We start from the raw sequence: 57671 nt of genomic DNA, 5'->3' as shown, positions 1-57671 counted from the left end.
GCGTGGTACATGGCTTGGCTGGCAACGATCGCCACGGTCAGTCGTGCAAGTGAGACAGTGCGACCGGCGAGCAATGTGCACACCGCGACAGAGATCACCAGCGACACGGCCATTCCGAACAGCGACGGGGAAACCCCGCCAGCTAGGAGATGGGAGAGGGCTGCGGCAAGTGTGGCGAAGAAGGCTGCCGCACTTCCACGAAGCACGCGCATTGCACGGGTATGCATGGGGCTCCTTCTCTCAGCTGCATCGAACTCGTTAAGCCTAGTTCGTATCCGGAGCCAGATTCGCTTGGTCGGTCACCCGGTGGCTAGTGGCCGGGCCTCGACGCGCCGAAACGCCGCCCGTAATGGTGACGGAGACTGACCCAAAATCGGGTTAGGCTCGTAATCAAGGTATTTACTCAAGGAGAGGAACCGGCATGGCCCGAATTGGGGAAAGCGCGGACCTGCTCAAGTGTTCCTTCTGCGGCAAAAGCCAAAAGCAGGTTCAGCAGTTGATTGCCGGTCCCGGCGTCTATATCTGCGACGAGTGCGTAGATCTGTGCAACGAGATTATTGAAGAACGCCTGGCTGAAGCCGGCGAAGAGGCGTCGAGTGAATTCGACTTGCCCAAGCCCCGTGAAATCTACGCCTTCCTTGAGGAATATGTCATCGGCCAAGAGGCCGCCAAGCGCGCTCTCTCTGTAGCGGTCTATAACCACTACAAGCGCGTTCGCGCCCGCAACACCATCACTTCTGCTGATGCGGTTATCGATGATGTCGAAATTGCGAAATCCAACATCCTGCTGATTGGCCCAACTGGTTGCGGCAAGACCTACCTCGCGCAGACCCTCGCGAAGCGACTCAACGTGCCATTCGCCGTTGCGGATGCCACAGCACTCACCGAAGCAGGCTACGTCGGTGAGGATGTTGAAAACATCCTGCTGAAGTTGATTCAGGCCGCAGACTATGACGTCAAGCGTGCTGAAACCGGCATCATCTACATCGACGAGATCGACAAGATCGCCCGTAAGGCAGAAAACCCCTCCATCACTCGAGACGTATCGGGTGAGGGCGTGCAGCAGGCGCTGCTCAAGATTTTGGAAGGCACTGTCGCCTCTGTTCCCCCACAGGGTGGCCGCAAGCATCCTCACCAAGAGTTTATTCAGGTCGACACGACCAACGTGCTCTTCATCGTTGCCGGCGCTTTTGCTGGTCTCGAAGAGATCATCTCCAATCGCGCAGGCAAAAAGGGCATCGGCTTCGGTGCGCCGCTCCACAGCAAGGGTGACGACGTCAACCTCTTCGGTGAGGTGCTGCCGGAAGACCTCCATAAGTTCGGACTCATTCCCGAGTTCATTGGTCGACTGCCCGTCGTGACGACGGTGACCCAGCTGGACCAGGTCGCTCTCATGGATATCCTTACGACGCCGAAGAACGCGCTCGTGCGTCAGTACCAGCGCATGTTCGAGATTGACGGAGTTGAGCTCGAATTCGAGCATGACGCCTTAGAGTCGATCGCTGACCTCGCCGTGCTTCGTCAGACCGGCGCGCGCGGACTGCGTGCGATTCTTGAAGAAGTACTTGGTCCGATTATGTTCGACGTGCCGTCAGACGAAACCGTCGGCCGCGTTATCGTCACCAAGGCTGCAGTACTCGAGAATGCCGCACCGACGATCATCCCGCGCGAGATTATGCGCGAAGAGAAGTCAGCCTAACTCGCAAGTTTTCTAGAGTTCATTCTCCGGTAGCGACTGGAAGAGTGCTGGGCAGTCGGCGCTAAATAATGCTGCATGCGCACGGTTCCTGACGGCGAGAGCCTTCCCGTAAGTACTCCTTCGCACCGCTCGCTGCTCCTCCTGCTCTGTTGGGAGTTCTCTTGGCGTGCCCAAGCGTTAAGGGCACAACTCATAAGCCTGCGACACCCTCACGGCGCCCTATTTTCGTTTCGGTGGTCTCGAACCGTTGACAATCTCCTTTACTTAATTCTATAGTTTGTTTAGTCCTGAACTAAGGGGAACCAATGGCGCTTCGACCGATGGCACGCACCGACGTAAACCGATCAGCAATCCTTGCTCATCTCGGTGCACACGGCCCGGCCTCTCGAGCAGAGCTCGCACGAACGCTGAGCCTCTCACCGGCTTTGATGACCCAACTCACGAAAGACCTTCTGAACGACGGTCTGCTCAGTGAGTTGGAACATCAGCCATCGCAAGGTGGACGCCCGGCGCGCATGCTCGGCCTTGTGTCGAGCGCGGGGCGAGCGGTCGGTGTGAAAGTTGCCTCCGATCACGTCGCCTTCGTCGAAGTGGGAATCGATGGATCACTGCTGCGCACGGCGAGCGAACCATTCGATGCAGCGTCAGCCACCATGCTCACAACCCTTGCCGGCCTACTGCGCGCATTCATTGCCGGAGGTTCCGAAGCACCGCTGCTCGGCATCGGAGTCGGAGTTCCCGGTGCCGTTGACTCGCAGGCTGAAGGTGTAGTCAGCTCTACCCAGCTGAAGTGGAACAACGTTCCCATCGGCGCCACTCTTCGGCGTGAACTTGGAATGCCCGTTCTGGTCGAAAACAACGTCAACGCCCTCGCGATGGCTGAACGGCTCTATGGTCTCGGGCGCCGTCATCGCAACTTTCTCGCCGTCACAATCGGAACCGGTGTCGGTGCAGCAATAGTCGTCGATGGGGGAATAGTCCGCGGTTTCGGAGGAGGCGCCGGTGAAATAGGACATGTTCCTGTTCGCGACAACGGCCCACTCTGCAGCTGTGGCAATACCGGATGCCTCGAAACTTTCGTGTCCGAATCTGCCCTGGTCGCCACAGCCAGAGACCGCGGCGTCATCGCAAGCACCGCGGGAATCACTGCGCTTCGCGATGCTGCGGATCAGGGGAACGCTGAAGCGATCGCCGTGTTCGGCGAAGCTGGCCACCTGCTGGGGCGCGTAATTGCCGGACTCGTGCATGTAATTGACCCTGAGATTGTGATCCTCCTCGGAGAAGGCACCGCTGACTGGCACCACTGGTCCTTCGGATTTGAACCGGCCTTCCGTGCGGCACTTATCCCGTCCCGTCGTGGTATTCCCGTTGCTGTTGAGACTTGGCAGGATGCCAGTTGGGCACAAGGAGCCGCCACCCTCGTGCTTGCCACCCCGTTCGATGCAGAAGGTATCGCCGGGGAACAAGGAGACTTGGTTCGCCAACGTCTGGTCCAGCAGGCATCGCCACCGGAGCGCGCCTAATGGCAATACCAACCGTATTGAGTGCGACACCGACCCCTGACTCCCCGGCAATACGGCTGCGGAGCTCAGCTCTTCGGAGAAGACGGCCCCGAGCATCCGCTGGCTACGTGCTTACCGTTCTTGCATTTCTCCTGCCCAGCGCCATACCGCTAGCGCTCTTCGTACTCGGCCCAATGCTTGCTGCAGCGTGGATCAGCTTCACCGAGTGGAATCTCATCACGCCAATGGAATTTATCGGCTGGGCTAACTACCAGTCGCTGCTTGCCGACGAGCGCACCGCCGAAGTCTTTCTGCACACCATTCAGTACATCGCAGGCTACTTACCCCTCGTCTACATTGGCGGGCTCGCACTAGCACTCGCACTGAACCGTGCGCTCAAAGGCCGTTCCCTCTGGCGCGGCATCTACTTTCTGCCCGTCGTAACCAGCTGGATCGCCGTCGCCATCGTGTGGCGTTGGTTACTCAATCCGAACAACGGAGTCGTCAACCTGGCCCTGGGATGGTTCGGAATTGATGGCCCCGGCTGGTGGACCGATCCCGACTGGGCAATGATCTCGATCATCCTCGCCAGTGCGTGGAAAGACCTTGGATTTGTGATGGTTATCTTGCTCGCCGGTCTTCAGTCGATCAACCCTGACCTGTACGACGCAGCAAAAGTTGACGGCGCCGGTGCATGGAGTCGACTGAAGAACGTCACGATCCCCATGCTGAGCCCGAGCAGTTTCTTCGTCGTCGTCATCTCCCTCATCAACGGCTTCCAAGTGTTTGATCAGGTCTACGCAATGACCGGTGGTGGACCGGGTGGATCCACCCAAGTAGTGGTTCAACAAATCTACGACCTGACGTTCCGCTACGGGGCCGCAGGCGAAGCCTCCGCCCTCTCATGGTTGCTGTTCATCGTGATTCTCGGCGTAACAGTGATTCAAATTATTGGACAGAAGAGGTGGGTGCACTATGCATAATTCACAGCGCGTTCGCCCTAAATCGATTGCATTACACGTCGTTGTCATCGTGGGCGCTGTGGCAATGTTCTTCCCGTTCTTGTGGACCTTCATCACCTCCATCACGCCAGGTGCAGGTTTTTCGATTGCTCCGCAGCTCTGGCCAGAAAACCCCTCATTTGAGGCGTACCAAACGCTCTTTACCGAGCGACCCTTTGCGCGAGTTATCGCCAACAGCGTCGGGCTCGCCCTTGTGACAACCGTGGTGCAACTGTTCACAAGCGCTACAGCCGCCTATGCCTTCAGTCGATTGCCATTTCGTGGGCGCGGCGTCGTGTTCGCTATCTACCTGGCAACCATGATGATCCCGCTGCAAGTGCTTATCGTTCCCCTATTTGCCGAGCTAAAAGCCTTCGGGTTGCTGAACACCTACCTAGGAGCGCTCTTGCCGACGTTTGCTAGCGCCTTCGGCATCTTCCTGCTGCGGCAAGCCATCAACCAGGTTCCACGCGACCTAGATGAAGCAGCGACGCTTGACGGAGCCGGGCACTTTCGAGTGTTCACCCAGATCGTCCTTCCGAACATTCGCCCCGCGCTCGCAACGCTCACAGTCTTTGCTTTCATGAGCAGTTGGAACGCGTTCCTCTGGCCGCTCGTTGTGCTTCGTTCACCCGAACTACAGACACTGCCGATCGCACTCGCCGGACTACAAGGTCAGTACACCACCGCGTGGGATGTCGTGATGGCCGGCTCAGTCGTGAGCATCCTGCCGATGCTCGCGCTCTACATTTTCGCCCAGAAATACATCATTCAGGGCGTCGCAAGCTCAGGGATCAAGTAGGCCCCGGGACACCAGAGATCCATTCATCACCTGACATCAAAGGAGATATCTAGCATGAAACGTTCACTACTTGCTGCGGGAGGCATCCTCGGCGTCTCGGCACTGCTGCTGAGTGCGTGCGCCACGAAACCCGCGAGCAGCGACGACCCGGTAACGATCACCTATTCAAACTTCACCTCATCAGGAGGAAACGAAGAGAACCTGCAAACGATCATTGATGCGTTTGAAACAGACAACCCCAACATCAAGGTCGAGGTGACGACGTTGCCCTACGGCGACTACTTCACGACCCTGCAAACCGACCTCGCCGCCGGCACCGTCGCGGATGTCGTAGACACGAACTACGACTTCTTCCCGCAGTTGGCTTCGAGCGGTTCGCTCGCCCCACTCGAAGTCACCAACCCCGACTCCTACCGCGAATCGCTCATCGATGCCTACTCGGTCGATGGCACGAGTTATGGGCTGCCGAGCTCATTCTCCGACGTAGTGCTCTACTACAACGCTGATCTGTTCGACGCCGCCGGGCTCGACTACCCGACAAGCGACTGGACCTGGACTGATGAAATGGCAGCGGCAGAGGCGCTCACCGATTCAGCAACAGGAACCTGGGGAGATCACCAACCGGTGTCGTTCTATGAGTTCTACAAAGTGCTCGACCAGAATGGCGCATCGTTCTTGAGCGATGACGGTACATCGGTCGCGTTTAACACTCCGGAGGGCATTGAGGCTGCCGAATGGCTCACCTCAAAGAGTGGCACTGTCATGCCAACCATCGAAGAAGGTCAAGGCACCGCCGACTTTGACACCAACCTCTTCCTCGAAGGCAAACTGGGAATGATGCACTCCGGCATCTGGGTCTTCGGGGCGCTGGCTGATGCACCATTCACGTGGGACATTGCGGTCGAGCCAGGAAACACTCAGCAGGCCAGCGCAGTGTTCTCGAACGCGGTCGGTGTTTCTGCAGCATCCGATCACATCGCAGAGGCAAGCGCTTTCGCTGAATTCTTGACCTCATCACAGACGATGATTGACGTGCGTTTGGACACCGGTTGGGAGTTGCCTCCCACGAGCGATGAAGAACAGCTCGCCGTATACCTGACCAAGGACACTCCGGCCAACCGTCAAGCAGTGTTCGACTCGCTTGACTCGATTGCGCTCACCCCGCTTGTCGAGAATGGCCAGCAGGAGATGCAAGACATCGTCACCGAGGAACTGATTGAGGCGCAGGCTGGCCGCAAGTCAGTGGCTGATGCTCTCGCCAGTGCTGAAGAAAGAATCAACGCAGTAATCGGATAGCACTTCTCTCGAGTGAGGCCCACCCCGTTCACGTGAGTGTGGGCCTCACTCCCAGCCGGCCCAGGAGGGCACGTAATGACTTCACCCACCGACGACGAGTCTCTCGCGTCGCTCGCGGCTCACAGCGTCACACTGATCGCGACGCTGCAGCACCCCACCGGTGCGTACCCCGCGAGCCCCACCTTCTCAGCGTATGCCGGCTATTCGTGGTTTCGCGATGGGGCATTCATCGCAGACGGGATGTCGGCGGCGAACGCTGTCGACTCGGCGTCCCAGTTTTTTGACTGGTGCGAAACAATTCTTCTCGATCGTTGTACCCAGATTGACGCGATCGAGCTTGCCGAGGCAGCCGGAAGACCGCTCGCTAATTCTCAGATGCTTGCCACTCGCTTCACTTTCAACGGTGGTGAAGGCAACGACGACTGGTGGGACTTCCAAACGGATGGCTTCGGCACGTGGGTGTGGGCGGCTGTAGCGCATGCGCAACGGCACGGTCTCAGTCTCGAACGCTGGAGAAGGGGCATCGAATTGTCGGTGCGTTATCTTCTGGCCACCTGGCAGCGCCCCTGCTTCGACTGGTGGGAAGAGCACGAATCCGAGCGCCATGTCTCGACGCTGGGATGCGTCGTAGCCGGGTTGAGCGCGGCCGCTGACTCTGGGGTACTCGCGTCAGAGTGGCAAACACGGGCACGGCTCGCTGCCGCAGAAGCTCAGGACCTCATTCAGCGTGAGGGCATTCGTGATGGTCACTTGGTCAAGTGGTTGGGGTCTGATGCAGTCGACGGATCACTCGCCGCGCTCATCGCTCCACTCGGAGTAGTTGATGGCACTTCGTCTGTTGCGTCGCAAACTGTGGCGCGCATCATGGCCAAACTGGCAGTGAACGGGGGAGTGCATCGCTATCTCGACGACACTTTTTATGGCGGTGGACAATGGCCGCTGCTCAGTTGCATGGTCGGCCTCGCATACTCTGCCGGAGGCGACTCCGCACGAGCTCGCGAACAATTGGAATGGGCTGCCACGACCGTAACGGCTGAAGGGTTCTTGCCGGAACAAGTCGATGACCACCTTCTCGCCCCGACGCGGGTTGCAGAGTGGCTCGAACGCTGGGGAACCGTTGCCACACCCTTGCTGTGGAGCCATGCCATGTTCGTGCGGCTAGCCGTGGAGATTGGCGTTTACGTGCCGCCAGTGGCAACCGAACCAGCACACGAAACTACTGAACGACACCACGGAAATGAAAGAGAGACTGTCTAGTGCTGAGACATCGACCACGAGGCTCGGGTCACCCATATTCGGTTGATACAGAACAGCGTCAGCCGGTAATCCCCATCGAAGGTGATGACCTTCGTCTGGGAGTGCGCGCGACCTCCGACGTTGACGAAGTAACCCTCGAGTGGCACGACGGCGAATCGATTACCGAGCATCCACTCGAGCGGGTTCAACAGCGTTCACGGGGACAGGCCGTTGACGGCGGCCACTTAGCGTCTGCTCAGGCCAAACTGGCGCGGGCCAGCACCGGCTTCGCGGTAGCAGTCAGCACCATAGGGGCGGGGGCTTCCTACCGCTACCGGTTCGTTGGAGGCCCACGCTCCTCACCACGCTCGCAGTCCACACGGTGGTTCTCTGTTCGAGCATCGGGTTGGCAGAGTGCGCCAGACTCCCGTGTTGCCGTGGATGCCGCTGCCGGGCTTGTTGCCGGCAGCGTTAGCGTACTCACTGGCGGGCACGGAATCGCGAGAGTGCGATTCGCTGTGGCTCTTGAGTCTGGAGAGCACGTGTCTGGCTTTGGCGAGCGCTTCGACTCTCTTGACCATCGCGGGACGAGTCTCGACTCAGTGGTCTTCGAGCAGTACAAGTCGCAGGGCGCCGAACGCAAAACATACCTTCCGATGCCTTTCGCTCATGTCGTTGGCGGGCGCGGTTGGGGCTTTCACGTGCGGACGAGTCGCCGCGTGTGGTTCGACGTGGCGGAAAGCGATTCTGAGTTGCTCTGGATCGAGGCAGAGGTTGACGCGGCCGATGATGACGCCGAGGTGCTCACCGTCGGCGGTTATGACGGCAGTCCCGCTCAGGTGCTCAACCAATTCCTGGCCGAAGTCGGGAGACCGGAAGTGTTGCCGAGCTGGGTTCACCGGTTGTGGGCCAGCGGCAATGAGTGGAACACTCAAGCCGAAGTCATGCGTCAGATGGATGCCCATCGTGAGCACGGCATCCCGGTCGGTTGCGTCGTTATCGAAGCGTGGAGTGACGAAAGTACCTTCACGGTGTGGCGGGATGCGCAATACACGCCGACCTCCGACGGCGCACCACTGGCCCTTACTGACTTTAGGTTCCCCGCCGAGGGCGCCTGGCCCGACCCGAAGGCCATGATTGATGAGCTGCACGATCGCGACGTTCGCGTGTTGCTGTGGCAGATTCCCCTGATCAAGATGCGTCCCCATCCGGTGGGGCAAGCCCGTTTCGATGCCGATGCCGCAGTGGCAGAGGGCGTGCTTATTCAGGATGAGGACCCTCGCGGTGTGCTCAAGCCATACCGCAATCGCGGTTGGTGGTTTCCGCTCTCTCTGATGCCGGACCTCACAGATGACCGATCCGCTCGATGGTGGACGGAGAAGCGTCGCTACCTCGTCGAAGACATGGGCGTCGATGGTTTCAAGACTGATGGCGGCGAACATGCGTGGGGCTCCGAGTTGCACTATCGCGATGGGCGTCGCGGCGACGAAAAGAACAACACATTTCCCGTGCACTACGCGCGGGCCTACGGAGACCTGTTGCGGCGAGCAGGCAAAGCGCCGGTGACATTCTCTCGAGCGGGCTACACGGGATCTCCGGCGCACGGCGCTTTTTGGGCCGGCGACGAGAACTCAACCTGGGATGCATTCCGTTGGTCGTTGTTCGCTGGTCTCAACGCAAGTGCGAGTGGGATTCTCTATTGGGGGTGGGACTTGGCTGGGTTTAGCGGAGACGTGCCAACGGCGGAACTGTATGTGCGCTCCCTTGCCGCAGCTGCGTTCGTCCCGATCATGCAATACCACTCAGAGTTCAACCATCACCGTTCGCCGAGTAGAGACCGAACACCCTGGAATATTGCCGAGCAGTCAGAAAACCCCGCAGTGCTCTCAATGAGTCGCTCGATTGTTGAATTGCGCGAACGCCTTGTCCCGTACCTTGCTGCGGAGAGCGAGTGGGCGGTAGCCAACGGGACAAACGTGATGCGTCCATTGTTCTTCGACTGGCCTCAGGATGAACGACTCTGGAAGCAACCCTTGCAGTGGATGCTGGGGCGAGACATTCTCGTTTCACCCGTCACCGAAGAGGGCGCCCGTGAGCATTCGGCAACGCTTCCCGCTGGCGACTGGGTTCACGCCTTTAGCGGCGATCCCGTTGAGGGAGCGGCAACCGATACTCGAACAGTGCCGTGGGACGAGGTTCCCGTCTACGTGCGTGCAGAAGCGTGGCAGCGTTTAGCGGCCACATTTAACGGGTAGTGCGCGGATCGATGATCCTGAGGGCGACCGCGTCCGGTGATGGAACCTCAGCAAGATTCGGGTAGTGCTGAGTCAGGATCGCCCTCAGGGCATCGTGCTAGATGACATCTAAGTGTCGGGGTGCGCTAGGCGCAACCGGGACTATTGTGCCCTGTTCGGGTGGTTTGCGAAAGAGTTTCAGCAATTTTTGTTGAGCACGCACAATGATCGTGCGTTGATGAGCTGAATAGCCTGCATATATCGTCGAAACGCCCGCAACTGTTGCCGTGATCGAGGCGGAGTCTGAAGCATGCGCAACGGACTCCGCTCCGACGAAAGGGCTCTAGCTCAGCCCGCGACGATTCAGCAGAGGCTGCAGTTCGGCGTCACGACCGCGGAAATCGCGGAATGCTTCGAGTGGATTCTTCGAGCCGCCGACACCGAGAAGTTTTGATCGAAAACGGTCGCCATTGGCCCGCGTGAGCCCGCCATTTTCGGTGAACCACTCAACCGTGTCGGCATCCAACACTTCGCTCCAAATGTAGGAGTAGTAGCCAGCGTCGTAGGCAGAGTTTGCGAAGATGTGCTGAAAGTAGGTGCTTGAATACCGCGGAGGTACGGCAGCGTTGTCGAGACCGACCGCCGCTAGCGCCTGCGCTTCGAAAGCGGCAACATCAGTCACGTCATCGTCGGCGCCAATGCGGTGCCAGGCTTGGTCTATGAGGGCAGCAGCCAGATACTCACACGTGAGGAACCCCTCGTTGAAAGCAGCGCTCGCGTGGATGCGTTCGACGATCTCGCGTGGCATTGATTCACCGGTCTGATAGTGCTTGGCGTAGTTGTCGAGCACCTCGGGCCAGAGCATCCACATTTCGTTTACCTGACTGGGGAATTCAACGAAGTCGCGGTAGGTGTTTGTGCCTGAGAACTTCGGGTAGGTCACTCGAGCGAACAGCCCGTGCAATGCGTGCCCGAATTCGTGAAAGAGCGTGTTCACTTCGTCATAGGTCAGCAGTGTGACTTCGCCAGCCGCGGGCTTAGGCACATTGAGGTTGTTGGTCACAATGACCGGATGCCCGAGCAGATCTGACTGCGAAATGAGCGAGTTCATCCACGCCCCACCGCGCTTCGAATCACGCGTGTACAGATCAAGCGTGTACAGGCCAACCTCGGTGCCGTCCTCGTTCGTGACCTCAAAAATGCGAACGTCTGGGTGGTAGGCCGGAAGGTCATAGCGCTCACTGAATGTCACGCCATACAGCTTGGTAGCGGCAAAGAACACACCATCACGCAGCACGCGCTCTGCCTCGAAGTATGGGCGCATCTGGGTGGTATCGACGTTGTATTGTTCGGCCCGAACTTTCTCCGAGTAGTAAGCCCAATCGGCGGCGGTCACCTCAGTGTGAGCCAGCTTCTCGAGCGCAGCATGTTCTTCACGAGCATTGCGGGCAGCAGCCGGTGCGAGCTTTCCGAGCATGTCTGCCACGCGCTGCGGGTTCTGCGCCGTCTCGTCGGCCGTAACCCATGCCGCATGACTCTCAAAGCCCAACAGTGCCGCCCGCTGAGAGCGCACCTTGGCGATCTCAAGAACCAGAGCACGGTTATCGAAATCCCCACCCCGAATACCGCGGGCTCGTGACGCTGCCAAAACTCGACCGCGCACATCCGCGTTGTGCAAGACAGACAAGTGAGGCTGGTTGGTTGGCAGAATCAGAGTGATCAGGTACTTGCCGGTGAGACCACGATCTGCTGCAGCACTCGCGGCAGCAGAAATTTCTGACGCATCGAGACCGGCGAGTTCTTCAGCACTATCCACAACGATCGCAAGATCATTGGTGTCGGCGAGCAGGTTCTTCTCAAACTTCGTCGTCAAGCTCGACAGCCGGGAGTTGTATTCGCGCAAGGTGGCCTTGGCCTCGTCGTCGAGGCCAGCTCCTGAGAGCGTGAACTCTGTGAAGTAGCGTTCGACGAGGTAGCGCGCTTCGGCATCCAGCGTGCTGGAATCAAGGCCATCGTGAATACGGCGGATGCGCTCGTAGAGTTCGCTGTTGAGGCTAATGGCGTCGCGATGGGCAGCAAATTTCGGGGCAATGACTTCTTCAAGAGCATCCGTCGCCGCGTTGCTGTCGGCCGAGGTCTTATTGAAGAAGACAATCGCGGCACGCTCAAGCAGTTGACCGCTTTTCTCCAAAGGAATCATCGTGTTTTCGAAGGTCGGCGAATCGGTCTGAGAGGTTATCGCCGCTATCTCCTCAAGCTGCTGCGCCATGCCTTTCTCGAACGCGGGAGCGTAGTGCTCATCCTCGATATCGGCGAACGGTGGCATACCAAAGGGCAGCGTGCTGGGCTCAAAGAAAGGATTGGTCATACATCCACCCTATTCTCGGAGTATGACTAGAGAGCGCTACACCCACGGCCATCACGAAAGTGTTCTCAAATCGCACACGTGGCGAACCATCGCAAACTCTGCGGCATACCTCGAGCCACACCTGCAGCCAGGGCTCTCGCTTCTCGATATTGGCTGCGGGCCAGGCACAATAACGGCGGAGTTTGCCAAGCGGCTCGCCCCCGGCATGGTTGTTGGGTTGGATGCCGCTCCCGCAGCGATAGAAAAAGCCTCGGCCTTCACCGCCGACAACCTCAGTTTCGTCGTCGGTGACGCCTATGCGCTGCCATTCGACGACAACAGTTTCGATCTCGTGCACTCGCATCAGACTCTGCAGCATCTTGGCGACCCGGTCGCGGCGCTCGGAGAAATGAAACGTGTTGCCAAGCCGGGTGGGCTCATCGCGGTGCGCGATGTCGACTATGCGGGCGTCATCGCTTATCCCGAATTGCCGGGGCTCCGAGTCTGGGCTGACCTCTATGACTCAGTGCACCGCAGTAACGGGGGCGAGCCGAACGCGGGCCGGCGCCTGAAGGCCTGGGCGCTGGAGGCGGGGCTCACCGATCTCACCGTGACGGCATCCGTCTGGAACTTTTCCGACGCCCCTGACCGTGAATGGTGGGGCAGCATGTGGGAGGCGCGAGTGTTGGAATCGGCTTTTGCCGAGGATGCACTGAGCAAGTCGCTCGCCACACACGAGGTGTTGCAGCAGATAAGTGCTGCGTGGCGCGAGTGGGCAGATTCGCCAGACGCGTGGTTGGCAATGCCGCACGGTGAGATTCTCGCGAGAGTGTGATCTCACCGGCGGCCGTGCGGCTGCTAAAGCGACTAGGTGTGCGCTGCGACTAGGTGTGCGCTGCGACTAGGTGTGCGCTGCGACTAGGTGTGCGCTGCGACTAGTTCGCGGGTTGTTCTACTGTGACGTCTCCGTCAGCGGCTTGGCGCACGATGGTGCCGTCGTCGAGTTCGGCGACAGGGCGCGATTCAAGCCACGTGAGCGTCCAACGCCACGCACTCGTGTCGAGGTGGGCGATTTCTGATTCAACGCCCGTGATTGCTTCGCGCATTGCCGCGTCGAGGCGCTCGGGAGCCGGTTCGCCCACTGACCATCGTGTGCCGAGCTGCATTAAACGTTCTTTTCGTAGAGGATCCACGACGTGCGGTCTGCGACCTTGTCGTAGAGGCGCTTGGCGCTGTCGTTTTCTTTGTTGGTGATCCAACGAAGTTTTCCGCCACCATCTTCTGCCGCGCGGGCAGCGATGTCGTCGATGATTGTTCCAGCAACGCCAGCACCGCGGTGCTCAGGATCAACGTAGAGGTCGTCCATGAACCAGCCCCACGACGCGGTGAAAGTGTCTGGCAGGCGACGGTAGAGGCCGAAAGCGGCGATGTCACCGGGGTTAGGGCGGTCCTCGGGAGAGACAGCAACAACAGCGTTTAGTTGCGCCGAGTCATCCATGAGCCATTCCCACACGCCCTGAACGATTTCATCCGTGAACTCAGTGTCGTAGAACACGCCGTACTTGACGAAGTGTGCTTTCCACTGCTCAAAATCATCTTCTTGGATGTCGCGGATGGTGTACGAAGGCTTCTCTGAGTTCGTCATTCATTCAACAATACGCGGTTTTGGGGTTCGACGCCGAACTCGACGCCGAACCCTCCGTTGACCGCTAGGCGGAAGCTTCGGGTGCAGCTTCAACGAGAACGATGTCGCGGACCTCGATCTCGTCGGCCTCAACAATCGTGAGGTCGTGGATGCGGCCCACAGCCTTCAGATCGTCAATAGCGGCTGCGATCAGGGCTGGGCCTGCCAACGTTGCCGTGCTTACTTCGGTCTTCTGGGATGCCTTTGCATCGGTCTTGGCGCGACGAATGCTGATGAGTGCTTGGCTGACGGCCGAGAACAGTCCGGTCGGTTCTGCCGTTACGCCCAATTCGTCTGCTGTCGGCCACGTCGCCGCGTGAACGGAGGTGTCGTGCGTCCAGCGCCACACCTCTTCTGTTGCGAAGGGGAGGTAGGGGGCGAAGAGTCGCAAGAATACGTCGATCGCGGTGTGCAGGGCGCGGTTGGCGCTCGCTTGAGCTTCGGGGGTTCCGGCGCCATAGGCGCGTTCTTTCACGAGCTCGAGGTAGTCGTCACAGAAGGTCCAGAAGAACTTCTCCGCGACTTCGAGGGCCTTGGCATGGTCGAAGTTCTCGAGCGCCGTGGTCGCCTGTGACACTACCGAAGCAAGCTCGGCAAGCATTTCGAGGTCGAGGGCTTCGGTCACAACGGCACCGGAATCGGCAGCAACACCGGCAGGAGCGGGAAACGAGTACACAAACTTCGAGGCGTTCAGAACCTTGATCGCGAGACGGCGACCGATCTTGATCTGCTTCGGGTTCTGCGGATCGAACGCTGCGTCAGTACCGAGGCGACTGGATGCTGCCCAGTAACGCACCGCATCCGAACCGTGGTCATCGAGCATGCCCTTGGGGGTGACGACGTTGCCCTTGGACTTCGACATCTTCTTGCGGTCAGGGTCGACGATGAAGCCGGAGATGCCGGCATTGCGCCACGGCACAGTGCCGTGTTCAAGCTCGGAGCGCAGCGCGGTCGAGAATAACCAGGTACGGATGATGTCTTGGCCCTGGCTGCGCAGTGAGTAGGGGAATACGAGATCAAACAGTTCGGGGTCGGTCTCCCAACCACCGGCAATCTGCGGGGTCAGGGATGACGTGGCCCAGGTGTCCATGATGTCGAGTTCGCCCTCGAAGCCACCGGGAACACCACGCTGGTCTTCCGTGTAGCCGGGAGCGGTATCTGACGAGGGGTCGATCGGCAGCGAAGCTTCGCTGGGGACGATCGGGGCACCCTTTTCGCCGTCAGCATCGAGCTCGTACCAGACGGGGATCGGCACGCCGAAGAAGCGCTGGCGCGAAATGAGCCAGTCGCCCGTAAGGCCACCAACCCAGTTGTCATAGCGAACACGCATGTGGTCGGGGGTGAAGTTGATCTGCTTACCGGCCTCGAGGAGGCGGTCACGCAGCTTCTCGTCACGGGCACCGTTGGTGATGTACCACTGGCGCGTCGAAATGATTTCGAGAGGCTTGTCGCCCTTCTCGAAGAACTTCACCTGGTGCTGGATCGGCTTCGCGTCGCCGATCATTTCGCCAGATGCTTTCAACAGCTCAACAATGGCGGCTTTCGCGCTGAAGACCGTCTTGCCCGCGAGTTCGGCGTAGGCAGCCTGAGCGGTGTCGCCAACGATGATATCGGGCGCGTCGGCAATGATGCGACCATCGGCACCAATGATGGTGCGGTTGGGAAGGTCAAGCTCGCGCCACCAAACAACATCGGTGACATCGCCAAACGTACAAATCATGGCGATTCCCGAACCCTTATCTTGCTGAGCAAGGTGGTGGGCCAGGATCGGAACCTCTACGCCAAAGATCGGCGTCGTGACCATCGTGCCGAAGAGGTGCTTGTAGCGCTCGTCGTCAGGGTGAGCCACGAGCGCAACACACGCTGGCAGAAGCTCAGGGCGGGTCGTCTCGATATGGATGTCGTCGCCATCAGCTTTGTGGAAGGCAAGACGGTGGTAGGCGGCAGGCTGCTCTTTATCTTCGAGCTCGGCCTGGGCAACAGCGGTGCGGAACGTGACATCCCACAGGGTTGGTGCGAACGCCTGGTACGCCTCGCCACGGTCGAGGTTGCGCAAGAATGCACGCTGAGCGGCACGCTGGGCGTCATCACCAATGGTGCGGTAGGTGAGGTTCCAGTCGACGCTCAAGCCCAGTTGGCGCCAGAGATCCTCGAACTGCTTCTCGTCTTCGGCGGTCAGCGTCTCGCACAGCTCAACGAAGTTGCGACGCGAAATCGGAAGCTGCGCAGCAGCCTTCGTCGACTTGCCTTCTCCACCCAGCTGAGGAGGCTCGAAGCTCTCGTCATAGGGGAGCGTGGGATCGCAGCGCACACCGTAATAGTTCTGAACCCGACGCTCAGTGGGCAGACCATTGTCATCCCACCCCATCGGATAGAAAATCTCTTTTCCCCGCATGCGCTGGAAGCGAGTGACCAAGTCCATGTGCGTGTAGCTGAACACGTGGCCAATGTGCAGGCTGCCGGATGCCGTCGGCGGGGGAGTGTCGACCGAGAATACGCAGTCAGCCCCCTCAGCAAGCGCCTTCTGGCGATCGAACCGATAGGTGCCCTCGTTCTCCCACACGGGAGCCCATTTGTCTTCGAGTCCTTCTAGGGCAGGTTTTTCGGGAACGCTCGACGACATAATTACTCCGGTTCGATATGTGCGGCACCGAGTCAAAGAAGAGGTGCCTGAGTGTGTTGGTGAGAAAATTCTACTTGGCGTTGAGGGCCGCGTCGATCGCCCGCTCGACGTAAGGCTCGAGGCGGCCACGTTGCGGGCCAACCTGCGCCCACTCCTGAGCAGCCGCCACCACACACGCGATGAGTGAGTAGGCCTGAGCGCGAGCCACATCCGAATCGACGCCATGATGGTGGGCATATCCGCTGAGCAAGCGGGCCTGCGTGGCAAACCGGCTCATAGCGGATGCCTGCAATTCCGCCGCACTACCGATCAAGTCGTACTGGGTAAGGATGAACGGCACATGCTGCGACTCCAGCGGGGCAACAGCGGCAAGCATTGCAGTGCGGATGGCTTCGGTCGCGTTGGCAGGCTGAGACGGCTGATCGGCTAACGCCGTTTTCAGCCGCTCGGTGACGGCATCCAGCTCTACCCAAAAAACTTCACCCTTGGCATCGAAGTAGTTGAAGAAGGTGTTGCGGCTCACCCCGGCGCGAGTAGCAATTTGATCGACGGTTGTGCCCGTGTAGCCATTCTCAATGAACAATTCAAAGGCAGACTCTTGGAGCAGTTCTCGGGATGCCGCTGGCGGGCGGCCACGTGCGGCCGAGTGGGGTGAGGTCACTTACTCATCCTCTCACTCGGGGTAGGGCGGCAATGAGCGACTGGGTGTAGGGATCTTTGGGGGAAGTAAAGATCTCATTCGTCGCCCCCGTCTCAACGATGCGTCCCTGATTGATGACCGCGACGGTATCGCTCATGTGGCGGATGACTCCCAGATCGTGAGAGATGAAGAGATAGCTGAGCCCTAAGTGTCGCTGCAGTTCGTCGAGCAGATTCAACACGCGGGCCTGAGTGGAAACATCGAGAGATGACACTGGTTCGTCGCACAGGATCGTGCGGGGACCAGGGGCGAGGGCCCGCGCAATTGCGACCCGCTGACGCTGCCCGCCCGAGAGGTGAAGCGGGCGACGGTTCTTGACGGAGCGAGGCAGACCAACAGCGTCGAGCAGCTCATCGGTTGTCATTAGCGCTCGCTGGGCATCCGATCCGCCAACGCCGAGAGCGTCACCAAGGATGCGGTCAACGCTCAAGCGCGGATCGAACGAACTCAGAGCATCCTGATAGATCGCGCCAAGAGTGTGGCGCAATGGGCGGCGCTCGCGGGCAGTCAGCGACCCCCACGGTGAGCCATCGAGGAACACGGTGCCGCTATCGGCAGTCTCAAGCCCCAGGGCGATGCGCGCGATTGTGGTCTTGCCTGATCCTGATTGGCCGACAAGCCCCAGAGTGCTCCCGGTGGTGAGCGTGAGCGATACAGAATCGAGAGCCTGAATCGGGGCGCTGTGCCGTGTGGGATAGCGCCGCGAAACGGAAACCAGTTGCAGCGCAGGGGCCGAGCCTGAGCTGGTGGAAACACCATCACGCGCCGTCAATTCGGGCAGCACTGCCGTATCGGCTGACAAGTTCGACGTGGACTCTTCTGGCGAAAGATCGAGAGGAACACCACGCGGCACGTCAACCGGAATTGACGCCAACAGTTGGCGCGTGGCGACTGCAGACGGTGCGCCCAACACTGACCGAGTTGTGCCGGTCTCGACGATGCGCCCGTAACTCATGACGGCCACACGATCCGCGACTCGAGAGACAACAGCAAGGTCGTGGGTGATCAGAATCATCGCGGTGCCTGAGTCTCGGAGCGACGACAGCAGCTCGAGCACGCGTGCCTGCACCGTGACATCGAGAGCCGTCGTCGGCTCATCAGCAATGATCAACGACGGCCCAGCGGCGATACCTGCCGCGATCAGCGCACGCTGACGTAGCCCACCCGAAAGCTCACCCGATCGTTGGCGCGCTCGCAGCGCTGGATCGGGAACACCGACCGCTTCGAGAAGTTCGAGAACGCGCTCGTGCCGTTCCGCTTGGCTGAGTTTCGTGTGCAGTCGAAGCACATCATCAATTTCCCGCCCGACCGGGCGCAGCGGGTCGAGCGACACGAGCGCATCTTGCAAGACCAGCCCAATGGATGCTCCGCGAATGGTTCGCCACCGTCGAGATCCGGGTGCCGGCAGCTCCTCTCCCGCGAGGCTCAGCTCGTCGAAGCTCACGTGGGCTCCGGCGGGCGCAAGCCCGAGCAGGGAACGCGCTGTGACGCTCTTGCCTGATCCGGACTCTCCGACAATGGCGAGGCATTCACCGGGGTGAACCTCGAAGCTCACGTTGTCGACGGCGGGAGCGGCGGTGCGAGCGAAGTGCACGCTGAGGTTCTGCACGCGCAGTAGTGGTGAGTCGGTCATCCGCCCGCCTCCTGTCGGGTTCGCGCGTTGAGGGCGCGGCCAAGCACCGTGAACGAAGCGGCAGTGGCGACGATCGCGAGACCGGGGAACACGGTGAGCCACCAAGCGACGTCAATGTAGGTTCTCCCGTTCGAGAGCATTGCGCCCCATTCGGCGGCGGGTGGGGCAACGCCGAGGCCGAGGAAACCGAGCGACGACGCCCAGACGATCGCTTGGCCGACACCGAGTGTTCCGAGCACAAAGATGGGCGTGAGAGCACCAGGCAGGATGTGTTGCCAGATGATGCGTGCCCGCGAATGGCCGAGCACAGTGGCCGCCTCGACGTAACTGGCGTTGCGAACGCTGCGAAGTTGGCTGCGGATGATGCGGGCATAGCCGGGGGCTGTCGACAACCCAACGGCCACCGTCGACGTGATGACGCCTGGCCCGGCGATGGCGATGAACACGAGCGCGAGCAGGAGGCCGGGGAGAGCGAACATGACCTCGACGATTCGCGTGCTCACGAAGTCACCGAGTCGGCTGCCGAGCCCGCCAAGTAGGCCGAGAACGAGGGCGAGGCCCAAGCCGACCGCGGTGGCGGCAATTCCGATGAGCAGCGAATTGGCTGCGCCGAACACCACGCGGGTGTAGACATCGCGACCCGACTCGTCGGTGCCAAAGAAATGGGCAAGAGTTGGTGACTGGAACGCTTCGGCCGGGGCCACCGCATCCGGATCGGCTGTGGTGATGAGTTGCGGCGCGAGAGCCGCGGTCAGGATGAGCGCGAGCACCGCCAACGCGATTACGACGCCAAGGTTACTGAACAGTCGTGGAACGCTGCGGATGCCGGAACTTCGCCGCGCAGGCTGCGAGAGGCGGCCAGCCAAGATTTCGGTCATCGTGCTGCCACCTCCGTCACGCGCGGATCGACGATGCGGTCAACGGCATCCGTAGCGATCGTGACAAGGATGAAGGTGAGGGCGGAGACGAGGGCGACAGCGGTGACGACGGGGATGTCACGGATGGTGACAGCGCTCAGCAGCGTTCTTCCGAGTCCAGGGCGCGCAAAGATCGTTTCGACGACAACTGCGCCGCTGAGTAGGGAGCCGAACGCCCAGCCCGAGAGCGAGATACCCGGAAGCGCAGCGTGGCGCACTACGTGCCGCAGCCGCACCCCCCATTCGCCTTCGCCGCGTGCCCGAGCGGAAAGAACGAAGGGCTGCTCGTAGGCATTTGCGAGAGACTCACCCATGATCTGCCCCAGAAACCCTGTAAGCGGTAGAGCCAAGGTCAGTACCGGCAAAACGAGCCCCAAGGGCCCGGGAACACTAATCGGTGGGAGCCAGTGCAGAGTGTTGCTCAACAGAATAACGAGCAGGGAGGCAAGCCAGAAGTGTGGGACGGCTGCCGCCAGCAGTTCAAGGCCAGAGCCCACCGCTCGTGAGGTGCGCCCGCGACCACTCGTTGCCACAGTCAACCCCAGAGCGCCAAGCCACGCGACGACCAGGGATGCGACAGTGAGCGTGAGCGTTGACCATAACTGCGTCAACACATACGGAGCAACTGCCACCTTGAGGGCATATGACGTTCCAAAGTCGGCGACGGCGAGCTTGCCCATTGCCAGAAAATACTGAACGATCAGCGGTTGATCGAGACCGTAATCGGCGCGAATCTGAGCAACCGCCTCCGCTGACGCTTGAGAACCTGGCCCGCCCAAAATTGCATCAACCGGGTCACCCGGAATCAACCGGAGCGCAAAGAAAATGACTGTCGCGACTGCCCACAACACGAACACCCCGCCACCCACTCGGCGTGCGATCCACCCCAACGAGCGCAACCGCGTCGCTGGGGTGGAGACACTCGCCGATGCGGGAGCGTCAGACGAATCCGTCACAGGGGATGATCCTCGATGTTCGTTGGTCGTGCGGGATTGGGCGTACTAGTTACTCAACCACGCATCGTAGAAGGTCGGAGCAGAAACGGTCGGCAGCGCCCGGAACCCCTCGACGCTCGTGCTGTAGAGGTAGTGATTCTGCTGGTCATACAGCGGCAGAACATAGAAACCGTCAACAATGATCGACTGAGCCTCGGCGTACAGGTCTTGACGCTCAGCGGCATCCGATGTCTCGCTTGCCGTCGTCAGAATCTCATCGAGAGCAGGATCACTGAGCTGCGCCAGATTCGCGTAGTACCCGCTCGGAGCCGGGATGATCGAATCCGAGTGGTACAGGATGCGCAGCACGTCAGCGCCGACCTTCGTGTACGGGGCGCTCACAAGGTTGTACTCATTCGTGAACAGTGCGCCGTACCACGACGACAAATCTGTCGGCTGCAGGATGACCTCGAAGCCGACGTCCTTTGCGGAAGCCTGAATCTGCTCAAACAGCGACTGCTCGGCCGGGATCGACTGGTTCGTACTGATGGGGAACGTGAGAGTCAGGCGCTCGCCGTCTTTCGTGCGGTAGCCATCGGAATCGATCGTGTCCCAGCCGGCGTCATCCAGCAGCGTTGCGGCGGCCTTTGGGTCAGTAGTGAAGACGTCGGGAAGCGATATGCCGGCTGGCTCGACGCTCGAAAGCACCGAATACGAACGCTCGGCAGTGCCAAAGAAGAGGCTCTCGATGCCGGGGTTCACATCCACTGAGCGGATGAAGGCTTCGCGCACTCGAATGTCGTCAAATGGTGCCTTGCCTGAGTTCAGTTCGATACGGTTCGCGGCGCCCGGGCGTGGAGCGTTGAGTTCTTCAATTGTCGAAACGTCGCCCGCCGAAGAAATGTTGTTGGGTTGAGCGTTGTCGATCACGTCGACATCGCCAGACTGCAGGGCCGCGTAGCGCGTTGCAGCATCCGGAATAAATCGCCACTCAAGCGAGTCGAGAAGTGCAGGACCAGTGTGTTCTGCGTCTTCGGGAGCCGAGTTGTAGTTCTCGTTGCGGTCGAGGGTGATCGACTGCTGCTTCACCCAATCGGTCACGATGAATGGCCCGGTGCCGACGGGGCTCTCGCAGTTCACCGCTTGGTCGCGTTCGAGGGCGGTGGGCGACTGGATGCCGACCCACGGCTGGGAAAGTGACTCGAGGAGTGCGCTGTCTGGTGCCGATAGCGTGAAACGCACCTGGTCGGCGGTGACTGCCTCGATGCTGTCGATCTTGCCGACGGCCAAGTAGCCAGTGGATGAAGCCGTGTTCGGATCCTTCAAGTGTTCGATGTTCGCTTTGACTGCTTCGGCATCGAACGGCGTGCCATCGGTGAAGTTGACGTCGTCGCGCAGGGTGAAGTCCCACGTGAGGCCGTCGGGGCTCTCGGTCCAGTCGGTGGCGAGCCAGGGGATGATCTCGCCATCGCTGTTCTTGGAGACAAGGGACTCAATGTATTGAGTGCTGATGAGGGCTTGAGGATAGTTCCCGCCCACATGAGGGTCGAGGCATCCGGGTTCCGCATCACCGGTCGCATAGACCAGTGTTCCGCCAGCGAGGGGAGTCGCTGAGGGGGCCGTCGCAGCCGTGCAGCCGGCGAATAGAAGTGTGCTGGCTGCGAGGGCGATGGGGATGAGAGACGGGCGAAGCGCGGGCATGTAGTGACCTCTTGATGTGGGCGGGAACGAGCTCGGATATGAGCGAACTAAGCATTGTTGAACTCAGTACATAAACTCTAGCAGCACAAAAAACCGGGCCGGTCCGCGTGAGCGAAACCGACCCGGTTGAGAAACCGAACGCCCGAGCGTTAGTCCTTCTTGCGTGAGAACTTCGTAGCGAGCTTCCACGTCGTGGGGATTACCGCAGCGGCAATGCCTGCCTTGATGAGCCCACCAATGATGAACGGGTAGAGGCCCCAGGCGAGAACCTGCTCGAGGGTGCCACCCGTGGCAATTGCCAACCAGGCGAGGCCGAACGCGAACGTCACAACCGTGCCACCGAGGAACGAGAGTGCTGCGCCGAAGAACTTCTTGTCCCAGTCACGCTGAGCAAGCCATCCGGTGAACCCCGCAGCGAAGATGAAGCCAATGATGTAACCGCCGGTAGTGCCGGTGATCACGCCAAGCCCAGACGAAGCATCGCTGAAAACGGGGATGCCGACGATGCCGAGAAGCGCGTACAGCACCATGGAGATCGCGCCGCGGGTCGCACCGAGTGATGCACCGACAAGCAGAACCGCGAGGGTCTGACCCGTGATCGGCACGGGGTAGAGGGGCACAGCAATCTGGGCCATTACGGCGGTGAGCGCGGCACCAGCGCTAACGAGAGCGATATCAGTCGCGAGGCTGCGAGAGAAGACGGTGTCGGCAAGCGTTGGACGGCCGAGGGTCAAAGTGAGAGTCGACACGCGACGCTCCTTTCCTTTGTCTGCGAACTGTAGAGAGCCCTGCCTGGATAGGCCGGTGCCTGAATAACCCTAGTCATAGATCGACGCGTGTGACGTGCGCCTTGTGATAACAAAATCGTTCGAGTTTATGAGATGCGCGACAAAACCTGATCTCCTGACTTTCCTGCTTGGGCGAAGACGTAGGTCGGACGTACGGTGAATGCAGTGGAGAAACGTGAGAACGAGGGGGCTCGATGACGGTGAACGGTGCGGATGCTCGCGGTCACGGTTACGACTCCGAATTTCTCGGGGTCGAGCTTGCGGTGCCGGTTCCGACTGCGGCGATTCTCGGTAACGAGCTCTACGTCAGAAACCCTCTCGACCGTGGCCATCTTGCTCGGCGGGCAGATCTCACCTGGGGTGAACTTGGTGACGCGCAGCAAGCCAATCGTGACTCGTTCTCTTTCACGAACATTGCGCCACAAATGGACGACTTCAATCAGTCGAGCAGGCAGGGGCTCTGGGGTCGACTGGAGGACGCTCTCTATGAGGATGTCGATGTCGATGATTTGAGAGTCTCGGTGATGGCCGGCCCGGTGTTTTCTCAGTGGATGCATTCCGCCGATCTAGCTGAAGGTGACAGTGTTGGTGCGCCGCCACGGAGACCGTTGGCGCGCACGAGAGATATTCGCTGGTAGTCAGAGCGACGTTGGACCCGCAACTTGTGCTACTTCAACTAGAACAACTATGATTGAAGCATGTTGATTCGAGTTGACCCAGCGTCTGAGACGCCGCTGTTCGAGCAGCTCGCGGCGAGCATCCGGTTATCCGTAATCGATCGTTCACTTGCTGCAGGGGAGCGACTGCCGAGCGCGCGCGAACTTGCTGAATCGCTTGGCATCAACATGCACACCGTTTTGCGCGCCTACCAAGAACTCCGCGACGAAGGCTTTATTGAACTTCGGCGTGGACGAGGCGCGATTGTTTCTGCAACACCCCATAGTTACGACTCGCTCACTGCCGGGGTCACCGCCGTCGTGGCAGACGCGCGCAGCAACAACGTGTCGCTTGCCGCCCTCACTGCCCTCATCCGAGAGGAATACCAATGACCCTTCCCACCGAGAACGTCGCGTCGAAACGCACGCGGGCCCGCCGCCTCATCATTGTGATTGGCGTCGTCGTTCCGCTCCTCATCACGCTCGTGGGGGCGTTTGTCATGGCGCTGTGGATTCCCGAGCTGCCCAACCCCGTTGCCTCTCATTGGGGAACAAGCGGCCCGAATGGCTATACAACAGCCGGAGGGATCATTGCGCTGCCATTGCTCATCACGCTCGCCTTTGCAGCATTTACCGCGATTGTGAGTTGGAAGGGCGCACCGCAGGGCGGGCTCCTGTGGGCCCACAAGATCCTTATCGCAACCTCCGTATTCTTGGCGGTTCTGCTGACGGTCATCTCTGCCGGTAGTTTGGCGATCCAGCGCGGCCTCGAGTCAGCGACGAGCGTAGGGGACATTGGTGGCATCATGCTTGCCGCGTTCGTCATCGCTCCCGTGCTGGGTTTCTTCGCGTGGCTCATGCTGCCCGCTGCGGAGACAATCACGTCGACAGCCGTCGCCGCTGAACCGATTACGGGATCAGATACCCAGCGCGTGCACTTCTCGACGAGCACACGGCTCGGCCCAGGCGTTGTCGTGATCGCCGTGGTCGCCCTCGTAGCGCTCGGCCTCGCACTCGCCATTCAAGCGGTCTCGAATCCTGCAGAACTGCTCTTGCCGGCAAGCATCGGGATCATCGTGATTGCACTCGCCGTCAGCACACTCTCGTGGCGCGTAACGATTGACCATCGCGGGCTGCGGGTTCGTTCAGCGATGGGCTGGCCGCGCACCACTATCGCACCAGACCAGATCGATTCTGTCGCCGTTGTTGACGTGAATCCGATCGGCGAATTTGGCGGCTACGGCTGGCGCTGGGCACCAGATGGTCGCAGTGGCATTGTGCTCTCCAAAGGTGAAGCGATCCAAGTGACGCGGATGAACGGCAAAAAGTTCATCGTCACAATGCACGATGCCCAGCGCGGTGCCGAAGCCCTCGCCACGGTCGCCACGAAATAGCGCTCAACGGTCAGCTAACTCGCGTATCATTGGGGCACACGCTATGAACCGGCTATCACCGGGGAGCATTCGGAAGAAATCGCCTCAACTCTTGCCCTCGGCAGGAGAGCGGGTGGCAGTAGAACCGAACGGGTAAGCCCGTTACAGCGATATGAGTGGTGTGCCGGAAGGTGCACAAGCGGGGTGGTACCGCGGCTGAGAGGTCGTCCTCGTGCAGATTATCCGCACCCACGTACCACTGGAGCCTCATGTCGTATCCCCGCCACCGCTCAGACGATTCCGTAGCGCCGTCACCCAAGTTTCCGGCGATCGAAGAGCAAGTGCTCTCGTACTGGAAGTCCGACGACACTTTTCAGGCATCCATTGATCAGCGTGAAGGCTCGGATGAGTGGGTGTTTTACGACGGCCCTCCCTTTGCAAATGGCCTCCCTCACTATGGTCACTTGCTGACCGGATACGCCAAAGACCTCTTTCCTCGTTTTCAGACGATGCGCGGCAAGCAAGTGCACCGCCGTTTCGGTTGGGACACTCACGGTCTGCCCGCAGAGCTCGAGGCGATGCGCCAACTTGGCATCACCGAGAAGGCTCAGATCGAAGAAATGGGCATCGATAAGTTCAACGATGCGGCTCGTGAATCAGTACTCAAATACACCGGCGAGTGGCAAGAGTATGTGACGCGTATGGCCCGCTGGGTCGACTTTGAGAATGACTACAAGACACTTGACGTCAACTTTATGGAGAGCGTCATCTGGGCGTTCAAGCAGTTGCACACGAAAGACCTCGCTTACGAGGGATTCCGAGTGCTTCCCTACTGCTGGAACGATGAGACCCCGCTCTCCAACCACGAACTGCGTATGGACGATGACGTCTACAAGATGCGTCAAGACCAAACCGTCACTGTCACATTCCCGCTCGACGGGGTGAAAGCCGAAAGCCTCGGCCTCACCGGCGTGAAGGCGCTTGCCTGGACGACCACCCCGTGGACGCTGCCAACCAACCTTGCTCTCGCCGTTGGCCCTGATATTGACTACGCCGTGCTGCCCGCTGGCCCGCTCGGCGCCGGGGACGGCTCAGAAGAAGGATCGGCACAGTACCTGCTTGCTGGCGATACCATCGCTGCCTACGCGAAAGAGCTCGGCTACGAGACTGCTGAGGATGCCCTCGCCGCGGTATCGCGCACGATCAAGGGTTCCGAACTCGACGGTGTTCGCTACGACCGTCTCTGGGACTTCTATGCGGATGCCGAAACCTACGGAACCGAAAATGCGTGGCAGTTCTTGGTTGCCGACTATGTTGCTACCGGCGAAGGTACCGGCATCGTGCACCAGGCGCCCGCCTACGGTGAAGATGACCAAAATGTGTGTGCTGCTGCTGGCATCCCTGTGGTCATCTCAGTTGATGATGGCGGCAAGTTCTTGACGTCGGTTCCACCCGTTGCCGGAATGCAAGTGTTTGACGCCAACAAGCCTCTAACGAAGTTGCTGCGAGAAGAGGGCCGCCTGCTCAAGGTCGCCAGCTACGAGCACTCCTACCCGCACTGCTGGCGCTGCCGCAATCCGCTGATCTACAAGGCTGTGTCGAGCTGGTTCGTCAAGGTTCCCGAGTTCCGCGACCGCATGGGTGAACTCAACCAGGAAATCAATTGGGTTCCCGAGAACGTCAAGGAGGGCCAGTTCGGCAAGTGGGTGGGTAACGCCCGCGACTGGTCGATCAGCCGCAACCGTTACTGGGGTTCACCGATCCCGATCTGGAAGAGCGACAACCCTGACTTCCCGCGCGTGGATGTCTACGGCTCGCTTGCCGAGATCCAAGCAGACTTTGGTCGCTTGCCGCTCAATCACGATGGTGAGCCCGACCTGCACCGCCCGTTTATCGATGAGCTGACGCGTCCCAACCCCGACGATCCCAGCGGTCAGTCGACAATGCGACGTATCGAAGACGTGCTCGACGTGTGGTTCGATTCCGGTTCAATGCCGTTCGCCCAGGTTCACTACCCCTTCGAGAACCAAGAGTGGTTCGATACTCACAGCCCGGCCGACTTCATCGTGGAGTACATCGGTCAAACTCGCGGATGGTTCTATACCCTCCACACGCTGTCGACGGCGTTGTTCGACCGCCCGGCATTCTCGAACGTCATCAGCCACGGCATCGTGCTGGGCAATGACGGCCAAAAGATGTCGAAGAGTCTGCGCAACTACCCGGATGTCTCTGAAGTCTTCGACCGCGATGGCGCCGACGCGATGCGCTGGTTCCTGATGTCGAGCTCGGTTATCCGCGGCGGAAACCTCATGGTTACCGAAGAGGGCATCCGTGATGGCGTTCGCCAGATGCTGCTTCCCCTGTGGAGCACCTATTACTTCTTCACTCTCTATGCGAACGCCGCCGATAACTACGAAGCAACGTGGCGAACAGATTCGACAAACGTTCTCGATCGATACCTGCTGGCGAAAACTCGCGAACTCATCGAAGACGTCACCCGTGAGCTTGATGCGCTAGACAGCCCCATGGCCTCCGCAAAACTTCGCGACTTCGCTGACGTGCTCACCAACTGGTACGTGCGTCGCAGTCGCGACCGCTTTTGGAGTGGCAATGACACTGACGCGTTCGACACGCTCTACACGGTGCTTGAAACGGTTGCGCGGGTTGCAGCGCCGCTGCTGCCACTGGTCTCGGAAGAAATGTGGCGTGGGCTGACCAACGGTCGCAGCGTGCACCTCACCGATTGGCCAGATGCCTCGGCCTTCCCGAGCGACCATGATCTAGTGGCCTCGATGGACCGCGTGCGCGAGATTGCTTCAAGTGGCCTTGCATTGCGTAAGGTACGCAGCCTGCGGGTTCGACTTCCGCTGGCATCGTTGACCATTGTCAGCAAAACTCCCGATGCGCTCGCGTCGTTCAGCGACATCCTTCGTGATGAACTCAATGTCAAAACTGTTCGGTTTGAGCAACTCGAAGATGGCTCGCTTGACAGCTTCGGCATCACCAAAAAGCTGACCGTCAATGCCCGTGCTCTTGGACCGCGTGTCGGCAAGCAAGTTCAGCACGTCATCAAAGAGGCCAAAGCTGGTAACTGGGAGGCGACCGCTGGCGGGGTCTCGGTCGATGGCATGGCTTTAGAACCAGCCGAATATGAACTGCAGATGGAAGCCGCCGATGAAGCGAGTGCGATCGCATTCCTCTCTGACGGTGGTTTCGTGATCATTGATACCCAACTCACCCCTGAGCTTTCGGCCGAAGGGCTTGCTCGAGACGCCATCCGGGCCATTCAGGATGCGCGCAAGGCTGCAGGCTTCGACGTAAGCGACCGAATCGCACTCGTCATCAGTGCCCTCGACGCCGCTGACCATGAGGCCATTGACTTCCACAGCGCCATGATCGCCTCAGAAACGCTTGCAGCGCAATCGACGGTTCAGAGCTTCGCGAATGAGCTGACAGAGGGCACACTTGAGACATACCGCACCGAATTGCCGGCAGGAAAATATGCCAATCAGGGCGGCCTGGTGATTGACATCACCAAGATAGGAACGATTAATGTCTGAACGCGACGAAGAATTCGACGACAGCGTAGAACCAGATGAGTCATTCGATGACTCTCTCAGTGACGAAGAACGGGCCGAGCTCGAAGCGGCCCACCCTCTTGCTGACCTCAGCCCCTTCGCTGATGGTTTCGAGGGAACGAACATCGACGAGGACTCAGATTTCGAACTCGAAGACTCCGAGTACGCCCAAGATGCCGCACTCGTCTACGACGAATTGCTGGCGCGGATAGGGGAGCAGGCACCGCAACCGCGGCTCGAGGCAACTCGTCGTGCCGTCGAACTCATCGGTGACCCGCAGCGCACTTACCCGGTGATTCACATCACGGGAACCAACGGCAAGACGTCAACGAGTCGCATCGTCGAAAGTATTTTGCGGGCCTACGGGTTGCGCACCGGACTCATGACGAGTCCGCATTTGGTGCGCGTGAACGAGCGGATCGTGATTGATGGCCGAGCCATCTCCAACCGCGCTCTTGCCGCCAACTGGGCTGACATCCGCCCCTTCCTCCTCATGGTGGATGCCGAGTTGTTGGCAAAGGCCGAAGAGCCGCTGACGTACTTCGAAGCGCTGACGGTACTCGCATTCGCGAGCTTCGCGGATGCCCCCATCGATGTCGCTGTGCTCGAGGTCGGCATGGGCGGCGAGTGGGATTCCACGAACGTCGCCGACGGCCAAGTTGCCGTCTTCAGCCCGATCGCGCTCGACCACACTCAGCGCCTCGGCACGACAATTTCTGAAATTGCGCGCACCAAGGCGGGAATCATCAAGCCGGCAGCCTCAATCGTGTCTGCGGTTCAAACTGCGGATGCCCAAATTGAGCTTGAACGGGCGGCAGACCTCACGGAATCCAAGCTTGGCTTCGAGGGCGATGCTTTTGAGTTGACGAGCAGCGCCGTAGCTATCGGTGGCCAGTTGATTTCGGTTCGCGGCCTCGCTGGCACCTACTCCGATCTCTTCTTACCGCTCTTCGGCGAGTTCCAAGGGCACAATGCCGCTCTTGCTATTGCCGCAGTCGAGTCCTTCTTAGGCGACGGCAGTCAGGCACTTGTCGGTGACGTTCTCGCCGAGGGACTCGCAACCGTGTCATCTCCTGGTCGCCTGCACGTTATCGGTGCTGAGCCCACAGTAATTGTGGATGCCGCGCACAACCCTCACGGTGCCACAGCTCTGGCGGCAGCGCTGAAGGAGTACTTCACTTTCGACGAAATCGCGTTCGTCATTGGTGTGCTTGACGACAAGGATGCCGCTGGCATTGTTAAGGCTCTGGCTCCGGTTGCTAACCGCTTCTATGTCACGACCTCTCAATCGGATCGCGCAGTGGCGCCAGAGGACCTCGTCGAAATTGTTCGCGAATTCTCTGATGAGACAACCGACTTTGATTCGTTCGCCGAGGCGATGGAATTGGCCCGGGAGTGGGCAGGCGAGAATGAACGTCGCGCCGTAGTCGTCACTGGGTCAATTTCTTTGGTCGGCGAGGCGCTCGCTCTAGCGGAGGCGGAGGGCTGGAAGCCGTGAGTCGAACCCCACGACCTCGCAGAACGCGCTCCGTAACTGAGTTGCTCTTGAGTATCGTTCTGGTGCTCGATGCGACTTTGATTTTCTTCGTGGCCTTGACTGCGTTCGGCCTGAAGGCTCTCGGTCCGGCACCAGCCTTTGTCGGCGGCGCAGTGTTGATCCTTGTCTTCGTTGCCCTGGCACGGATGCTGCACCACCCTTGGGCAGTATGGATCGGCTGGGGGCTTCAGGTTGTCCTCATAGCGCTTGGCTTCATTCTCGCCCCGATGTTTGTGGTCGGCGCGGGCTTTGCTGCAATCTGGACATACTGCTTCATCAAGGGCCGCCAGATCGACGCCGCCAAAGCCGCAATTCTTAGTTCATCAACCACGACTACCCCCGCTGAGGAGACACAATGAACATCGAAGAGACACTTGTACTGATTAAGCCGGATGGCGTTGCTCGCAATCTGACCGGAGAAATCCTTCGCCGTATTGAGGCCAAGGGCTACCAGCTCGTCGACGTGCGTTTGGTGCAGGCTGAAGTAGATCTGCTCGCGCAGCACTACGCCGAGCACGAGGGCAAGCCGTTCTACGAGCCGCTGATGGATTTCATGCAGTCGGGTCCGACTGTTGCTTTGCGCATCGCCGGCAACCGTGCAATCGAGGGTTTCCGCTCGCTCGCAGGCACGACTGACCCGACGACTGCTGCTCCAGGCACCATCCGTGGTGACCTCGGGCGCGACTGGGGACTCGCCGTTCAGCAGAACTTGGTGCACGGCAGTGACTCTCCAGAGTCGGCCGCACGTGAACTGGCTCTCTGGTTCTCCTAAGTCTTCCCACTCTGCGAACGCCAGGCGCGTTCCGCACAAAAAACGGCGAGATCCCGACTGCGGTCAGGAACTCGCCGTTTTTATGTTCCCGGTGCGGCATACGCCGCTGGGACGGAATATCTCTTAGAGGTAGCTCAGTACGTCGAGGCGCACTTGCGCGATGATCGCGATGATGATGTAGCCGACTAGGGCAATTACCGGCACCCAGCTGTACGCAGCTGATGCAGCCTTGCGAAGCGCGCGCGGTGCGGGAATTGCCCCCACCTTAAGGTTTCGCAACGTCACAGCCCAGAACATCGGGATCGTCACCGACCAGACGACCATGCACCAGGGGCACAGCGTGAAGAGATTGAAAATGCTTTGGTAGGAGAGCCACATGCACAGGGCAAATGCTCCGGCAACGCCAATGTTGAAGGTGACCCAGAACCAGCTGTTGAAACGCGCGCCAGCCAAAATCGCTGCCCCAACGACGACGGGAGCCATGAAACCAACCAGTCCGAGTACGGGGTTGGGGAAGCCGAACAGGGCTCCTTGAGCCGAGTCGAGATTCTTTGCACACTGAACGATGATGCTGAAGTCGCAGCTGAGTACCGCTTCTGGGTTTTCGAGCGAGTGGATCTTCTCCACCATGAGCTGGAACGACGCCCACAGCCCGATCAAACCGGTGATGATCAAAAATACGGCGAGGGCTATGGGCCTGTTTCGAACCCCGGAGGCAGTCATGCTGGGATTATCGCATGCGCGTCAGGCTCGTTTTCTGAGAATGCATGCGATAATGAAGCGTAGTTACTCCGAGCCGCGCTCGGAATAACACCAAGAAGGCTTACCGGGCATAGCGACCGGACCAGTTACGCAACGCTTGTTGCGCGAGTCGGATAGCCAGTTCCGAAGTGTCGTGACAGGGCACAACTGCAGCGCGAGCCACGAGCCCGTTGCAAGACCTGAAGAATTAGTAGCGGTTCTCCCACCATAGGTTTGGCAGGGGAATAGCGCACGAGAGAGTACCCGGTAGGTGGCGCGGTCGCCTATTAGGGCAAGGAGTACACCAGCGATGGTGAATCAAAGCGATAGTTCGAAAGAAGTTCCGAAGAAGAAAGGCCTTTTCGGCCGCATTCTTCCTGCTTCCAAATCAGCATCTAAGTCGACGGCGCAGACGCCAGCAGCGCAGACGCCAACCGTGCAAACCCCACCTGTCGAGGCCCCCAAGGAACAGGCGCCACCCGCCGACGTTCCTGCGCAATCGGCTAAGCGTCCAGCGGCTAAGACTGCGAGCCAGCACTTGGGGCTCGAGGTTCCCGCATCAGTAACGGAGATCCCCGCGGATTCCGGTTCCGACGCCAATAAGAGCAACGACGCGCAAGCGCCGAAGACGTCGACCACGCGCTCTCGCTCACGCAAGAGCCCAGCAGCGTCGGTGCAGAACTCTTCGGATGCCGCCACTGAAAAGGCCCCGTCAGCAAAGAAAGCCCCAGCGGCGAAGAAAACGGCAGCAGCTAGTGCTCCGTCGACAACATCGTTGCTCTTTCAGGCACCGGATCTTCCGGATCTTCCAGCGCGTGCGCCTCGCTCGCGCAACGACAACAAGTCGAATGGCGACACCCGTGGTGATGACAACGCGTCGCACGATGAGGCAGGCAACGTTCGTCGTCGCTCACGCCGTCGTTCTGGCGAAGAGGCCCGTCCAGGTGACGAGTCTCCCAACACCGTTGTTCGCGTTCGCCAGCCGCGCAAGCAGGCTGAGCCAAGCAACGAGCCGACCAAGGTAAAGGGTTCGACTCGTCTCGAAGCCAAGAAGCAGCGCCGCCGTGATGGTCGCGATGCTGGTCGCCGTCGTCCCGTTGTGACCGAGAGCGAATTCTTAGCGCGTCGCGAAAGTGTCGACCGTGTCATGGTGGTCCGCTCAAAGTTTGACCGCATCCAAATTGCTGTTCTCGAAGACGGCGTATTGGTTGAGCATTATGTTGCCAAAGCTCAGGACGCGAGCCTTATCGGCAACGTGTACCTCGGTCGCGTGCAGAACGTATTGCCGAGCATGGAGGCAGCGTTCGTCGACATCGGACGTGGCCGCAACGCGGTGCTCTACTCCGGCGAAGTTGATTGGGATGCTGCAGCAGAGAACTCTGCTGACGGCAAGCCGCAAGCGCGTCGTATTGAACTTGCGCTCAAGCCAGGTGACCGCGTGCTCGTTCAGGTGACGAAAGACCCTGTCGGACACAAGGGTGCCCGTCTCACTAGCCAGGTCTCGCTGCCTGGCCGCTACCTCGTCTACGTGCCCAATGGGTCGATGAGTGGCATTAGCCGCAAACTCCCAGACACTGAGCGTTCACGCCTCAAGAAGATCCTCAAGGGTGTACTCCCTGAGAACGTCGGCGTCATTGTGCGCACGGCAGCTGAGGGTGCCACGGAAGAGCAGCTCACTCTCGATGTGAGTCGCCTCACGAACCAATGGGCAGACATCAGCTCGCAGGTGGAAAAGGCTCAGGCTCCGGCCCTTCTTCATTCTGAGCCGGATCTGTTGATCAAGATCATTCGCGATGTCTTCAACGAAGACTTCCACAAGCTCGTGATCGAGGGTGACGACGCTCGCAAGACAATTGAGGGCTACGTGCGTTCTGTCGCTCCCGATTTGCTTGATCGTTTGCAAGAACACGAGGGTTCGGTTGACTCGTTCGAGGAATACCGTGTGTCGGAACAGATCGAGAAGGCGCTTGACCGCAAGGTCTGGCTTCCCTCTGGTGGTTCACTCGTCATCGACCGCACTGAGGCCATGACGGTTGTCGATGTCAACACCGGAAAATTTGTCGGCTCGGGAGGAAACCTCGAAGAGACCGTAACCAAGAACAACGTTGAGGCCGCCGAAGAAATCGTTCGCCAGCTACGTCTGCGCGATATCGGTGGAATCATCGTCATTGACTTCATCGACATGGTTCTCGAATCAAACCGCGACCTCGTTTTGCGTCGTCTCGTTGAGTGCTTGAGCCGCGACCGCACCAAGCACCAAGTTGCCGAAGTTACCTCGCTCGGCCTTGTGCAAATGACTCGTAAGAAGTTGGGTCTCGGGCTTCTCGAAACTTTCAGCGAAAACTGTGAAGTTTGTGCCGGCCGTGGCGTTGTCGTGCACCATGATCCCGTTACCAAGCACCGTCAGCAGCCCACTCAGAACGAGCAGGCTGGCAGCGGTCGCCGTGGTCGTAATCGTGGCGGGAATGGCAACAACGGAAGCGGCAACAACGGAAGCGGCAACAACGGTGGCGCAAACGGCGGTGGAAATAGTTCCGGCTCCGGTAGCAACGCTGGCTCGCAGAATCAGCAGTCGAACGGTGCTGCTAAGTCTTCCAACGCTGGCTCAAGTAACGGTGCCAGCAATGGCGGCAGTAACGGCACTCACGCGATCACCGAAGATGTTCGCAATGCTCTTGCCCGTGTCGCAGCCAGTACCGTCGTAGCGGCCGCCGAGCCCGTAGCAGACGCACCAGCGACATCCCCGGTGGCTCCGTCGGCAGATCAGGCGTCAGCAACAGGGCCCAAGTCACGTTCGTCGAAGAACTCAGGGTCATCACGCAACTCTGGTTCATCGCGAAACGCGAACTCGTCTCGCGATGCTGACTCGACTCAGACGTCGGATTCTCCTCAGGCTGAGGCAAACGCATCGAAGCCAGTAGCTCAGGCTAGCGAGGTCGTTGAGGCTGCAGCAGAAGCTGCGGTTGCGATTCTCGATCTTCCGGCTACGAAGAGTTCACCATCGTCGCCAAAGATCAGTACTCAGGACGCTGAACAGATTTTGGGTTCGGTTCTCGAGGCTCTTCCTGAGCCCAAGCAGCCGGGCCAAGGTCGATCGCGCGGCTCGCGTCGTGCCAGCAGCCAGGGCAAAACAGTGAATGCGACGCCGAACAACGATCAGTAATGCCGGGTGTTCTCGGCTCTTTTAGAGTCGCGCTTTTATAGGGTTAGCGTGTGAGTTCCACTGTGACTGCGAACGTCGATGATCGCCATCGGCATGATCATCGACCTCGCCGATCGCGGCGCCGCTGGTTGTGGGCGGCGATCGGAACGCTCGGAGTTATCTCACTGCTCGCGTTGCGGGCGTACACCGGCGAATTAGACACGCTCGGTGTTCCTGGCCTCGCGCAGGACTTACTGACGTTAGCGACGAGCGTGATCATTGAATCGCTGCCGTTTGTGGTGCTCGGTATCGTTCTGTCGATTGTCGTGCAAGCGTGGCTGCCCGATGACCTGCTGATGCGTTACCTGCCACAACGACCTGTGTTCAGGCGTGCAATCATTTCGCTCTTTGGTATTGCTTTGCCAGTCTGCGAATGCGGAAATGTTCCGCTAGCTCGCGGACTAGTGCTTAAAGGGTTCTCGGTTCCTGAGGCGATGACGTTCTTGCTCGCAGCCCCGATCATTAACCCGATTACGATCCTGACGACCTATCAGGCGTTTGGGTTCACTGACGGCATCCTCGTCGGTCGAATTCTTGGCGGGCTCGCGATTGCCAACATTGTTGGCTGGCTCTTCAGCCTGCATCCGCAACCGAACTCGATGCTCACCGGTCGGTTCGCCGCCCAATGTTCTGCCAGTGCCGATCATCAGCACCAGTCGCGTTCAGACAAGAGCCTCGACATCTTCATGCGCGAGTCGAGCGTGCTCATGCCCGCCGTCTTCATCGGTTCGCTTATCGCCGGCGCAATTCAGGTAGCGGTTCCACGCGATGTGCTCGTGTCGCTCGGCAGCAACCCCTTGTGGTCGATTCTTGCAATGATGCTGCTCGCCTTCGTAATATCGGTGTGCTCCAGCGTTGACGCGTTTTTCATCTTGCCGTTCGCGAGCACCTTCATGCCGGGATCAATCGTGACATTCTTGGTCTTCGGCCCGATTATCGACATCAAGATGTTGGCCATCATGCGCACGACATTCACAGCACGCGTATTGCTGCAACTTTCACTGGTGGTTGCCCTCATGAGTGCCGTTATTGGGTTGGTGATCAACTATGTGGCCTAACCTCCAACGTTGGTGGGGAGTCATCCTGATTGTGGTCGCGGTCAGCGCCACCATGTGGCTCGCGGCAAGCCAGCAGCTCGTTCTCTACATCCATCCCCGCTACGTGGTATTCACGGTCATCATGGCCGTGATTGCCCTCGTTCTTGGCGTGATGAGTGTCGCAATTCGCCCTGGCAGCACCGAGGAACCTGCAGTGAGAAGTGGCTGGTCTCGGGTTCTCGGGGTTATCGCGCTCGTTCTCTCGGGGGTTGTTGCACTTTCGCTTGTTGTCGTGCCGCCGGCCACCCTCTCCAGTGCAACAGCGAGTCAACGTGACATCGTGGGCTCAACGGTCGGCAGTGATAGCCAGAATGTGGATGACGTCGACAGTGCCGATGAATCATTGATTGCGAGCTTCACGGTTGTCGACTGGGCATCGTTGCTGCGCCAGACCAGCGATCCGAGCTTTTACTCCAATAAAACCGCAGATTTAGTAGGTTTCATCACTCCGAGTGATGACGATCCCGACAACATTTTTTATCTTTCTCGCTTTACGGTGACCTGCTGCGCTGTTGACGCTCAGCCGACCGGTGTCGCGGTGTACGCGCCCGGTTGGAGCAATGAATTCGCGATCGACTCCTGGGTGCGGATCACCGGGAACTTCGAGATTAACCCGAGCTCGCGCAGCGATATTTCACTCGTTCTTGTCCCGAAGACCTTGAGCATTGTGGAGCGGCCAAATGAGCCATATCTCTATTAGCCGCAATCCCAACAATCCCCATGCTGGCGCTCAGGCGTTCCGCAAGGCGTTCGCTTGGACGATTGGGGTGCTCGTTGCGCTCTGTGGTGTGTTTTTGGCCTTGGGGTATCTGCAGGGGCCGAAGTTGTCGAATGCCCAACTCGACACGGATGCCGTTGTTGCCTCATCTGATCAAACCTTGCGTCTCTTTCTCAACCAAGCAATCGCCGCAATTGATGCCGGTGCCGTGACTGTTGAGCCAGCCGCAGCCGTTAGCGTCTCGAGCGAGGCTGATCTGATCTCGGTGAAGTTTGAGCAGCCGCTCCAGTACGGCACGCAGTACACGGTGACTGTCGATGGAGTTGTCAGTCCATCCGGCGGTTCAGCCTCAGCGATCGACTACTCATTTACCACTGGCGAAGCAGAGCTCTACTATCTCGACCGTGGGGTTCCGGTCGATGAGATTGTGCGCACCGGACTCAGCGGCTCTGAGCGCACTGTGCTGTTCGCGGGGGAGGGCATCCAAGAATTCACTCCCGTAGGGGACTTGGTGGCGTTCACTACGGCCAGTGCCGACCGCCTTGGCGCGCTGCATCTGGTGAATCCAGAGTCGGGTATTACTGAACAGCTGTTGCTGCCAGAGGTGGGGGAGGTCGCGGACCTCGATGCGTCGCGTGCGGGGGCAACTCTCGGGTTTACGATTTCGAGCGATGATCCTGGGCCGATTGAGACTGTCTCGCACACGCTCTACACGGTTGATCTCGATCGTGGGCGCGACGTTGTTGCTATCTCCGACCTCGATGGTGATCCCATGCGCGTTACGGGCTGGCAGTTCATCCCCGGTACGGCAAATATTGTTGCTCTCACCACCGAGAGCACCGTAGTGCGAGTAGATACCGCTTCGGGTGAGGTTGTGCCGCTCGGTCAGTTTTTTGAGTTCGGCAGGGTATCGGCGGATGGTTCCCACGTGGTCGTCGGTGATGCGCGTGGCAGCGCTTCCCTGTTGCTTACCGATGGTTCTGAACGTCGGCTCCTGGCATCACCGGTTGATGGCAAGCAGCCGTTTTTGGGCGACGCCGATGCGAATGCCGCTGACGATTTGGTTGCCAAGATGGTGTTGGTGGGGGAGGACGGACACACCTTTAGCAGCATCCTTGCCTACGACGACGGCGCGGCTTCACGCATCCTCTTCCAAACGGTCGAAGACAGAGGCGCGATTCTCGATTTTCGGGTGTCGCCCAATGGACAATTTGTCGCGGTTGAGGTTCAACCCAATGTTTCCGCATTCGATTCCGACGAGTATGTGATGAGTGCGCGCCCGCGAAGTGTTGCGACCTACATTGTTGAGATCTCAACTGGCGCAGTCACACGAAGCGTCGAGGGCTTCGGCGCCATCTGGCGGTAGGTTCGTTTTATGACTGCGATCTCTGACCTCGATTCGCTGCTGTCCACTATGGAACCTCAGCACAACCCCGGTGTATTTGTGTTTGCGACGGTGGAGTCACTTCGTGACATCGACGCCGATTCTGTCGTAGCGATGATCATTGAGGCTGAAGGGATCTCTGTGGTGCTGAGCGAGTCGGATGCTCTGCGTCAGTCGATTCCCCACAGCTTCCGATCAGCGTGGATCACTCTCACCGTCAATTCTGCTCTTGAGGCCGTTGGTCTTACCGCAGCGTTCGCTCAGGCACTGGGCGATGCAGACATCAGCTGCAATGTGATCGCTGGCAACTATCACGATCACATATTTGTCCCCATTGACTCTGTGGATGCCGCACTCGCTGCGCTGCGATCGCTTCAGTCGGCATCGCTCTAGTCCGGGCGCCCTATTTGGTGCGGTCGCGCTGAGGAACCCGAAGTCCGCTAGCTTCCAGCCGGCGCACGAACTCTCGAACGCCGACTGGTTCGGCGCCGAGGGCGACAAGTTGTTCCCACATCCGCGCTGGTACATCGTAGTGATCGAGGTCGAATCCTCGGCGGGGGATGCCCGCGAGCTCAGCGAATTCGTGGAGTTCGGCTAGCGACGTGTCACTCACGAGGTGGGCCCACACCGTCTCGTGGGCGGGCCAGATCGCCTGGTCGATCAACACAGTCATGGTCTGAGCCTAATTGAGGGCAGATCGTGACGTTGAGCTTTTGACCGGGCACCCGTTTGGGACGTACTATTGTTGTCGCTGCACTTGAACTGTGGTTGTGATCGTTGAGATTGCGATCAATCTCCGGTGTACACGTTCTCATTTTCGCTAAGTCGTCTCTCATGGCTGACTTAATTCGAAGCAGCAGAAGCGTGTCGTTTGACCGGGAGTGCCCACGTCGAGTATCGTTGATCCTTGGTGTGTGCTGGGCATAGCCCGCAGAATTCGCCACAAGCTTCAGTAGTTCTAGCTATTAATCGTTAAGTAAGGGTCAAAAGTGGTTTACGCAGTTGTGCGCGCCGGTGGGCGGCAGGAGAAGGTAGAGGTCGGCACGATTGTCGTTCTCGACCGCATCGCAGCCGACAAGAACGGCAATGTTGAGCTCGCTCCAGTTCTGTTCGTTGATGGCGACAAGATCACTCACGACGCCAAGGCGCTTGAGAAGATCAAGGTCGTTGCCGAGGTTCTGAACGATGAGCGCGGTCCAAAGATCGTTATTCAGAAGTTCAAGAACAAGACCGGTTACAAGGTTCGCCAGGGTCACCGTCAAGAACTGACCCGCATCAAGATCACCAGCATCAAGTAGCTGACGAGCGTAAAGGACTTCCAAGAAAATGGCACACAAAAAGGGCGCAAGCTCCACCCGCAACGGTCGTGACTCCAACGCGCAGCGCCTCGGCGTAAAGCGCTTCGGCGGCCAAGAGGTTCTCGCCGGCGAGATCATTGTTCGTCAGCGCGGCACCCACTTCCACCCCGGCGTCAACGTCGGCCGTGGAGGAGACGACACTCTGTTCGCTCTCTCAGCAGGCGCAGTGCAGTTCGGTGCAAAGGGCGGCCGCAAGGTCGTCAACATCGTCACCGTCTAGTTTTCCCCGGTTGCCTGTTCGCAGGCGAACGATACAGCGAAGAGCGAGCTTCGGCTCGCTCTCGCCATTTAACTCAGCACCACTAGGTGCAGCACCATTGAGTACAGCAATAGCATTACCCGTGTCTCACGAGAATAGGAGGAACCATCATGGCATCGTTCGTCGACCAGGTGACCTTGCATCTCGTAGCAGGACACGGCGGAAACGGTTGTGTTTCAGTCAAGCGTGAAAAGTTTAAGCCTCTTGCCGGCCCTGACGGCGGTAACGGTGGCAACGGTGGCGACATCGTGCTTTACAGCGACCCTCAGGTCACCACGCTTCTGAACTTCCACCGATCGCCGCACCGCAAATCGCAGCACGGTCAGCCAGGTCAGGGCGACCACAAGGCTGGCACTGCCGGTGCTGAAATGTTGCTCTCGGTTCCGGTCGGCACGCTCGTGCGCGATCAGGATGGCGAAGTCCTCATCGACATGGATGCTCCCGGCATGCGCTTGGTCGTCGGCCCAGGTGGTCAGGGCGGGCTCGGCAACGCAGCCCTCTCATCCACTAAGCGCAAGGCTCCCGGTTTTGCGCTGCTCGGAACGCCCGGTTTTCAGGGCGACATCTTCCTTGAGCTTAAAACCGTTGCCGATGTTGCTTTGGTCGGCTACCCGTCTGCAGGCAAGTCGAGCTTGATCGCTGCTATGAGCGCGGCCAAGCCAAAGATTGCTGACTACCCGTTCACTACGTTGCACCCCAACCTCGGAGTCGTTGAGTCCGGAGACGTTCGCTACACGATCGCCGACGTTCCTGGACTTATCGAAGGCGCAAGCGAGGGCAAAGGCCTTGGGCTTGAGTTCTTGCGTCACGTCGAGCGATGCACCGCACTGTTGCACGTGCTCGACTGCGCCACTTTGGAGCCCGGTCGCGACCCCATCAGCGACCTCGATGTGATTCTCGGCGAACTGGCGGCCTACCCCGTTCCAGAGGGTCAAAAGCCATTGCTCGAGCGCGAGCAACTCATTGCTCTCAACAAGGTCGACGTTTCCGAGGGCAGTGATCTCGCTGATCTCGTCAAGGCTGAGCTAGAAGAGCGCGGCTACCGTGTCTTCGAAGTGTCTGCTGTATCTCGCGAGGGCCTGCGAGAGCTGTCCTTTGCTCTCGCTGCTGTTGTTCTCGCTGACCGCGAGAAGCGCAACTCCGAACCGGTCAAGGAACGCATCATTCTGCGCCCGCGCGCCGTCAATGCGAAGGACTTCGTCGTCAAGGTCGAAGGTGGCACCTACGGCAACATTTACCGCGTTGTTGGCGATAAGCCTGAGCGTTGGGTTGCACAAACAGACTTTGCGAACGAGGAAGCTGTCGGATACTTGGCAGACCGTTTGGCGCGCCTCGGTGTTGAAGACGACCTGTTCAAGGCAGGTGCCGTCCCCGGCTCCACCGTCATTATTGGCGCAGGCGGAGGTGTTGTCTTCGATTGGGAGCCAACGCTCTCATCGGCCGCCGAACTGACTGTTGCTCCTCGAGGAACCGACCCACGACTCGATGACAACCCCCGCGAAACCAACCGCAGCCGTCGCAAGAATTACCTCGAGCGCATGGATGCTAAGGCAGCCGCACGCGCTGAGCTCGAGTCTGAGCGTGAAGCTGGCGTTTGGGTGGACGATGAAGGTTTCGCCATTGAAAAAGGCGATGAGTCGGAGGATCGTGACTAGCAAGCCCGTCGTGCGCGCCGAGATTCCTCGTGCGCGGCGCATCGTTGTCAAGGTTGGATCGTCATCGGTCAGCGGCGCCAACGTGGGCCAAATCGGCGCTCTTGTCGATGCGCTAGCCGCGGCACACGCCGCAGGTTCAGAAGTGATCCTGGTCTCTTCGGGTGCCATCGCTACCGGCATTCCCTTCCTCAAGCTAGATGGGCGACCCACCGACCTCGCTACCCAACAGGCCGCAGCGGCAGTCGGTCAGAACGTGCTCATTTACCGGTATCAGGAGAGCTTCGACCGCTACGGAGTGGTTGCAGCACAAATCCTGTTGACCGCAGGCGACATGGATAACCCCACTCACCACAGCAATGCTCAGCGGGCTATGGAACGATTGCTTGGGCTAAAAATCTTGCCCATCGTGAACGAAAATGACACGGTAGCGACCCATGAGATCCGCTTCGGTGACAACGACCGTCTCGCTGCGCTTGTCTCCGTACTAGTTCGGGCCGACATGCTGGTGCTTCTGTCTGACATCGATGCGCTCTATACGAAGCCTCCTTCTGAACCGGATGCCCAACGCATTGACTTTGTCGCGTTCGATGATGATCTTGCCCACGTGACTTTCGGCGATATTGGTGCTGCGGGTGTTGGCACGGGTGGCGCGGGTACCAAGGTTGCGGCAGCAAAGCATGCCGCAACGGCGGGGATCCCCGTACTCTTGGCTGGAACCGGGAGCGTTGCGGCTGCGCTGGCCGGAGCATCCATCGGCACGTGGTTTGAAGCAGCGATCACGATCGATTAGGGGTCGAAGGCGCGTATTGAGCGCCGCTACACTCTGAATATGGTTGATTCAGGTGTAATCGAGCGCACAATTACTGAGAAGTTCGAAGCGGCACGCGCAGCGTCGCGCACGCTCACCACTCTTACTACGGTGCAGAAGAATGCGGCACTCGCTGCTATCGCCCGGGATGTCGAAACGCACGCCGAACGAATCATCGCGGCCAATGCTCTCGATCTCCAACGCGGCGCAACTAGTGGCATGTCCGAGGGATTACAGGACAGACTGCGTCTGACCCGTGAGCGCATCACACAGCTCTCAGCGGCGGTGCTCGACATCATCGAACTCGCTGACCCGGTCGGCACAGTGGTCCGCGGTTCTGTACTGCCTAATGGACTCTCGGTCTCACAAGTGCGCGTGCCATTCGGGGTGATTGGTGCGATCTATGAAGCGCGACCGAACGTGACGATTGATATTGCGGCGCTGGCGCTCAAGAGCGGCAACGCTGTAGTGCTGCGCGGTGGTTCAGCCGCTGAAGACTCCAACCGCGTTCTTGTAGACATCATTCAGTCCGCTCTTGCGAGCGTGGGAGTGGAGCCGACCGCCGTTCAAACAATTGACGAATTTGGTCGCGATGGCGCGAAGGCACTGATGCAGGCTCGCGGTTTTGTTGACGTTCTTATCCCGCGGGGGAGTGCGCAGCTCATCCAGACCGTTGTCAGAGAGTCAACAGTGCCGGTGATCGAGACGGGTGCCGGCATTGTGCACGTATTCCTCGATGAGTCTGCCGACAAAGAAACGGCGATTGAGATCGTGCACAACGCCAAAGTGCAACGTCCGAGTGTCTGCAACGCTCTAGAGACACTTCTCGTGCATGAAGACGCCGCCGAAAGGCTTATTCCTGCCGTTCTGGCACGCCTCGCAGACGCCGGGGTGACGATTCACGCCGATCAGCGCACCCGTGGGCTATTTCCCCAGGCCCTCATCGCAGACGATGATGCGTGGTCGGTGGAACACTTGAGCCTCGATATTGCTGTGCGGGTGGTTTCCGACCTCGATGCTGCGATTGAACACATCGCAACGTACTCAACCAAGCACACCGAATCGATCATCACCAACGATCTCGCCAACGCTGACCGGTTTCTCGCCGAAGTCGATTCAGCAGTTGTGATGGTCAATGCTTCCACCAGATTCACGGATGGCGCGGAATTCGGTTTCGGCGCCGAAGTCGGTATCTCAACCCAGAAGCTGCACGCTCGTGGCCCCATGGGATTGCCAGAACTTACCAGCACTAAGTGGGTTGTGCGCGGTAGTGGTCAGGTGCGCGGCTAGACTGTTGTCGGCTTTGTGAATGGAGATCTGATGTCTGTTTTTCTGAATGTACTTGCGTCGAGCGAAGAGCTCGCGCCGCTTATCTTGCCGGCGATCGCTTTTCCGATCATCGCTGCAGTCGTTTTCACGACTCTCGGCTTTGTCACGTGGAGTTTCCGTGATGTGGCTAACCGTCACGTTGCGAAGCCTGCGAAAGCTGGCGACGCTCACGGCGCAGGCCACTAAGGCGTAGTCGTGTCGGCCGAGACGACGCAGAAGCGTGCGCGCATCGGCATCATGGGTGGCACTTTCGATCCCATCCATAATGGTCACCTCGTGGCTGCAAGCGAAGCTCAGCAACAGTTTGACCTCGATGAGGTCGTCTTCGTTCCCACGGGCAAGCCCTGGATGAAGTCAACGGTCACAGCCGGAGAACACCGATATCTCATGACGGTGATCGCCACCGCCGCTAACCCCGGCTTCAACGTCAGCCGCGTTGACTTAGAACGAGAAGGCGCGACCTACACAATCGACACGCTCCGGGACATGCGCAAGGCCTATCCCGATGCCGACCTTTTCTTCATTACGGGGGCGGATGCCATGGCTCAGATCATGGAATGGAAAGACGTTTCCGAGGTCTGGACTCTTGCCCATTTCATAGCAGTTTCACGGCCAGGACACCCCCTAACCATTAGTGGATTGCCTACTCAAGGCGTAAGCTCGTTAGAAGTGTCGGCGCTTGCGATCTCATCCACTGATTGCCGAACCAGAGTCAGTCAGGGCTTCCCGGTCTGGTATCTGGTTCCGGATGGTGTCGTTCAGTACATCGCCAAGCACCATTTATATCGGAGTATGCCATGACCACTTTTCACGATCCGCCGCCGCAGTCGCGCCGTGCGGCGCGTCAGAGTGAGCGCGAACGAGCTGCCGATGAGCAGCCGTCAGTAGAGGGCTTCACAACTTTTCCTTCTCAAGAAGCAGAAGAGAACAGTGTCGAAGAACCTCACAAAGACTTGAGCGCCGACACCACTGCCGCAGCCGCCCCATCAGGCACCGTTGCGCCTCCTGCCGCGCCCGCAACATCCCAACCGTCGACAGACGCCGCCTATCGTCTGGCGCCGCCACCATCACCACTCACGCAAGACTCTTCCTTTGCGCCGCCTCCTCCTCCCACTGCCGCTCCGGCAGCGCCGGAGTCGAGTTCTCCCGAGCGCACCCTTAATCGTCGCGAACTGCGAGAGCTTCGCGCACGTCAGGAAGCTGAACGTGCCGCTGCTGCGCCCGCTGAAACCGCTGTGCCTTCTGCAACCGCTGTGCCTTCTGAAACGGCTGCGTCTCCCGAGGCGGCGCCAAAGGCTGCTTCGACTCCGTTAGCAAATGCTGCTGCGGATGCCGTGCCGCATTATCCATACTCGGGTTCAGCTGGACAGGCTTCCAAGCCTGCAGCGGAACAGCACCTGACTGTAGAGCCCACGATTCCGGCCTACGTTGAACCGCCAGCACTCATCGATCCACTTTCGGTAGTTCCTGAAGCTGCAGCGGTTGCCGCACCTCCCGAAGACGCGCTGAGCGCTTTCGAATCACTACTGGCCAACGCTGACGGTTCCGCGAAAGATGCGGAAATCACGGATGCTCCCCGGTCTCCGCTCATCGATCCGCCGCGTGAGACAGGCTCTGCTAAGTCAGCAGCGGACCTCGACTTCAGTGGAACCATTGCAGCAGCTCCGGTAGACACGTCGTCGGCCGCATCAGCGCCGCACCAGTCAGCGCGAAGCGCAGAATCGCAGTCGGCTGAAGCTCCCCGTTCATCCGCGCGATCAACCATTGCGGGACTCCTCGGGTTAGCTCCGGAGGCTGCTAGCGAACCAGCCGATACAACGCCGGCGGTAAAATCAGCGCCCACTATTTCGGCGGCACTAACAAACCTCAGCAATGCCCGCGCAGAGTTCGATGAACAAGCGCGCAAGCGACTCGATGGCGAACTGCCCGCGGTCGACCGACTATCGGTCGAACCCAACGTGACGCCTACCGCCTCGCTGGCCCCGTCGCCGAGGATTGACTCCCAGGGAATGACTGTGGCCCCAGCGGGCCACTGGACTCGTCAGGCTGCGGTTGAAGACGATCCAAGTTCCTCCATCATTTCGAGGACCATTGGCAGCGGAACCCCCGCAACAAGCGCTCTTGTCTTGCCAGCGATCCCGTTTGCCACCGACATCCGCGGTCCGTTGAATTCCAGCGGTGAAACTATGCTCACAGGGTCGATTGATCTGCCGAGCACGTTGTCGGCAAGTGGTGTCTCGGACCGTTTTGACCACGCAGATATTGATTCACTTCTCGATCTCAATGACAGCGACATGGTTTCGACTGATTCAGCACCCGTGCGCGCCGTCAAAGCCGTCAGTACGTTCTCCAATCAGTCAGTAACTCAGACACAAAAGCCGAAGGGTACTCGTGCACTCACGGTGTTGCTCATCTCGGCTTCGTCGATGGCTGTTGTGGTTGCCGGACTGCTTGTGGCAGCATTCGCCTTCAACATGTTGTAGGTTTAACTCTTTGCTCTTCCTCCGATTAAGGACCCTGTGACTGCTTCTCCTCGTGCTAACGAGCTACTTTCCATCGTCGCGCACGCCGCCGACGCCAAGCAGGCGACGGATATGGTCGCACTGGATGTCACCGGTCCCACGCCCTACACCGACATTTTCTTCCTTGCCACAGGCCGCAACGAACGCAACGTTCAGTCGATCGCGTCTGAAATTGAAGAGAAGATGATCGAAGCTGGCGCGAAGCCGCTACGTCGCGAGGGCCGTGCGGAGGGTCGTTGGATTCTTCTCGACTTCGGCCACGTTGTCGCTCACATCTTCCACGAAGAAGATCGCCTCTACTACTCGCTTGAGCGTTTGTGGAGCGATTGCCCCGTCATCCCGATCGATATCGCAGCACCAGCCGACCCCGAATCGGGAGCTGTTTAGTCAGTCTGGTTCGATTACTTCACACTTCGTAACTCAATTTGTGTGGGTGCCAGTGTGCTGGTTTTCTTGATCTAGCCGGGCAGTTAGACCCCGCGGCGATTCCACAAGAATTGCCTTCGATCTCTGGGGTTTCATGATTACGCTTTCTTCCGTCACCAAGACTTTTGGTGCAGCCGCGAACACAGTTCGTGCGCTCGACGATGTGAACCTCGCTGTGCAGCGAGGCGAAATTTTCGGCGTTATCGGCCAAAGTGGTGCCGGCAAGAGCACGCTCATCCGCACGGTAAATCTTCTTGAGCGCCCCGATTCGGGCAGGGTCACCGTCGCCGACCGTGAACTGACCGCGCTCAGCGATCGCGATCTTCTTCATGCGCGTCGCGAAATCGGCATGGTCTTTCAGCAGTTCAACCTGCTTGATAGCCGCACCGTTCGTGGAAACGTGGAACTCGCCTTAGAAGTTGTGGGCGTGAGCCGCAGCGAACGCACCAGCCGCACTAACGACATTCTTGAACTTGTGGGTCTCGAACAGAAAGCTCAGCAATATCCGGCTCAGCTCTCGGGCGGGCAGAAGCAGCGCGTGGGCATCGCGCGGGCGCTGGCATCTCGGCCTCGCGTACTTCTCAGCGATGAAGCAACGAGCGCCCTCGACCCGGAGACCACAGACTCCATTCTTCAGTTGCTGCGCAGGCTCAACAAAGAGCTCGGACTCACCATTTTGCTGATTACGCACGAGATGGACGTCGTCAAAAGCATTTGCGATTCCGCAGCGCTAATGAGCGGTGGCCGCATTCTCGAGCAGGGTCGTCTTGTTGACTTGCTTGCCAAGCCAGGTTCGCAGCTTGCTCGTGGACTGTTCCCGCTCGGCGAACTGCCGCAGGGTAACTCCACAGTCATCGATGTCACCTTTGTCGGTTTGTCGTCAGCGCGACCTGTTGTCGCTCAGCTTGCCCGCACTCACCAACTAGATGTTGGTCTGCTCGGTGCTGCGATGGAAACCATCGGGGGAGCGCAATCAGGGCGCACGCGCCTTGAACTGCCGGGAACGATCGAGCAGCACACTGCCGCAATTGACGACTTGCGCGCTCAGGGCCTCGTCGTTGAGATTGTGAGGAGCGGACGATGATCGATTCCCAAGCTCCCGGCTTCTGGCCGCAGCTGTTTGAGACGCTCCTGAAGGCGACAGGGGAGACCCTGTACCAAGTGGGCGTCACGATGCTCATCACTCTCATTATTGGGCTTGCAGCGGGCACCCTGTTGGTTATCACCGACCGCGGCGGCATTCTTGAGCGCCCATTCGGCAGTGTGATCGCCGGTCGCATCATCAACGCGGTGCTGCAGGCCGTCGTGAACCTGGGCCGTTCGATCCCGTTCATCATTTTGATGATTGCGCTCATCCCGTTTACTCGACTGTTGCTGGGGACAGCGTTTGGCGTGACCGCGGCGATTGTGCCGTTGACGATTGCTGCGATTCCGTTCTATGCCCGCATCGTGGAGATTTCGCTGCGCGAAGTCAACGAGGGGCTTGTTGAGGCGGGGCACTCTTTGGGCGCGACGCGCTGGCAGTTGGTGTCGAAAGTGATTATTCCTGAGGCTGTTCCTGGTCTCATCCGTGGCTTTACAACGACAGTGGTGTCGATTGTGAACTACTCGGCAATTGTGGGCGCGATTGGTGGTGGAGGTCTTGGTGATGTTGCTATTCGCTATGGACACCAGCGCTACAGCGTCATCCACATTGTCGCGGTGATTATCGTGCTAGTCACGATTGTGCAGATCGTTCAGGTAGTCGGCGCTCGCTTGGCTAACCGAATGTCTCACCGCTGACTCTGTCGGCGGCTTACCCCTGAGTAGTTTTTCTTTTTTCTTTCACCACTGTTTGTTTTCTCGATTAAGGAATGTCATGTCACGCTCCAAATTCTTCTCACTCTCCACTGTGGCCGCCGCTGGCGTGCTCGCTTTGACCCTTTCTGGATGCTCGGCTCCCGCCGAAGAGTCCGCGCCCACTGATGGCACTCTCGGTTCGCTTACCGTCGGCGCTACGGCGACACCGGCCGGCGAAATTGTTCAGTTCGTGATCGACAGCGGTCAGGCTGAGGCTGCTGGCCTCGAGCTCGACATCGTTGAGTTCACCGATTACACGACACCGAACCCTGCTCTCAGTGAAGGCAGCCTCGACGTCAACCTGTTCCAGCACGAGCCGTTCCTGGATCTCTACAACGAGAACACGGGAGACAATCTGTTCGTCGTTGGCCAGGTTTACCTTCCGCCGCTCGCTCTGTACTCGAAGACCGTTGACGAGCTTGCAGACCTGAAGGATGGCGCGAACATTGCGTTGCCGAACGATGCCAGCAATGAGGGCCGTGCGCTCTTGCTGCTTGCGGATGCCGGACTCATCGAGACCACGGATGCTCCGTCGACTGTTGCCGACATCACTGCCAACCCGAGCGATTTCAACTTCATCGAAATTGATGCGGCAAGCCTGCCGTCGGCTCTTGATGACCAAGATGCTGCGATCGTGAACTTCAACTACGCCGGTGCTGCTGGCCTCTCGGGCGACCTGCAGCTGGTCACCGAGGGCACCTCGAGCGTCTACTACAACACGCTCGTAACGCGTGACGAGCTCAAGACTGACCCTCGGGTGCTCAAGCTATACGAACTGTTGACCTCAGTCGAGACGAAGGCGTACATCAACGACTTCTACAACGGACTCGTTATTCCCGTTTCTTAGCCGACACGGCAACCTAGCAAACGCACGCTCCGGCTTGCGAAAAGGCGGCCAGTATCCATTCGGATGCTGGCCGTCTTTGGGTTTCCGCCCTCAATGTTGGCTGTGATTCTCACGAACTTGGGCCACAGAACGCTCAGATGGTTCTGGATGCGTCGCGCATGTACTATTCTTGAGAAGTTGCATTTCTGGTAACGGAGATAAAACACATGGGTCCATGGCGCAGCCCGGTAGCGCACCTGCATGGCATGCAGGGGGTCAGGGGTTCGAATCCCCTTGGATCCACCATCTAGCCCCGCAATCGTCAAGGTTGCGGGGCTTTTTTGTTTCGTCGGGAATTTGCTGCAGTGGCGCGCACCTCTGGACGACGTCGATCTGACGCAGTGCTCGAGTGACATTCGGGCCTCTTGCCTGACCCTAGTCGCGCTTTCGGCTTAGGGCGTCGCGATGGGAGTCGTCGGTGGCGGGGGGCACCGTGGTCTTACGCACCTTGGCTTTGAACCACTTGGTGTCGGGGATTCGTGCGAGGAGTGGACCGGCGATGATCGTGATGAGTACATACGCCGTCGCTAGTGGTGCGAGCATGGGCTCGATGCCGGCGCCGACCGCGAGACCCGCGATCACGATCGAGAACTCGCCGCGAGGAGTCAGAATGAGCCCAGTGCGCCATCGACCAGCGACCGCGATCCCAGCCCGTTTCGCCGCAAGGTAGCCGGAGAGCGTCTTCGTAGCGATAGTGACAACCGCGAGAGCAGCCGCCGGCAGCAGAACAGGAACAATGTCTGCCGGCGAAGTTGAGATCCCAAAGAACACAAAGAATACCGCAGCGAATAGGTCACGCAGGGGAGTGATGAGCTGGGCTGACTGGTGCGCCACCGGGCCCGAGATCGCAATACCGACGAGGAAAGCACCCACCGCAGCAGACACGCTCACGCGTTCCGCTAAACCAGCAACAAGCATCGTCAATCCAACGACACCGAGCAACAGTGCTTCGGCGTTCTTGTCGGGAAGCAGTCGGGACAAGAATCGACCATGACGTAGGGCAACATAAAGAATCAGCAGCACGACAGCGACGGCAATGGCCACAGTGAACGCGCCCTGCAGCAGTCCCGCACCAATGACGAGCGCTGAGAGCACCGGCAAATAGAACGCCATCGCCAAGTCTTCCATCACCAGGATGGAAAGCACGGTCGGGGTCTCGCGGTTACCGAGTCGCCCCAGATCGCGCACGACCTTAGCGATCACCCCAGATGATGACACCCAGGTGACACCGGCGAGGGCGACGACCGCGGCAGGTTCCCACCCCAAAATGATGGCGAAAAGAGCCCCGGGTAGGGCATTGAAGACACCATCGAGGATGCCCGAAATGCGAGAAGTCTTGAGATTCGAGACGAGCTCTTCTGCAGAATACTCCAGCCCCAGCATCGCCAAAAGAAGAATCACGCCGATTTGTGAACCGACTTCGAAGAACTCTTCGCTCGCCTGAAACGGCAGCAAACCGCCCTCGCCAACAGCGAGGCCGGCAAGAAGATAGAGCGGGATGGCAGAAAACCCGAAACGTGCAGCAAATCTTCCGAGCACGCTAAGAACAAGCAGGAGAGCGCCAACCTCGATGAGGAGCTGCGTCGTCTCATGCATACGCGAGCCTTAGCTGGGGCCGCGGTTGATGAGCTTGCCGAGTGCGTCGAGACCCTTGCGGGTCCCCACAGCGACGATTACATCGCCAGACTCGAATTTAACCTCAGGACCAGGGGAAGGAACAACATCGTTGCCGCGGGCAATCGCGACGATCGATGCGCTCGTGAGAGTGCGCGCTTTCATATCGCCCATGGGGCGACCGACGAATCCTGAGCCGCCGGGAAGAGAGATCTCTTCGGTGTAGAGCCCCTCAGCCTTCTCGCCAAGAACCGACAAACGGCTGAGCGTGAGCGACGAACCAAGAACCTCAGCGATAGCCGCAGCCTCATCGTCAGTGAGTGAGATGGAGGCAGCGTTCGAGTCAGGGTCGTCCGCATTGAAGAAGGCAAGATCTCGCTCGCCTGAACGCAGCGAAACCACGCTGACACGGCATCCCGAATCAGTGATCACATCATTGCGAACACCAAACCCAGGAAGGTCAATTCGTTCGATTCTTACGCCCACAGTTCCCACTTACCAATTCGCTAGTGGCCAATAGTCCAGCGAGAAGCCTACGCCTCTTACGCTGCAACCCCATACTTTTTCATTGACGTCTCCACAATGGTGAGGCCCTCGAGGCCCGGCATGCGTGAAATGTGCTCATCGAGTTTGCGAATCTCGCGCAATCCCTCCTCGCCTGAGAACAAGTGGCCCATAACGTGGGTCACTTCTTTAGCGGGCATGATGCTCGAGCCAACCGGACCCCAAGCGCCCCTCAAAGCCAGTCGCGCCAAGACTTGCGCCTTCTTGCTTTTGGCTAAACGCTCTCGAGCCTGAGTCGCATAGAAGGCAACGTGGCGTGCTTCTTGCTTGGCGATTCGGCGAAGCAACTCAGACAGCACCGGATGCTTTTCCATATCCGCGAGCCGGTTGTACGCAGCAACGGCAGACCACTCGTTCGCGGCGCCCCAGATCATGTGCACTGCGATGAAGTCCTTACCGATCACATTTCCGAGCACGGACTGCTTGATCGGGTCGAGTCGATCCTTCCAGCCCAACTTCAGCCGGGTGGCTTTGAGCTCGTCATAGTCGAGAGTCACATCGTGAGCACCGAGCACCTTCGAGAGCGCTTCGCCGTGCCAGAACTCTTCGCGGTTCCACATCGTCATAAACGCACTAACGTCGACCTCCTTGTGGGAGGGCGTGACGAGTAGATCTCGCAGGTAGCAGACCGTGTGGTATTCGACATCCGCCATGTAGCGAAGGCTGCGCAGAGTCGAATCCGGGAGGGGATTGCGCTCAAATTCGGTGAAGTCGAGGTCACCCCACTGCACCTTCTTCGAGGTCGAGGTGTACCGATCAATATCAAATGCCATGAGGTGTGGGAACTAGCTCGACGGCGTCGAGTTCTGTTCCTCTCCTTCCAGTTGCACCGGCGCGGTTGCTGCGGCGCGAGGTCGAGGGATGCGGGTATTGGGTGAGCGGCGCTTCCAATCGAGCACGTTCCACCGCTTCTCTTGAGCATGCTTATACAGGTTGACGTCAGGGTTGACGGCACTGGGATTTCCGAGAAGTTGCAGCCACATCAGATCGGCATGACTGTCGCCGTAGCCATACGACTGGGTGAGGTTGAAACCATTGAGTTCGGCATAGTGGCGCAACCACGCGGCCCGTGCCTCATCCACCAGCGGCGGATCGGCCAAGAAACCGGTGAGAACACCGTCACGTTCGTGCATCCGGCCAGCAACGACCTCGTCAAAGTACGGCAAGAAGGGGGTCACCATGAGATCGATTGTTCCCGTGACCAGAATGGTGCGGTGGCCAGCATCACGGTGCTCCTGAACACGGCGCAGAGCATCCGGCATCACCCGACGCATCATGGCCCGGCCGAAGCTGCCGCGCACCATCCGCTCAATCTCCACAATCTTGAAGCCCTCGTAGCGACGCATAAAGGTTCGGATGAACTCGCCGCGGTCACGACGTTCAGCACGCAAGTACTTGCGCAAAGAGAAAGTGAAATTGGCGAGGTCGTGCACAACCTTGGCACGGGGAACAGTTCCACCCCACAGCAGCAAGTACTGCTTCACGAGGTTGGAATCGACGACAGTGCCTTCAAGGTCGAAGACAGCGACAACATCGGTGCGCTGGGGAAGCTTCTTAGCGGTGCGGGTCTTGGCGGCTGGTCGGTTGGCAAATGCCCGCGTCAACGTCGTGATCGCCGGGAAGTGCACCTTCTGGAAGTAGTCCTCCCAGTTGATCTCGGCGACATCGAAGCGTGCACTCTGAGAGGTCTTCTTCGGTAGCGAAGCGAGAAGCTCACGAGTGTTGGCATCATCGAAAATTATCTCCGTCTGCACATACGCGCGATAGAGATTCGTGAAGGCGCGCAGCACGTCAAGCTGATGTTGGCCGCTCTTGACCTCATCCAGCCAACGGCGAGTGCGGGGAGTTGTCGGCATCTTGGTGATCATGCGCTCAGCACGCTCGGCCTGACGCTCGCGCTTCACTAGCGCCTTCTCCACGCGCTGACCTCCGGGGAAACGCCACAGCGGAACCGTGATCTCGCCATCCTCAGCGGGCAGCGGGTTCGCTGTGAAGTAGGCGTTGACGTTCTCATACATGCGGTGGAACGGAAGCGGATTGCTCGCTCCCGAACTCACGTGGTAGTACTGGGGCGCCTTCGGATCAGCCTTCGTGGAGGCGGCCGCCAACGCTGCATTCACGACAAAGTCGACAGGGATGACATCGAGAATCGAATCAGGAAGGCCCGGGAAATCGGGCAACTGACCGCGGCCATAAGCGAGGATCAACGGATCGGCGACCTTGAAACCGTCAATCCAGCCCGGGAACGGGTGGTGAAGTGCACTCTCAATAATCGAGGGACGAACCACCGAAAGGCGGTGCCCGGCCTGAGCCCACAGTTCCTCAGCAACGCGTTCGGCGAACGCCTTCGTCAGAGTGTAGACGTCAGTCCAGCCCAAGCTCTCAGCGCGCATACGGCCGTAATCGACGAGGCGGTCGTGCACCCATTCAGCACGGGCAGCCTCAGTGAATTGGGCAACAGCCTGCGGACCGGCTTTGCCATGACGAGCTTTAGCGGCAGTGAGTTGGGCACGCAGCGCCTCGGGCTGGCGAGACTCGAACTCAACACGAGTGCGCGCCGTGCGAGCAGCCTCATACTCGGCTCGCCAATCAACGTTGTGAACAAGCGATGCTTCGGGAACAATTCCCTTGCGGATGCCGCCAACATAAGCCGTAGAAATATGCACGACGTGAGGACGCGATTTACTGTTCAACAACGCCGTATAGATGCCCGTCGCTCCACCAACATTGGTATCAAACGCTTCATCGATCGGCGGATCAAACGAGACAGTAGACGCGCCGTGGATGACGACATCAATGTCATCGGGCAGCGTGCCGACATCCGTGAGACTGCCTTCAATCACGGTGACCCGGCGAGCAACCTCTTCGAGGGCTTTCTCTTTGCCGAGGGTTTCCATCCACTGCGCAAATACCGGCTTGCGCATGAGATTGGTGAGCCGGCCTTCGCCGCTTGTTGATCCTTTTCCGCGCACGAGAATAGAAATTCGTGTTCCGGGGTGGCTCGAGAGCAAACGTTCGAGAATTGCCTGCCCGACGAAGCCAGTGGCTCCCGTCAGAAAGACATGCTCCGTCGTGAGGGGGGTGATGGTCGTCATAGTTTGGCGGCCCTTTTCATCAGGTGGAGGTTGCTTTGGCCATCGAGGGAATCGACGAGGGCATCAATCTCAGCAATGGTCGCTGGCTGGCTGTTGAATAGATAAGAAAAGAAGAATGCGGTGTTTTCGCGCGGTTCAGCGCGGGCACCGATCGGCCACGGCGTCTTCGCGAGACGCCGCCGCGTGACCTTCTGAGCGCGAGTCGACTCGGCGAGGCGGTGGCGGGCCTGCGCCTCGAAAAACTCCAGCTGGCGCGCCTTAGTCGCTAAGAGCCGCCCGATGAGATCGGCGAGCTGCGGATGAGGCTCACGTTCGAGAAGCCGACGGTAGGCGGCCTGCATGAGCCACTCATCCACGGCACCAAGAGATGTGTGCACGGCCACCATGGGTAGCCCGACAATGTTGGCAACGATCGATTCGCGGATTGTTCGTTCGACAGGAGTGCGGAACGGGGTACGGTCGGCTTCGCCACCCTCGTTCGCGCGAATGACTTGGTCAAGTGCATCCGCAATCCAATACTTCTCGAACGCCCAGGTGATCAAGAATGCGGTAACGCGGGAGTCTTTATGGGTAGCGGTGACCAGCACACTGCGCAGATGCGTCATCGTGCCGCGCTCAACAACCTGCAAGTAACGCAAGACGCGTAGCGTATCTGCGCTCAAGGGCTGAGAGGCGTATGCCTCAAGATTGAGCAGGTCGCGGTAGCTCGCGTGTGCCTCATTGGCATACGCGCGGACGTCAAAATCGGGTGCCGGAATAGACATGTCGTCCAGGGCAACTTCAAGACTTCTTGGCATCGTTCTCCTCCGCTCGAAGCAGTGTGGTGACAGCGACCTCTGACAATTCTAGTTGCGACTCCTCAGAGGAGACACAATCTATAGGGAGGGCTTGCCGTAGTCTTAGAGCCATGGCAATAGCGCTAATTACGGGTGGAACTTCAGGCATCGGTGCTGAGTTTGCCCGGCAACTTGCTCGCAGCGGGACCAACCTTGTCCTGATCGCCCGCAATGAAACTCGCTTGCAAGAAACAGCTTCGACGCTGCACCGCGAGTTTGGCGTGGCCGTCGAGATCATCAGCGCCGATCTTGCCGTGCGCGACGACGTAGTGCGAGTCGCTGCTCGTCTCAGCGATCCAGATCGACCCATTGACCTCTTCGTCAATAACGCGGGCTTCGGGGTGCACTCGAAATTGACCGACACCGATGAGGTGCGCGTGCATGAACATGCCTTCGACGTTATGTGTCGCGCGGTACTGATTCTCGCGGGCGCCGCTGGTCGGGCCATGCGTGAACGCGGCAGCGGTTCGATCATCAACGTGTCGAGCATCGCCGGACTCGTGACCATGGGATCGTACTCAGCGATCAAAGCCTGGGTGGCGTCATACAGCCAAGGACTCTCAGTAGAACTGCGCAATACGGGAGTGACAGTGACGGCGCTCATGCCGGGATGGGTTGTCACCGAATTCCACGAGCGGGCGGGCATCCGCACCGGGTCTATCCCGTCCTTTATGTGGATTGACGCACCGACCCTCGTCACGGGTGCACTGCGGGATTCAGCACGGGGCAAAGTCATTTCCATACCTACTGTTCGGTACCGAGTCATCGGATGGTTTGCTCGACACGTGCCTTTGCGTACAATTCGTTGGATTTCGGCGAAAATTTCTTCAAGCCGAAGTGATGAGGGCTCCGAACCTCAAGGTGTGAAAGATGCGACAACGACATGACCCGGACTTTTGACCGCTTTACCTCGCCGACGATGGCGGGGGCCAGATATGTTGCCCAGCGAGGCCTACTGAAGCCGCTAGTGTGGTCGCTCGTGCGCGTCGATGTAAAGGGAGTCGAGCACATCGAGCGTCACGATGGCCCATTCATCGCCGTTGCCAACCACTCCAGCCACCTTGATGCACCGCTCATCATCGGCGCCTTGCCCCGCAGCCGGGCACGCTACCTCGCCGCCGGAGCGGCAGCCGACTATTTCTTTGAGGTGTGGTGGCGAAAGTGGCTAACCACCTTGTTCTTTAACGCTTTCGCGATCGAACGCAATGCTGAAGGCAAACGTGCTGGCGCATCGCGAGCGCTTCTCGAGCGCGGTGTTCCGCTGCTCATTTTTCCCGAAGGCGGTCGCACCCGCGAGGGTGCACTCACGCGCTTCAAGCCAGGAGCTGCCGCACTGTCAATCAACACTTCAGTGCCGTGCCTTCCTATCGCGCTCGTTGGTGCATCGACAGCAATGCCTCGCGGGGTGAACTGGCCAAAGTCAGGTCGCCTGCCCGTCACGGTAGTCTTTGGCGAACTGCAGCAGCGCCGCGAAGCCGAAACATCGGAAGCTTTTTCTGCACGACTCGCTGAGGTCGTGCGTCAACTGCACGAAACAGTTCAACCCATGCCAAGCGCCACCCCGAAGGGAACGAAATGACCTCTGTCAAACACATGAAGTGGTGGGGTTGGGGCAATGAAGGGGTGGGCTTCCATCACGAAGATAAGCCTGGTTTTGCACCGTTCGTGGAGTACGCAGTAGGTCTTGATCTTGGCTCGGCCACTCGTGCTGGTGAACCATCGTTCGATGAACTCGACGTTCCGAAGAGCAAAGCGACCGCCGCATTCACAAAGCAACTTGCAGCGATTGTCGGCGCGGACTATGTCACTCGAGACGACATGGTGCGCGTCATCCACACCTATGGCAAAGGACTTCGCGACCTCGTACGAATTCGGAGCAATGCCATCAAGCGCAGCCCTGATGTCGTTATCTACCCCGCTGATGAAGCTGAAGTGCAGGCGATCGTGGATGCCGCGGTCGCCGCTAATGCCGTCATTATTCCGTTCGGAGGCGGCAGCAACATCGCTGGCAGCCTCGAGCCGATGCCCGCCGAGAAACGCGTTGTAATCTCGCTCGACCTCGGACGACTTCGCAAGGTTGTGGCAATTGATGCGGATGCCGGCCTCGCTCGCATTCAGGCTGGCGCTCAGGGCCCTGACCTCGAAGAGCAGCTTAATGCTCAAGGTTGGACGATCGGACACTTTCCAGACAGCTTCACGCACTCGACCGTTGGCGGTTGGGTAGCGACGCGTTCCTCCGGAATGCAATCAGACAAATACGGCGACATCGCCGACATCACTCGCGGTCTTCGAGTGGTGCGCCCCGGCGGAATGCTTGTACTTCG

At 59.1% G+C, this 57671-nt stretch carries 53 protein-coding genes and 1 tRNA gene (2 of these 54 running past the window's edge); 36 read left to right on the top strand and 18 right to left on the bottom strand.

All coding sequences use genetic code 11. The annotated features are described in order from the left end of the window. On the bottom strand, window positions 1–227 hold the 5' portion of the coding sequence (locus ACOH1Z_RS02750) for a hypothetical protein (RefSeq protein ID WP_449646960.1). 352 nt of this gene lie to the left of the window's left edge; 227 of the gene's 579 nt are visible here — the first part of the coding sequence; it begins with the start codon at window positions 225–227; the stop codon falls past the left edge of the window. A gap of 194 nt (window positions 228–421) precedes the next feature. On the opposite strand from ACOH1Z_RS02750, the gene clpX reads away from it, so the two are divergent. The 7 genes from clpX (at window position 422) to ACOH1Z_RS02715 (ending at window position 9791) form a co-directional block, all read left to right on the top strand. Further along, window positions 422–1699: an ATP-dependent Clp protease ATP-binding subunit ClpX gene (clpX, locus tag ACOH1Z_RS02745; protein ID WP_449646959.1), complete on the top strand. Its 1278-nt coding sequence runs from the start codon at window positions 422–424 to the stop codon at window positions 1697–1699. Window positions 1700–2004: 305 nt separating this feature from the next. Beyond that, a complete protein-coding gene (locus ACOH1Z_RS02740; protein WP_449646958.1) occupies window positions 2005–3222 on the top strand; it encodes an ROK family protein in 1218 nt (405 codons plus the stop codon). Further along, on the top strand, window positions 3222–4184 hold the full coding sequence (locus tag ACOH1Z_RS02735; RefSeq protein WP_449646957.1) for a carbohydrate ABC transporter permease: 963 nt from the start codon (window positions 3222–3224) through the stop codon (window positions 4182–4184). Before ACOH1Z_RS02740 ends, ACOH1Z_RS02735 begins: the two co-directional genes overlap by 1 nt. Next, the gene (locus ACOH1Z_RS02730; RefSeq protein ID WP_449646956.1) at window positions 4177–5004 is read left to right on the top strand and encodes a carbohydrate ABC transporter permease; all 828 of its coding nucleotides are present in this window, start codon (window positions 4177–4179) and stop codon (window positions 5002–5004) included. The genes ACOH1Z_RS02735 and ACOH1Z_RS02730 overlap by 8 nt, the downstream gene beginning before the upstream one ends. Before the next feature lie 54 nt (window positions 5005–5058). Next, the gene (locus tag ACOH1Z_RS02725) at window positions 5059–6300 is read left to right on the top strand and encodes an ABC transporter substrate-binding protein (RefSeq protein WP_449646955.1); all 1242 of its coding nucleotides are present in this window, start codon (window positions 5059–5061) and stop codon (window positions 6298–6300) included. Window positions 6301–6375: 75 nt separating this feature from the next. After that, window positions 6376–7557, top strand: coding sequence for a glycoside hydrolase family 15 protein (locus tag ACOH1Z_RS02720; protein ID WP_449646954.1), 1182 nt, complete (start codon window positions 6376–6378; stop codon window positions 7555–7557). Beyond that, on the top strand, window positions 7557–9791 hold the full coding sequence (locus ACOH1Z_RS02715) for a glycoside hydrolase family 31 protein (RefSeq protein ID WP_449646953.1): 2235 nt from the start codon (window positions 7557–7559) through the stop codon (window positions 9789–9791). Before ACOH1Z_RS02720 ends, ACOH1Z_RS02715 begins: the two co-directional genes overlap by 1 nt. Window positions 9792–10113: 322 nt before the next feature. Here ACOH1Z_RS02715 and ACOH1Z_RS02710 read toward each other — a convergent pair whose 3' ends face one another. After that, the gene (locus ACOH1Z_RS02710; RefSeq protein WP_449646952.1) at window positions 10114–12138 is read right to left on the bottom strand and encodes a M3 family metallopeptidase; all 2025 of its coding nucleotides are present in this window, start codon (window positions 12136–12138) and stop codon (window positions 10114–10116) included. 22 nt (window positions 12139–12160) lie between these two features. On the opposite strand from ACOH1Z_RS02710, the gene ACOH1Z_RS02705 reads away from it, so the two are divergent. Continuing rightward, window positions 12161–12952, top strand: coding sequence for a methyltransferase domain-containing protein (locus ACOH1Z_RS02705; RefSeq protein WP_449646951.1), 792 nt, complete (start codon window positions 12161–12163; stop codon window positions 12950–12952). A gap of 100 nt (window positions 12953–13052) precedes the next feature. Here ACOH1Z_RS02705 and ACOH1Z_RS02700 read toward each other — a convergent pair whose 3' ends face one another. The 9 genes from ACOH1Z_RS02700 to ACOH1Z_RS02660 form a co-directional block, all read right to left on the bottom strand. Beyond that, window positions 13053–13283: a hypothetical protein gene (locus tag ACOH1Z_RS02700; RefSeq protein ID WP_449646950.1), complete on the bottom strand. Its 231-nt coding sequence runs from the start codon at window positions 13281–13283 to the stop codon at window positions 13053–13055. After that, on the bottom strand, window positions 13283–13762 hold the full coding sequence (locus ACOH1Z_RS02695; protein ID WP_449646949.1) for a GNAT family N-acetyltransferase: 480 nt from the start codon (window positions 13760–13762) through the stop codon (window positions 13283–13285). Before ACOH1Z_RS02695 ends, ACOH1Z_RS02700 begins: the two co-directional genes overlap by 1 nt. 64 nt (window positions 13763–13826) lie before the next feature. Further along, on the bottom strand, window positions 13827–16424 hold the full coding sequence (valS, locus tag ACOH1Z_RS02690) for a valine--tRNA ligase (RefSeq protein WP_449646948.1): 2598 nt from the start codon (window positions 16422–16424) through the stop codon (window positions 13827–13829). A gap of 70 nt (window positions 16425–16494) precedes the next feature. Beyond that, complete coding sequence (locus ACOH1Z_RS02685) at window positions 16495–17085, bottom strand: TetR/AcrR family transcriptional regulator (RefSeq protein ID WP_449646947.1); 591 nt, start codon at window positions 17083–17085, stop codon at window positions 16495–16497. A 4-nt stretch (window positions 17086–17089) separates the two neighbouring features. Continuing rightward, window positions 17090–18757 (bottom strand): nickel ABC transporter ATP-binding protein NikE, encoded by a 1668-nt coding sequence (gene nikE, locus ACOH1Z_RS02680; protein WP_449646946.1) that lies wholly within the window; start codon window positions 18755–18757, stop codon window positions 17090–17092. Then, complete coding sequence (locus ACOH1Z_RS02675) at window positions 18754–19635, bottom strand: ABC transporter permease (RefSeq protein ID WP_449646945.1); 882 nt, start codon at window positions 19633–19635, stop codon at window positions 18754–18756. The genes nikE and ACOH1Z_RS02675 overlap by 4 nt, the downstream gene beginning before the upstream one ends. After that, the gene (locus tag ACOH1Z_RS02670) at window positions 19632–20630 is read right to left on the bottom strand and encodes an ABC transporter permease (RefSeq protein ID WP_449646944.1); all 999 of its coding nucleotides are present in this window, start codon (window positions 20628–20630) and stop codon (window positions 19632–19634) included. Before ACOH1Z_RS02670 ends, ACOH1Z_RS02675 begins: the two co-directional genes overlap by 4 nt. Window positions 20631–20675: 45 nt before the next feature. Then, entirely contained in the window at window positions 20676–22310 is a 1635-nt protein-coding gene (locus tag ACOH1Z_RS02665; RefSeq protein ID WP_449646943.1) for an ABC transporter substrate-binding protein, read from the bottom strand. A gap of 149 nt (window positions 22311–22459) precedes the next feature. Next, window positions 22460–23059, bottom strand: coding sequence for a biotin transporter BioY (locus ACOH1Z_RS02660; RefSeq protein WP_449646942.1), 600 nt, complete (start codon window positions 23057–23059; stop codon window positions 22460–22462). A 233-nt stretch (window positions 23060–23292) separates the two neighbouring features. Here ACOH1Z_RS02660 and ACOH1Z_RS02655 point away from each other — a divergent pair, with 233 nt between their 5' ends. From ACOH1Z_RS02655 to ndk, 7 genes are all read left to right on the top strand, one after another. Continuing rightward, a complete protein-coding gene (locus ACOH1Z_RS02655) occupies window positions 23293–23736 on the top strand; it encodes a DNA/RNA non-specific endonuclease (RefSeq protein WP_449646941.1) in 444 nt (147 codons plus the stop codon). A gap of 60 nt (window positions 23737–23796) precedes the next feature. Then, complete coding sequence (locus tag ACOH1Z_RS02650) at window positions 23797–24147, top strand: GntR family transcriptional regulator (protein ID WP_449646940.1); 351 nt, start codon at window positions 23797–23799, stop codon at window positions 24145–24147. Continuing rightward, window positions 24144–25148, top strand: coding sequence for a DUF1648 domain-containing protein (locus ACOH1Z_RS02645; RefSeq protein WP_449646939.1), 1005 nt, complete (start codon window positions 24144–24146; stop codon window positions 25146–25148). The genes ACOH1Z_RS02650 and ACOH1Z_RS02645 overlap by 4 nt, the downstream gene beginning before the upstream one ends. 248 nt (window positions 25149–25396) lie before the next feature. Next, a complete protein-coding gene (ileS, locus tag ACOH1Z_RS02640) occupies window positions 25397–28687 on the top strand; it encodes an isoleucine--tRNA ligase (protein ID WP_449646938.1) in 3291 nt (1096 codons plus the stop codon). Further along, window positions 28680–30203 carry a bifunctional folylpolyglutamate synthase/dihydrofolate synthase gene (locus ACOH1Z_RS02635; protein WP_449646937.1) on the top strand — a complete coding sequence of 508 codons (1524 nt, stop codon included), beginning with the start codon at window positions 28680–28682 and terminating at the stop codon, window positions 30201–30203. The genes ileS and ACOH1Z_RS02635 overlap by 8 nt, the downstream gene beginning before the upstream one ends. A gap of 47 nt (window positions 30204–30250) precedes the next feature. Then, a complete protein-coding gene (locus tag ACOH1Z_RS02630) occupies window positions 30251–30601 on the top strand; it encodes a DUF4233 domain-containing protein (RefSeq protein WP_449646936.1) in 351 nt (116 codons plus the stop codon). Continuing rightward, entirely contained in the window at window positions 30598–31014 is a 417-nt protein-coding gene (gene ndk / locus ACOH1Z_RS02625; RefSeq protein ID WP_343926461.1) for a nucleoside-diphosphate kinase, read from the top strand. Before ACOH1Z_RS02630 ends, ndk begins: the two co-directional genes overlap by 4 nt. A 123-nt stretch (window positions 31015–31137) precedes the next feature. On the opposite strand, the gene ACOH1Z_RS02620 is transcribed toward ndk, so the two are convergent. Then, window positions 31138–31737, bottom strand: coding sequence for a vitamin K epoxide reductase family protein (locus ACOH1Z_RS02620; RefSeq protein WP_449646935.1), 600 nt, complete (start codon window positions 31735–31737; stop codon window positions 31138–31140). Between the two features lie 328 nt (window positions 31738–32065). Here ACOH1Z_RS02620 and ACOH1Z_RS02615 point away from each other — a divergent pair, with 328 nt between their 5' ends. Genes ACOH1Z_RS02615 through ACOH1Z_RS02595 form a run of 5 tightly spaced genes read left to right on the top strand, consistent with a single transcriptional unit; the run spans window position 32066 to window position 38549 of the window. Continuing rightward, window positions 32066–34918, top strand: coding sequence for an Rne/Rng family ribonuclease (locus tag ACOH1Z_RS02615; RefSeq protein WP_449646934.1), 2853 nt, complete (start codon window positions 32066–32068; stop codon window positions 34916–34918). A gap of 50 nt (window positions 34919–34968) precedes the next feature. Beyond that, the gene (locus tag ACOH1Z_RS02610; RefSeq protein ID WP_449646933.1) at window positions 34969–36015 is read left to right on the top strand and encodes a permease; all 1047 of its coding nucleotides are present in this window, start codon (window positions 34969–34971) and stop codon (window positions 36013–36015) included. After that, entirely contained in the window at window positions 36005–36754 is a 750-nt protein-coding gene (locus ACOH1Z_RS02605; protein WP_449646932.1) for a TIGR03943 family putative permease subunit, read from the top strand. The genes ACOH1Z_RS02610 and ACOH1Z_RS02605 overlap by 11 nt, the downstream gene beginning before the upstream one ends. Beyond that, window positions 36735–38138: an Ig-like domain-containing domain gene (locus tag ACOH1Z_RS02600; protein ID WP_449646931.1), complete on the top strand. Its 1404-nt coding sequence runs from the start codon at window positions 36735–36737 to the stop codon at window positions 38136–38138. Before ACOH1Z_RS02605 ends, ACOH1Z_RS02600 begins: the two co-directional genes overlap by 20 nt. A 9-nt stretch (window positions 38139–38147) precedes the next feature. Then, window positions 38148–38549: an ACT domain-containing protein gene (locus ACOH1Z_RS02595; RefSeq protein WP_449646930.1), complete on the top strand. Its 402-nt coding sequence runs from the start codon at window positions 38148–38150 to the stop codon at window positions 38547–38549. 10 nt (window positions 38550–38559) lie between these two features. On the opposite strand, the gene ACOH1Z_RS02590 is transcribed toward ACOH1Z_RS02595, so the two are convergent. Further along, on the bottom strand, window positions 38560–38829 hold the full coding sequence (locus tag ACOH1Z_RS02590; protein WP_449646929.1) for a DUF4031 domain-containing protein: 270 nt from the start codon (window positions 38827–38829) through the stop codon (window positions 38560–38562). 316 nt (window positions 38830–39145) lie between these two features. On the opposite strand from ACOH1Z_RS02590, the gene rplU reads away from it, so the two are divergent. The 13 genes from rplU to ACOH1Z_RS02525 all read left to right on the top strand — a co-directional run bounded on the left by rplU (window position 39146) and on the right by ACOH1Z_RS02525 (window position 49484). Next, entirely contained in the window at window positions 39146–39454 is a 309-nt protein-coding gene (rplU, locus tag ACOH1Z_RS02585) for a 50S ribosomal protein L21 (protein ID WP_009772527.1), read from the top strand. 28 nt (window positions 39455–39482) lie between these two features. Further along, on the top strand, window positions 39483–39734 hold the full coding sequence (gene rpmA / locus ACOH1Z_RS02580; RefSeq protein WP_219948239.1) for a 50S ribosomal protein L27: 252 nt from the start codon (window positions 39483–39485) through the stop codon (window positions 39732–39734). Between the two features lie 149 nt (window positions 39735–39883). Next, window positions 39884–41428, top strand: a complete 1545-nt coding sequence (gene obgE, locus ACOH1Z_RS02575) for a GTPase ObgE (RefSeq protein ID WP_449646928.1) — start codon at window positions 39884–39886, stop codon at window positions 41426–41428. Then, on the top strand, window positions 41421–42218 hold the full coding sequence (gene proB / locus ACOH1Z_RS02570) for a glutamate 5-kinase (protein ID WP_449646927.1): 798 nt from the start codon (window positions 41421–41423) through the stop codon (window positions 42216–42218). Before obgE ends, proB begins: the two co-directional genes overlap by 8 nt. 39 nt (window positions 42219–42257) lie before the next feature. Continuing rightward, entirely contained in the window at window positions 42258–43526 is a 1269-nt protein-coding gene (locus ACOH1Z_RS02565) for a glutamate-5-semialdehyde dehydrogenase (protein WP_449646926.1), read from the top strand. Window positions 43527–43556: 30 nt separating this feature from the next. Further along, window positions 43557–43751, top strand: coding sequence for a hypothetical protein (locus ACOH1Z_RS02560; RefSeq protein WP_449646925.1), 195 nt, complete (start codon window positions 43557–43559; stop codon window positions 43749–43751). 9 nt (window positions 43752–43760) lie between these two features. Beyond that, window positions 43761–44366, top strand: a complete 606-nt coding sequence (gene nadD, locus ACOH1Z_RS02555; protein WP_449646924.1) for a nicotinate-nucleotide adenylyltransferase — start codon at window positions 43761–43763, stop codon at window positions 44364–44366. Next, the gene (locus ACOH1Z_RS02550; RefSeq protein WP_449646923.1) at window positions 44363–46048 is read left to right on the top strand and encodes a hypothetical protein; all 1686 of its coding nucleotides are present in this window, start codon (window positions 44363–44365) and stop codon (window positions 46046–46048) included. Before nadD ends, ACOH1Z_RS02550 begins: the two co-directional genes overlap by 4 nt. A gap of 36 nt (window positions 46049–46084) precedes the next feature. Then, window positions 46085–46474, top strand: coding sequence for a ribosome silencing factor (rsfS, locus tag ACOH1Z_RS02545; RefSeq protein WP_449646922.1), 390 nt, complete (start codon window positions 46085–46087; stop codon window positions 46472–46474). A 133-nt stretch (window positions 46475–46607) separates the two neighbouring features. Further along, the gene (locus ACOH1Z_RS02540; protein ID WP_449646921.1) at window positions 46608–47597 is read left to right on the top strand and encodes a methionine ABC transporter ATP-binding protein; all 990 of its coding nucleotides are present in this window, start codon (window positions 46608–46610) and stop codon (window positions 47595–47597) included. Next, a complete protein-coding gene (locus ACOH1Z_RS02535; RefSeq protein ID WP_449646920.1) occupies window positions 47594–48295 on the top strand; it encodes a methionine ABC transporter permease in 702 nt (233 codons plus the stop codon). The genes ACOH1Z_RS02540 and ACOH1Z_RS02535 overlap by 4 nt, the downstream gene beginning before the upstream one ends. A 76-nt stretch (window positions 48296–48371) precedes the next feature. Beyond that, window positions 48372–49199 (top strand): MetQ/NlpA family ABC transporter substrate-binding protein, encoded by an 828-nt coding sequence (locus ACOH1Z_RS02530; RefSeq protein WP_449646919.1) that lies wholly within the window; start codon window positions 48372–48374, stop codon window positions 49197–49199. Between the two features lie 208 nt (window positions 49200–49407). Beyond that, window positions 49408–49484 (top strand) — tRNA-Ala (locus ACOH1Z_RS02525). A 129-nt stretch (window positions 49485–49613) separates the two neighbouring features. Here the strand turns inward: ACOH1Z_RS02525 and ACOH1Z_RS02520 are convergent. From ACOH1Z_RS02520 to ACOH1Z_RS02500, 5 genes are read right to left on the bottom strand one after another with little or no spacing between them, the layout of a single operon-like run. Further along, window positions 49614–50834, bottom strand: a complete 1221-nt coding sequence (locus ACOH1Z_RS02520) for a cation:proton antiporter (RefSeq protein ID WP_449646918.1) — start codon at window positions 50832–50834, stop codon at window positions 49614–49616. A gap of 9 nt (window positions 50835–50843) precedes the next feature. Further along, window positions 50844–51338 (bottom strand): cation:proton antiporter regulatory subunit, encoded by a 495-nt coding sequence (locus ACOH1Z_RS02515; protein WP_449646917.1) that lies wholly within the window; start codon window positions 51336–51338, stop codon window positions 50844–50846. A 56-nt stretch (window positions 51339–51394) separates the two neighbouring features. Beyond that, window positions 51395–52189 (bottom strand): ferritin family protein, encoded by a 795-nt coding sequence (locus ACOH1Z_RS02510; protein ID WP_449646916.1) that lies wholly within the window; start codon window positions 52187–52189, stop codon window positions 51395–51397. A gap of 12 nt (window positions 52190–52201) precedes the next feature. Continuing rightward, window positions 52202–54511, bottom strand: a complete 2310-nt coding sequence (locus ACOH1Z_RS02505; RefSeq protein ID WP_449646915.1) for an SDR family oxidoreductase — start codon at window positions 54509–54511, stop codon at window positions 52202–52204. Continuing rightward, a complete protein-coding gene (locus ACOH1Z_RS02500) occupies window positions 54508–55308 on the bottom strand; it encodes a hypothetical protein (RefSeq protein ID WP_449646914.1) in 801 nt (266 codons plus the stop codon). The genes ACOH1Z_RS02505 and ACOH1Z_RS02500 overlap by 4 nt, the downstream gene beginning before the upstream one ends. Before the next feature lie 110 nt (window positions 55309–55418). Here ACOH1Z_RS02500 and ACOH1Z_RS02495 point away from each other — a divergent pair, with 110 nt between their 5' ends. The 3 genes in view from ACOH1Z_RS02495 to ACOH1Z_RS02485 are tightly spaced (each overlapping or abutting the next) and all read left to right on the top strand, a layout consistent with a single transcriptional unit that may run on beyond the window. Next, entirely contained in the window at window positions 55419–56234 is an 816-nt protein-coding gene (locus ACOH1Z_RS02495) for an SDR family NAD(P)-dependent oxidoreductase (protein ID WP_449646913.1), read from the top strand. Next, window positions 56231–56926: a lysophospholipid acyltransferase family protein gene (locus tag ACOH1Z_RS02490; RefSeq protein WP_449646912.1), complete on the top strand. Its 696-nt coding sequence runs from the start codon at window positions 56231–56233 to the stop codon at window positions 56924–56926. The genes ACOH1Z_RS02495 and ACOH1Z_RS02490 overlap by 4 nt, the downstream gene beginning before the upstream one ends. Next, window positions 56923–57671 carry the start of an FAD-binding oxidoreductase gene (locus ACOH1Z_RS02485; protein ID WP_449646911.1) on the top strand. 1213 nt of this gene lie beyond the right edge of the window, so the window shows 749 of its 1962 coding nt (coding positions 1–749); it begins with the start codon at window positions 56923–56925; its stop codon lies beyond the right edge, outside the window. Before ACOH1Z_RS02490 ends, ACOH1Z_RS02485 begins: the two co-directional genes overlap by 4 nt.

It is taken from the genome of Rhodoglobus sp. (assembly GCF_053580035.1).
This window is presented reverse-complemented; position numbering and strand designations above follow the sequence as displayed.

Coding starts and splice junctions, on each gene's coding strand:
- ACOH1Z_RS02550 (WP_449646923.1), top strand. CDS start 44,363: ATGACCACTTTTCACGATCCGCCGCCGCAGTCGCGCCGTGCGGCGCGT.
- ACOH1Z_RS02595 (WP_449646930.1), top strand. CDS start 38,148: ATGACTGCGATCTCTGACCTCGATTCGCTGCTGTCCACTATGGAACCT.
- ACOH1Z_RS02540 (WP_449646921.1), top strand. CDS start 46,608: ATGATTACGCTTTCTTCCGTCACCAAGACTTTTGGTGCAGCCGCGAAC.
- ACOH1Z_RS02510 (WP_449646916.1), bottom strand. CDS start 52,189: ATGGCATTTGATATTGATCGGTACACCTCGACCTCGAAGAAGGTGCAG.
- ACOH1Z_RS02620 (WP_449646935.1), bottom strand. CDS start 31,737: ATGACTGCCTCCGGGGTTCGAAACAGGCCCATAGCCCTCGCCGTATTT.
- ACOH1Z_RS02520 (WP_449646918.1), bottom strand. CDS start 50,834: ATGCATGAGACGACGCAGCTCCTCATCGAGGTTGGCGCTCTCCTGCTT.
- ndk (WP_343926461.1), top strand. CDS start 30,598: ATGAACATCGAAGAGACACTTGTACTGATTAAGCCGGATGGCGTTGCT.
- ACOH1Z_RS02710 (WP_449646952.1), bottom strand. CDS start 12,138: ATGACCAATCCTTTCTTTGAGCCCAGCACGCTGCCCTTTGGTATGCCA.
- rpmA (WP_219948239.1), top strand. CDS start 39,483: ATGGCACACAAAAAGGGCGCAAGCTCCACCCGCAACGGTCGTGACTCC.
- ACOH1Z_RS02655 (WP_449646941.1), top strand. CDS start 23,293: ATGACGGTGAACGGTGCGGATGCTCGCGGTCACGGTTACGACTCCGAA.
- ACOH1Z_RS02725 (WP_449646955.1), top strand. CDS start 5,059: ATGAAACGTTCACTACTTGCTGCGGGAGGCATCCTCGGCGTCTCGGCA.
- ileS (WP_449646938.1), top strand. CDS start 25,397: ATGTCGTATCCCCGCCACCGCTCAGACGATTCCGTAGCGCCGTCACCC.
- ACOH1Z_RS02650 (WP_449646940.1), top strand. CDS start 23,797: ATGTTGATTCGAGTTGACCCAGCGTCTGAGACGCCGCTGTTCGAGCAG.
- ACOH1Z_RS02720 (WP_449646954.1), top strand. CDS start 6,376: ATGACTTCACCCACCGACGACGAGTCTCTCGCGTCGCTCGCGGCTCAC.
- valS (WP_449646948.1), bottom strand. CDS start 16,424: ATGTCGTCGAGCGTTCCCGAAAAACCTGCCCTAGAAGGACTCGAAGAC.
- ACOH1Z_RS02535 (WP_449646920.1), top strand. CDS start 47,594: ATGATCGATTCCCAAGCTCCCGGCTTCTGGCCGCAGCTGTTTGAGACG.
- ACOH1Z_RS02530 (WP_449646919.1), top strand. CDS start 48,372: ATGTCACGCTCCAAATTCTTCTCACTCTCCACTGTGGCCGCCGCTGGC.
- obgE (WP_449646928.1), top strand. CDS start 39,884: ATGGCATCGTTCGTCGACCAGGTGACCTTGCATCTCGTAGCAGGACAC.
- ACOH1Z_RS02635 (WP_449646937.1), top strand. CDS start 28,680: ATGTCTGAACGCGACGAAGAATTCGACGACAGCGTAGAACCAGATGAG.
- clpX (WP_449646959.1), top strand. CDS start 422: ATGGCCCGAATTGGGGAAAGCGCGGACCTGCTCAAGTGTTCCTTCTGC.
- ACOH1Z_RS02495 (WP_449646913.1), top strand. CDS start 55,419: ATGGCAATAGCGCTAATTACGGGTGGAACTTCAGGCATCGGTGCTGAG.
- ACOH1Z_RS02560 (WP_449646925.1), top strand. CDS start 43,557: ATGTCTGTTTTTCTGAATGTACTTGCGTCGAGCGAAGAGCTCGCGCCG.
- ACOH1Z_RS02605 (WP_449646932.1), top strand. CDS start 36,005: ATGTGGCCTAACCTCCAACGTTGGTGGGGAGTCATCCTGATTGTGGTC.
- ACOH1Z_RS02590 (WP_449646929.1), bottom strand. CDS start 38,829: ATGACTGTGTTGATCGACCAGGCGATCTGGCCCGCCCACGAGACGGTG.
- nikE (WP_449646946.1), bottom strand. CDS start 18,757: ATGACCGACTCACCACTACTGCGCGTGCAGAACCTCAGCGTGCACTTC.
- ACOH1Z_RS02565 (WP_449646926.1), top strand. CDS start 42,258: ATGGTTGATTCAGGTGTAATCGAGCGCACAATTACTGAGAAGTTCGAA.
- ACOH1Z_RS02695 (WP_449646949.1), bottom strand. CDS start 13,762: ATGACGAACTCAGAGAAGCCTTCGTACACCATCCGCGACATCCAAGAA.
- ACOH1Z_RS02735 (WP_449646957.1), top strand. CDS start 3,222: ATGGCAATACCAACCGTATTGAGTGCGACACCGACCCCTGACTCCCCG.
- ACOH1Z_RS02675 (WP_449646945.1), bottom strand. CDS start 19,635: ATGACCGAAATCTTGGCTGGCCGCCTCTCGCAGCCTGCGCGGCGAAGT.
- ACOH1Z_RS02615 (WP_449646934.1), top strand. CDS start 32,066: ATGGTGAATCAAAGCGATAGTTCGAAAGAAGTTCCGAAGAAGAAAGGC.
- ACOH1Z_RS02600 (WP_449646931.1), top strand. CDS start 36,735: ATGAGCCATATCTCTATTAGCCGCAATCCCAACAATCCCCATGCTGGC.
- ACOH1Z_RS02665 (WP_449646943.1), bottom strand. CDS start 22,310: ATGCCCGCGCTTCGCCCGTCTCTCATCCCCATCGCCCTCGCAGCCAGC.
- ACOH1Z_RS02645 (WP_449646939.1), top strand. CDS start 24,144: ATGACCCTTCCCACCGAGAACGTCGCGTCGAAACGCACGCGGGCCCGC.
- ACOH1Z_RS02705 (WP_449646951.1), top strand. CDS start 12,161: ATGACTAGAGAGCGCTACACCCACGGCCATCACGAAAGTGTTCTCAAA.
- ACOH1Z_RS02730 (WP_449646956.1), top strand. CDS start 4,177: ATGCATAATTCACAGCGCGTTCGCCCTAAATCGATTGCATTACACGTC.
- ACOH1Z_RS02700 (WP_449646950.1), bottom strand. CDS start 13,283: ATGCAGCTCGGCACACGATGGTCAGTGGGCGAACCGGCTCCCGAGCGC.
- ACOH1Z_RS02490 (WP_449646912.1), top strand. CDS start 56,231: ATGACCCGGACTTTTGACCGCTTTACCTCGCCGACGATGGCGGGGGCC.
- ACOH1Z_RS02505 (WP_449646915.1), bottom strand. CDS start 54,511: ATGACGACCATCACCCCCCTCACGACGGAGCATGTCTTTCTGACGGGA.
- ACOH1Z_RS02500 (WP_449646914.1), bottom strand. CDS start 55,308: ATGCCAAGAAGTCTTGAAGTTGCCCTGGACGACATGTCTATTCCGGCA.
- ACOH1Z_RS02740 (WP_449646958.1), top strand. CDS start 2,005: ATGGCGCTTCGACCGATGGCACGCACCGACGTAAACCGATCAGCAATC.